Genomic DNA, 55882 nt, shown 5'->3' on the forward strand with positions numbered 1-55882 from the left:
TACGGGTCGTGGAGTCGTAGCTGCGCGTGCCGGTGAAAGTCATCTCCCGGGGCTCGCGCAGCGCGCTGGGCAGGAGGTGGTCGGGCCACCGCGCCGTGGTGCGGCGCGACCGGGCCGGCGTCATGTGCGGGATCCAACGTCCCGGAGCGTGCAGCGGGTTGAGGTGACCAGCGGTGGGGCGAGTACCTCCCGCACCCGCCGGTGCAGTTCGAGGACCGCCGCGCCGGCGGCGACGCGCCGGGCGAGCACGTGGGTACGTCCGTCGAAGCGCGGCAGCCCGTCCAGCCGGAACGGCACGGGCAGCCCGTCGTCGAGGAGCGTGGCGAGTTCCGCCCTGGCCGAGGGACGGAGGTCCTCGCACGTCGCGAGGGTCACGTGGGGCCGACTGGTCGGGTGCCGGTGTGCCGCGGGGCTGGACAGTCCCGCGGCGGCCGTCATGCGCCACATCTCCCGGACGTGCGTCTCGGTGGCGGTGTCGGGCGCAGTTCCACGGTGCGCACGGCGTCAGCCTACGCGGCGGTCCGTCGGCCGTTGCGGCTCACCGTGTTCGTCGTACGGGCTCGGAGCGGACGCCCGACCGGCGGCGGCAGTACCTCCGCCGCGTCCGGGCGCGGTCGTTCCGTGCCGGTGCCCGGGAGCGTGCCGTCGCCCTTCGTGAGGTGGTGGGAGAAGCCGTCCTGCGGCTCCTACTCGCCGTCGTCCGCCGACCCCGTGAAGGACGTGCCTTGCCCGCCGAGGGCCGCGTCGGCGGCCCGCAGATGGCGAGCTACCGGGCCGAAGGAGACCAGGCCGCTGCCGCCGCCGGCCGACTCGCCGTCGGCGGCGGCGAGTTCGTCACGGGCGCGGCGCAGGACCCCCTGGTGTCCCACGGCCGCGGCGGTGCGGGCCAGTACGCACCAGAGCGCCTCCTGGAGGAGGTCGTGGGGCGGCCGGGGAACCGTCGCGAGTGCCTGCCGGGCTCGCTCGGTGGCGCCGGAGGCGGCCTGCAGCAGGGGGACGAGCCACGGCCGGTAGGGGCCGGCGTCGAGGTCGGCGAAGTCGTCGGGGTCGGGCAGGGTGCCGTCCCGCATCGACGGGACGAGCGCGACGAGGACGGCCGCTCCCCGGGTGAGTCCGGGCATGCCGTAGCCCGCGGTCTCCGCGAGGAGCTTCGCGTACTGGGTGCGGGCCGCCGGCCATCCGTCGGTCTCGCAGGTGCGCAGGGCCCGGTACCAGGAGGTGAACACCGCGGCGAGCGGCCGTTCGTTGCGGTGCGCCAGCCGGTCGATCTCCTCGGCCTCCGCGTCCGCCGCCGCGAGGTCACCGAGACCGGCGAGGGCCTGGACGCGGACGAGGCGGCCCAGAACCTCGTGGCCGGGCAGTTGGTGGTCGACGGCCAGCCGGGTCAGTTCGGCGCCGAGGGCGTCCCGGCGGGCGGCCGATCCGCAGGTGGTGAAGGACTGCATGAAGGCACCGTTGAGGGCGAACGCGAGCACCGCGGGGTCACCGAGGCGGCGGGCGAGGCGGACGGCCTCCTCGGCGGCGTGTTCGGCGCGCAGCCGCCACGGTTCGGCGGCGGACGTGGCGGCCGCCCGGGGAAGCGGTGCGTCCGCGGCGGCGTCGCCGCGTGACTCGACGGCGACGACCGACAGCAGCCGGGCCCGCAGCGCGGGCGGTCCGTCGGGGCCGAGCCGGGCGGCGGCGCGGGCGGCGGTCCGGACGAGTCCGCCGGCGTCGGCGGGGTCGTCGGCCCGGGTCCAGACCGCCGGGACGTCGTAGGAACCGATGATCCTCGCGGCCAGCTCCGTGTCCCCGGTCGTCTCGGCCGCGGCGACCAGCTCGCGCCGGTGCTCGCGCGCCTCCTGCAGGCCGTCGGCGCCGGTCACCGCGAGGTCTCGCAGCAGGCCGGCGGTGGCGTGCAGCCGGGCCCTGGACCGGGCGGGCACCGAGCGGTCCCACGCGGCGGCCGTGCGGTCCCAGACGCCGTCCGCCGCCCCGGCCGGCTCGGTGGCGGAGCCGGTGGTGCCGCTGAGTATGCGGGCTTCGGCGCGTGCCAGAGCGGCTCCGGTGTCCGGTCCGTACGCGTTGATGAGGGCCTGACGGGCGTGCCGCAGGGTCTCCAGGGCCTCGCCGCGGCGGCCGGACCGGTCCAGAGCGGTCGCCAGCAGTACCCACCCGTCCTCCCGACCCGGGTGCGCGGTGACGTGGGCCCGCAGATCGACGACGGCGTTCCGGGCGGCGCCGGTGGCCAGGAGGGCGTCGGCGCGACGTTCGACCGCGTCGAGGCGGAGCGCCTCCAGCCGGGCCTGTTCGGCTGCGGCCCACGCGGCGGCGGGGAAGTCGGCCAGGACCGGCCCGCGCCACTGGGCGAGCGCCTGGTCCCACAGGGCGACCGCCGCGTGCGGCGGCGCCTCGGCGGCCCGTGCGGCCGTGTCCTCGAACCTCCAGGCGTCCACCGCCTCGCGTCCGGCGCGCAGGACGTATCCGGGGCCGTCGGTGACCAGCAGCCGCGACGGCTGCCGGGGAGGGCGCCCGGGTTCCAGGGCACGGCGCAGCGCCGCGACGAAGGTGCGGAGTGCGCCGATCGCGCCGGCCGGGGGTTCGTCCTCCCACAGGTCGGCCACGAGCCGGCCGACCGGGACCACCCGGTTGCGGGCGATCAGCAACCGTCCGAGCACCTCCCGGTGGCGGGGCGCGCCGAGCGGCAGGGACGCGCCGTCGGGGTCCCAGGCGGCGACCGGTCCCAGCAGTCCGAACTCCACACCCACGGCACGGTCCCTTCGAGGGCGGCGGCGTCCCCGGGGGTGCCGCGTGTCCACTCATCGATCGCTGATCCGGGGCCCGCAGCCTGGGTGACGTCCCCGGACGACCCGGGCCGCCGGGCCCGGAACGTCCACTCTGCCACGAGCCCCAGGAGTCGCTGTGACACACCCGAGCATCCCCGGATTCACCGAGCACCGCGTACCGGTCGGCGACGGCCTCGCGCTGAACGCCGCCGTCGGCGGCAGCGGTGCCCCGGTCGTGCTGCTGCACGGTTTTCCGCAGACCCACCTGATGTGGCGGCATGTCGCCGCCGGTCTCGCCGCCGACCACACCGTCATCTGCCCGGATCTGCGCGGGTACGGCGCCAGCGACAAGCCCGCGGAAAGCGGCCCGGACGTCTACTCCAAGCGCACCATGGCCCGGGACGTGGTCCGCCTCGCCGCCGAGCTGGGACACGACCGCTTCGCTCTGGCCGGCCACGACCGCGGCGCCCTCGTCGCCTTCCGCGCCGCGATGGACCATCCGGGCACCGTGTCCCGGGCGCTCTTCCTCGACGTCCTGCCGACCCTCGACATGTGGGACGCCCTGCGCGGCGTGTCCGGCGCGGTCGGCTTCCACCTGTACCTGATGGCCCAGGCCCCGGGCCTGCCGGAACAGATGATCGAGGCGTCCGCCGACACCTTCTTCGGCCACTTCCTCGACGCCTGGACCGAGGCCCCGGACGCGATTCCCGCCGATGTCCGCGCCCACTACCTCGCGGCGTCCGCGGCGGCCGTGCCCTCCATCGTCGCCGACTACCGCGCCTCGGCCGGCGTGGACGTGGACCACGACACCGCCGACCGTGAGGCGGCCAACCGGCTGGCCATGCCGGTCACCGTCCTCCAGCAGGACTGGGGCGCGGCACTCGGCTACCACGCCCAGGGGCTGTGGAGCGCCTGGGCCGGGGACCTGCGGCACCGCACGGTCTCCTGCGGCCACTTCATGGCCGAGGAGGACCCCGCGTTGGTCGCCGACGAGATCCGGGCCCTCCACGACCGCTGACGGTCACCGCCCCGTTCTCTTCCCCGGGCGGCGTACCCGGCTCACGTCTTCGCGCCACGGCCCGGCCGACAACGTGCCCGACGGCAGCGCGCACAGCTGGAGATCATGCCGAGGAACCGGGTGGCGGCCGGTTCGGGATCGCCCGGCACGACCGCGCCGGCTTCACGCTCGGCCCGATGCCGGCAAGCACTTGGACTTCGGTGCAGGCCCCAGGCACCTGGTGCCGGGGCCTGGCCGATGAGCGTCAGAGCGGGTTGAGGCGAGCCTTGAGCAGGCAGGACTCATTGCCTTCGAGGTCGGCCAGGACATGCCGCTGTTCCTCCCCCGTCTGGCCGATGTCGGCCGGGCGCGCACCGAGCTTCGGAAGGCGTTCGAGCTCGGCTTCCTGATCGCGGTCGGTGGCGTTGACGTCGATGTGCAGCCGGGATTTCCCCTTCTCCGGCTCGTCCCTGCGACTGAGGAAGATCGTCGGCTGTGGACCGCCGGACCCTTCGCGCGGCCCGATCTCCACCGAGCCGTCGTCCCCGCGATCGAGCACGACGAAGTCCAGGACATCGCACCAGAACCGTGCCGGCGCCTCAGGGCCGCGACAACCGAGCACGAGCTCACCGATACGACACGCTATGACGAAACCTGCTCTCAGCCTGGGAACCGCCGGGAAGGCCACACGCGAACCTCATGGGATCCCGGCGGTGAAAACAATCACGCGACCGTACCGGACGAGACCAGCGCGGGCGAAGTGTTTTCAGGGGCGCCCTGTCCGGGCAGCTGGGCGGAGCCGTCGGCCATGCGGCAGGGAAGCCGAGCTTGAGACACGACAACGCCCTGCCGGTGGCCTTCAGATATGCAGCTCGGGGGGAAAGCCCGTCCAGCGCAGCTCGGTGGGCAGATGCCGCATGTCGTTGGAGAGGAGGACGGAGGCGGGCCGGCCGGGCGCGTAGCGGATGACCGTGAGTGCCGCGTTGCAGTGGTTGAGGCCGAGCCACCGCCACTTCGGCGCGTGCATGGCGTCCCGGACGAGCCAGGCGACCAGGAAGTTGTGGGTGACGACCAGTTCGTGCCGGTCCTCTTCACCGTCCGCCGCCCCGGTGAACAGGTCCAGCGCCCGGCGGGCCAGCTCGGGTCCGTGCTTCCGCTCCTCCTCGCCGGCACCGGCGAGGAAGCGGAGATGGAAGTCCGCTGACTCAGCCGGGAGTTCGGCCCTTTCCGGTAGGTAGGGCACGTAGTCACCGGCGGCTTCCGAGACGTGCAGAGGGACGCTCCTCAGTTGGTCGCCGATCAGGCGTGCGGTCTGCTCCGCCCGCGGCAGAGGGCCGTGGTGGACAGCGGTGAAGGGGATGTCCCGGAGGCGCCGGCCGAGCAGGGTGGCTTGCCGTCGGCCGGCCTCCGTCAGGCCGCTCTCGTCCGGTGATGCCTCGCCGTGCCGGACAAGATAGAGGTAACGGGTGGCGGTGCCGGTCATCTCAAGCTCCTCCGAACCTGCTGGTGATCTTGTGCGGCAACGGACGCTGTCCCTCCGGGCACCGGCTCACCCGAGTTCGGCGACCAGGTCGCCGGCCGTCACGCGGACCAAGGTCTCCGAGGCGTCTCCGGGGCCGGGGAACAGCCGGTAGAGGGTACCCGATGCCCGCGCCGGCCCGACGCTGCCGTGGACCGTGGCCACGAACACCCGCTTGCCGGAGGCGAGTTCGGCCGCCGCCGTGTCGGGGTCGGGGTGCCGGCGATGTTCCTCGCTGTCCTCCGTCGAAGACACCCTGGTGGCGAACGCGGCCGCGTCCTCGTCCGGACGCCGCCGGTACCGCAGCAGTGCGGGCTCCGGTTCCCGGGTCATCACGGCCACCTCGACGGAGCGCGCCGCCGCTCGCCAGACCGCGAGGTCCCACAGGGTGGTCCGGCTGCCGGAGCCGAACTGCTCCCACAGGTCCCGGGCCACCGTGGCCAGCGCGCCACCGCCGTGCGAGCCGATGCTCTGGAAGCCGCCCGTCGACGGCAGATGGGTGTCCGTCCACAGCGCCCGGCGACGGCCCAGGTCCACGATCATCGGCAGGCACACCTGCGAGTCGCCCGTCAGGTCGAAGCGCTGACGGACCGTGCGCGGATCGTAGGACGCGTCCCGCGGGCCGTGTGCGGGCAGCGCCATGAAGCCCGCGAAGGCGTCCGGCAACTCCTCGAACGGCACGTTGTTGTAGCTGAAGACCAGCGGGACGGCGTAGACGTCCCCCCGCTCCGCCAGCCGCTCCAGGTGCAGGTCGACGTACTCGGTGGCGCCCCGCGGCGCGGGGGCGGACGTGAGGTCGCCGGAGTGGACCGCGGCGTCCGCGCCGTACACCAGGTCGGTGTAGTCGCACAGTCCGGTGAACCGCCACTCGGCGTCGAAGAACGCGACGGAGAGATCCAGGTCCGTGCGGTTGCCCTGGGGTTCGGTCCAGTGCAGGAACAGCCGCAGCACCGCGCCCTCGGGCAGGGTCTGCGTGCTGCCCCGGGGCACCGCCACCAGGGCCTTCGCGGTGGACCGCTCGGTGAACGGCACGGTGAGGTCGGCCAGGCCGGCATCCAGTACCGACAGCTCGTACGGCTCTCCGGCGGCGAACCGGCGCAGCACCTCCGCCCGCAGCAGCGTGATCGCCTCCGTCACCAGCCCGGAGGGCAGTGGAGTCCGCCGCTCCGGAACGGTCAGGGCCCGGGTGACCTCCCCGCGCGGGAAGAACACGCGGCGGCGGCCGGCGCGGTCCTCGGTACGCGTCCGCAGCGCTCCGAGCGCCGACAGCAACGGACCCGGGCCCACCTTCGGCAGCCCGCGCAGGAGGGCTTTCTCGAGTTCGGGTTCGAGGGTGTCGGCGGTGTGCAGGCGGAGCAGCAGGTCCAGACGGCGGACCAGTTCGCCGGGGCGCTCCCCGGCGAGGGCCGCGGCCCTGCCCGCGTCGCCCTCGGCCACCGCCTGTTCCAGGCGCCCGGCCCAGGTGGCCGGGCGGATCCGGGTGCCGTCCACGCGGACGGCGTCCGGGTGCGCGGCGGCCGTCTCCAGCAGGGCGGCACCGAACGTGGTACCGGGATCCACCGGGGTGCCGCGCAGGACCGCGAAGGCGAGGGCGGCGCGCGGATGCCGGGCGTGCCGCTCGAAGGGGTGCAGGACCTCCGCGGCCCGCTTCCACTCCGTGGGGTGCCGCAGCACGTCCTCCACGAGGTAAGACGTCGGCAAGTCGTCGAGGACCGAGAGCAGTTCGCGGCGCAGCGGGCGCGTCGGACTCGTGAACCGCGACGGCGTCACCAGTCCCGCGTCACCGCCGGAGAGCACGGCGAGCAGCCGCAGCACGTCGGTGGCGGTGGTGAGCTGCCCGGACAGCAGCTTTCGCGGTGGCAGGCCGTCCGGTGCCTCGCGCACCAGCGCGCCCAGCACCATCGCCTTGGTCTCCCGGACCGGGATGTCCTGGGGCAGCAGGCCCTGGCCGGCCGGGGTGAGGGGCAGCAGTGTCAGCAGGTCGTCGCGGTCCTGCGGGGAGAGCGGGGTCCGGCGGGCCAGCAGGGCGTCGACCACGGCGGTGGCGTCGGCGGCCCGGTCCGTGCCCAGGCGCAGCAGCCGCAGCGGGCCGGGCACTGGTGCCTTGGCGGCGCCGACGGCGCGGACCGGCCGCAGGAAGGGGTCGTCGGCGTCGATACGGCGGTGACACACCGGGCAGCCCGCGTAGTCGGACCCGTCCCAGCACAGCCGGCACACCAGGTGCGCGCAGGGCGAGACGGGGAACACCGTGCGTGCCTCGCCGCACAGCACGCAAGGCTGTTCCGGCTGTTGCAGCAGGTAGGCGAAGACCCGGTCCACGTACAGCGCCTCGGTGTCCCGCGGCACGGTGCGCGGGAACCGGCGGAAGAGCGGGACGTGGGTGCGGTCGGAGCCGAGCAGGTCGTCGGTCAGCCCGACCAGGCGGGTGTGCGCGACCGCCAGTTCCTCGGAGGGCAGCGAGTCGAGCGCCGCGTGCAGCCGGGGAGAGAGGAGGTGGCCGCGGCCGAGCAGTTCGGCCTCGAGCCGGCGCAGTGCCGGTCCTGTCCCGCTGCCGGACGCGGACGCCCCGTCCACGTACACGGTCTGGATACGGCGCAGCAGTACGGACTCGGCAGCGAGCAACAGGGGAACCCTCCACGACGGCCGGGACAGGGGAACAGGGAACGGGGAACGGGGGCGGAGAGTGGGCGCGCTGGGTCTTTTTGCAGAAGGTGAGAAGGATGCGCGTCAGGGAGCCGCCCCCGTCGCTCCTGATCCCATCACACGCGTGCGCGGTCGCCAAACGAATAAACGGTCTTCCTCGGGGTGAGCGTCCGGCGACCGTGCGCCGCTTTCCGTACCGGCCCTTCGGCGGTGTCAGTGGGAGCGCCGGCGTCGCAGGCCGACAAGGGCTACGGTGCCCAGCAGCAGGGCTCCGGCGCCTGCCGTGACGACGAGCGCCGTGTGGGTCGTGCCCGTGGCGGGGAGCGTGCCGTCGGACGGTGCCGTCGCGGTCGGGGTGGTCTGCGCGTCGAAGGAGAAGGTGACGCTGTCGTTGGAGGCGTCCGGGTCATGCAGGGAGACGCCGGCCGGGCCGGGGCGCACGGTCGCCGTGCCCTTGGCGCCGTCGTAGTCCTCGGTCAGCTTCACCCGCAGGACGAACAGCTGGCTCTTTCCGGGAGTGAGGGCGAACGGCACGGGGCACACGTAACGCCGGTGACCGGCCTCGAACGGTGCCGTCTCGGTACTGCTGACCCGGACCAGGCATTCGCCGTAAGGCCTGTCCTCCCCCTCCTCGTAGATGTTGCGGGACCCGACCATGCCCTTGGGCAGGACGATGTCGACCACGACGACGGGCTTCTTGTCGACCACGTACACGGAGGCCGGTCCGTGGTTCACGGCCCTGATGTCCAGGGCCCACCGGTCCTGAGCGACCTCGACGGTGGCTCCGAAATCCGCGGAGTTGTCGGCCGCGACGGTGAACCGGCCCTTGGGGCCCTTCTCGAACGCGCCTCCCGCCCCGGACACCGGCACCAGGCGGAGCTCCGGCCCGGTGCCCTGAGGGCTGTCGCCGGCGTGGTGTTCATAACCCGGCTCCAACAGGCTGACCGAGTAGTCGACCACGTCGGTCAGGACCCGCTTGCCGACCTTGGCGGTGAGGGGGCTGCTCAGCTCCACGGTGGCCCCCACGGCCACGGGGGCGGTGACGACGCAGGTGACGGTCGTCCGGCCGGCCGGTTCGGGATCGAAGTCTTCGTCGTAGGTGCAGTTGGAGAACTTGTGGTCGAAGAGCAGACCGCCCTCCGATGCCCAGCGCAGCTGGATGCGCCGGTCCGTGGCCAGATCACCGGTGTTGCGGAGCCGGAGCGGGATGTCGATCCGGGATCCGATGGCGGCGTGCGTCGTGTCCGGCACCTTGCCGACCACCAGGTTCGGGACGCCTACGACCACCTTCGCCGTCGCGGTGGCGCCGGTCCCGTGCTTGGCGGTGACGGTGTACTTGATCGTGCCGGTGTCGCCGAGTGTCGCGCCCGTGACCGCGCGCAGGGTGAAGTCGACCGACCGGCTCTGCGTGGATTCCTTGTTGACGCAGGTGAAGACCCGCCCGTCGGCCTCGCACCTCGGGTCGTCGGCCGAGACGCTCGCGATGCCCGCCAGATCACGCGCGTCGATGACGAGCGTCTCGTCGGTGGGGGTGGGAACCTGCGCCCCGCCGTCCCAGAACCCCCAGCTCACATGGACCGGCTGTGCCGCCGGTCCCACGTTGATCTGCTTGCCGGCCCTGATCTCCGCGTACGCCTGCGTCGGTGAAGGGGACGGGTCGTCGGCCACAGCGGTCGCACCGGGTGCCAGGGCGAGCACCACGGCAGCCGACACTGCCCCGAACATCGTGCGCTTGGACTTCATACGTATTTCGATGCACGGGGTGCCCCGAAGGTTGCCCACAGGCGCGCCTGTCTCCGCGGGCGCGCCTGCGGGGTCCGCGCGTGAGGGGTGCGGGCCCGTGGCGAAGGCGCCGGCGTACGGCCGGTCGGTGCCGTTGTTGTCGAGCCCGGAGGTGTGGTCCAGGCCGAGGACGTGCCCGACCTCGTGACGCATGAAGGTGAGATCGCTCGGCACCGCCTGGGCGGCGCGCCCCGATCGGGTAAGGGTCATGGCGGTCCGTCAGGCTCGGTTCCGTGCCTGCTTCTGCTCGGGGGGCAGGGCTTCCTCGCGGCGGCGGAGCAGCAGCGGGGTCGCCAGCAGGAACACGCCGGCCAGTCCGATGGCCGTGCGCGGACCGAGCAGGCTGCCCAGCACGCCCCACAGGGCCGTCAGGAGTGCGGTCGTGGCCTTGGTCGTCACCGCCCAGGCGGTCAGTGTGCGGGTGACCCGGTCGGTCGCGACGCGCTGGAGGCGGTAGGTGGCGTGGACGGGGTTGAAGACCCCGCAGCAGAGGATGAGCCCGAACTCGACGCCGATCACCAGCAGCAGCCCGCCGGTACCCGGCCCCAGGAAGGCCAGGCCGATGGGCCAGACGGCACGCAGCGACCCGGCCGCGACCAGGACCCGGTGCTGCCCGAACCGGGTGACGAGCGGCCGGGCCAGCCGTGATCCGAGCAGCCCGCCGATCGAGGGCGCGGCGAAGGCGAGGCCGTACTGCCACGGTGCGAACCCCAATGGTCCGAGCATCTGGACGGCCAGCAGCGGTTGGGCGGCCATCACCAGGCCGCTGAACAGGGCGGTGTTGAAGAACAGCGGACGCAGGGCCGTGTCGGAGAGGATGTACCGCCAGCCGTCGAGCAGGTCCCCGGCGCGCATGCGCGCGGCCTTCCGGCGCTCGGGCCGCGGCTCGTGCCCGCCCGTCGCGCGGATGCCCAGAGCCGAGAGCAGGTGGCTGACCGCGTCGGCCACCACCGTCGCCACCGGACCGAGCAGCCCGATCGCCGCGCCGCCCAGCGGCGGTCCGACGATCGTGATAGTCCAGGCCGTGGACTCGAACCGGGTGTTGGCGACGAGCAGGTCCTCGGCCGGCAGCAGGTTCTTCAGGTAGGCGCCGGAGGCGGCGCGGAAGGTGATGTCGGCCGCCGCGACGACAACCGAGACCAGCAGGAGCTGGAGGAAGGTGAGCGCGCCGAGCGCGTACGCGGCGGGGACCGTCAGCAGCGCCGCGAACCGCATCAGGTCCGTCGCGATCAGCACCTGCCGCTTGCGGCGGAACTCCACCCACGGGCCGAGCGGCACAGCCACGGCCGCGCCCACCGCGGCCCCCACGGAGGACAGCGCGGCGACCTCGGCCGGTCCGGCGTGCAGCACCTGGACGGCGATCAGCGGGAACGCGCCGAAGGCGAGCCATGTGCCGAGCGCGCTGGTCCCGTACGCCGCCCAGAACCATCCGAACCGCCGCCCCAGCCGGTGTCGGAGCGGATGTCCCAGCCGGTGTCCGCTCCTCATGCCCGGTCCCCCTCGCTCTTCACCCGCACAACCGATCCGCGATCGGGAGTATCCAAGCGAGGGCCATGGCCGGGGATCAAACAACCGGAGGACCGCGGGCCACAACCACTGGTTGTGGCATTAGGGTGGCGGTGTGGACCTCGACGCCGTACGGACCTTCGTCGCCGCCGCGGACGCGGGGCAGTTCCAGGAGGCTGCCGCCGAGCTGGCGGTCACCCAGCAGGCCGTGTCCAAGCGCATCGCCGCGCTGGAACGCGACCTCGGTGTGCGGCTGTTCACCCGTACCGCCCGCGGCGCCCGGCTCAGCATCGACGGGCAGGCGTTCCTGCCCCACGCACGCGAACTGCTGCGCGTCGCCGAGCGCGCGCAGGCATCCGTGCGCCCCGGCCGCCGTCCGCTGCGCATCGACGTGATCGCCTCGCGCGGCGCGGCGTCGGGCCTGATGCGCGGCTTCCACCGCGCACACCCCGAGATCGATCTCGACGTGGTGTGGCTGTTCGACATCGAGACGGCCGTCGCCGCCATCCGGTCCGGTGAGATCGACGCGTCCTTCCGTGCCGTCGCCATGCCCGGCCGGCCCCTTCCCGAGGACGTCGAGTCGGTCCGGGTGCTGGACGAGCCGCTCCAGCTCCTCACCGGCCCCGCCCACGCGCTGGCGGGCGCCCGGTCGGTGACCGTCGCACAGCTCGCCGGGCACCGGATCTGGATGCCCGGCATCGTCCCCGGAACCGAGTGGGCCGCCTACTACGACGACCTCGTCGCCGAGTTCGGCCTCACCATCGAAGCCACCGGCCCCAACTTCGGCTCCGACGCGCTCCTCGACACCGTCGCCGACACCCCGGCCCTCGCCACCCTCATGAGCGAGCGGACCCGTCTCGTCTGGCCGGCCGGCCACGACCTGCGCCGCATCCCGGTCACCGACCCGACCCCCGTCTACCCGCACTCGCTCCTGTGGCACCGCGACAACCCCCACCCTGCACTGGCCGTGCTCCGTGCCCACCTCGCCGCCACATCGGCGGGCCGCGACACCGCCGGGACCTGGACACCCGGCTGGGTGACACCGCGCTGAACGGCGTCGCGTCCACGATCGTGCGAGCCGTCGTCCCGCCCCGTTCATCGGTCGGCTGAGGCAGTCCGTACGCCCTCGCCATCGAGTTCGGACGGGCCCTCCGGAATGACGCGGAACTCGTTGCCCTCGGAGTCGGGCGAGGTGACCTCGAAGTGCGTGCGGTTCTCACCCGGCTCGGCTTTCGCGGTCTGCTGTCCGGACCCTGGGCCCGGCCGGCCGCGACATCCGGTTCATCGAAGCGGCATCGGCCCCCGTCCGAGGCGCGCAACGTGCTCTGCCGCTACGGGCCGGAGAAGCTGACCATCGGCAAGTTCTGCGCGCCGGGGACGGGCGTGCGGTTCATCATGAACGGCGCCGACCACCGCATGGACGGCCCCTCGGCCTTTCCCTTCCCCGCCATGGGCGGCTCGTGGTCCGAGCACTTCGACCTCCTCACCGGCCTGCCCGGCCGGGGGGCCACCGTCGTCGGGAACGAGGTCCGGTTCGGTCACGGCACGACGGTGATGCCCGGCGTGCGGATCGGACACGGCGTGGTCATCGTCACCGGCGCCGTGGTCACCGGCGACGTGCCCGACTACGGCATCGGCACCCAGCACGTACGGACGATCATGTCGGGCAGCATCGGCGACCTGGAAGCCGCCGCCCCGAAGGCCCCGCACACGTGAACCCGCGCCGGGTGCGAAAAGGACGCGCCGTGTGAAGCGGACGCGGTCGCGGCCTGTGGGGTGAGCGGCTGTTTCGGCACTTCACTCAGGGCTGGGAGGTGGCGACCTTGACCCCGAACCCGATCAGGACGACACCTGTGACGCGGTCCATGGCGCGTCGTACGGCAGGCTTCTCGAAGAAGGCACGGGCCTTGGCCAGTACCAGCACGTAGCTGCCGAGCCAGACGAGCGTCAGGGCCGTGTGGATGAGGACCAGCAGGGTCATCCCAAGATGCGGTGAGAGGCCGGACGGCGCGAGCGTGGGCAGGAGGCCGGTGTAGAAGATCGCGATCTTCGGGTTGAGGACGTTGCTGACCAGTCCCGTGCGCCACGGGTTGCCGGACGGGGCCGCGTGACCGGCCGCCGGCGTCACCGAACGACCGCTCCGGCTCTGCAGCAGGGCCTGGACGCCCAGGAAGCCGAGGTAGAGGGCCCCGGCGAGCTTGACGACCGTGTAGGCCGTGGCGGACGCCGCCAGGACGGCCGCCAGACCGACCACCGTGAGCGCACCCCAGATGAGCAGTCCCGCCGTGATGCCGCCGACGGTGCGCAGGCCGTCCTGCCGGCCGGACGAGACGGCTCGCTTCGTCACCACCGCCATGTCCGGGCCGGGAACCACGGTCAGGACAGCGAGCACACCCATGGCCGCGAGGAGCTGAACGAACATGAGTTCAGTTTCGCACCCGGGATCGCCCGCGGTTCCCGAGGGGCGGCCTCGCGGAACGATCAAGCCGCGTCCCGTGCCCCCGGCGAAGGCGGTGGCGATGCGTCACCGCACCCACCGCTTCCGCCGGTCGGGCACCCCGCGACGGGCGACATCTCCACGGCCGCCGGAGACGGGCGGAGGTTGCGTGCGGATGCGGTCTCCTGCTCAAGAGGTGTGCGATGCGTGTGTTCATCACCGGTGCGACCGGTCACATCGGCGGTTCGCTCGCCACACGTCTGGTCCACCGTCCACATCGACGACGTCGCCGACTTCTGCCTCCTCGCCCTGCCGGCCCCGTCCGGGGGATCCCGGCGCCCCGGCACCGATCGGTCGTGGATCGGCTCACCGCTGTGACCGTCGTTCGCTGAGCCGCGCGTGACGCCGGGTCGCATCCGGGTGTTGTGGGCTCATGGGGTTTCGGCGTGCCCTGCCAGTGCGGCGGGGTCTGTCCGGGCGGCGGCGTTCGCTCCCGTGGTGGTCGCCCGGGGCCTCGCCGTGGTGCGGGTCGGCAGGGTGAGCACGGCAAGGCATCCGACGACCAGGGCGATGCCGGCCCATCCCGGCAGGGGCAGGCGTTCACCGACGACGAGCACGGCCAGGACGGCGGCGACGGCGGGTTCCAGCAGCGAGAGGGTGGTCGCGGTGCTCGCCGGGACGTGCGCGAGGCCCCAGCCGAACAGGACGTAGCCGGCGAACATCGGCACCAGGGCCATGTAGACGCCGACGGCCGCGTTGGACCAGGAGTCGAGGAGCGGGCCCCCGGTGGCCAGCAGCACCGGCATCAGCAGCAGCCCGCCGAGGCCGAAGACCGTGCCCATGGCCGCGCCGGAGGTGACACCGCGGCTGATCAGACGGTGGGCCGCCCAGGAGTACAGGGCGTAGGTGAGCCCGGCCACCAGGCCGAGCCCCACGCCGAGCACGGTCTCCCCCGCGGACCGGGCCCCGGAGCCGGAGTGGGCGCCGGCGGCTTCGGCCGCGCACAGCAGCACCGTCCCGGACAGGCCCAGCGCCGCGCCGGTCATCCAGCGGCGCGTGAGGCGGCGCCCGTCGACGACGCGCTCGATCAGGGCCGAGGCGAGCGGGGCCGAGCCGATCGACACCACGGTGCCGGCGGCGACCCCGGCCAGACGCATCGAGGAGTAGAAGGCCAGAGGATAGGCCCCGACCGACAGCAGGCCGATCAGCACCACCCCCTTGTGCACCCGCAGCCGAGGGGCTTCCCGGCGGATACGCGGGGCGGCGACGAGGGCCTGGAGCAGTCCGCCCAGGCCCATGGCGACGGCCCCGATCGCGAGCGGTCCCACGGCGGGGGCGAAGGTCGCGGCGGTGCCCGTGGTGCCCCACAGCACCGACGCCACCAGTACGCACACCACTCCCGCACCCGTCGTGCCGCCGCGGGTCCGGCGCCGGGTCACAACCGGTCCAGCAGGTCGGCCGCCATCGCCCGGGCGTGCTCCAGGCGCGTGCCCGCGCCCTCCAGGCCGGCACGGGCCATCGCGCCCTCCAGCAGGAACGCCAGGTGCTCCGCCACCGCGCGCGCTTGCGCGGGCCGTTCGGGAAGCAGCTCCTCGAGGTGGCCGGCGAGCAGGGACTCGACCTCCTCCTTGTGCCGGCGCACCACGGCCCGGCCCTCGTCCCCGGCGGGCAGCTCGGCGGCCGCGTTCAGCAGACCGCAACCCCGGAAACCGTGCTCGTAGGCGTGGGCGGCGTGATCGGCGTACGCGTCGAAGACGGCCAGCACTCCCCCGCGGCCGTCCCGGGCCTGCTCCAGCCGGCGCCGGTACAGGCCCAGCCACTCCTCATGCCGTGCGTCGAGGTAGGCCCTCACCAGATCGGCCTTGGAGGAGAAGTTGTTGTACAGGCTCATCTTCGCCACGCCCGCCTCGGCGGTGATCGTGTCGATGCCCGTCGCCGTCACACCGTCCGCGTAGAAACGGCGCGCCGCGGCGGCGAGCAGCTTCTCCCGCGCGGCCCCCCGTCGCGTTCCGGTCTCGCTCATCACAGCCTCTCCCCTTCACTAGGTAGGTCAGTCTACCTAGTGAAGGGGAGAGCTTTTCGGTGAGGCGCCCGGCACGAGCCCGTCCTCACCGAGGCCAAGGGCAGCGAGGACAGCCGCCGCCCGGCCGACGGACCGGAGAGCACCGCCTGCCTGGACCGTCGGTCCATCGCCTCCCTGGCCGCGTGCAGGCTTCCTCAGTGTCTGCCGGCCGGCGGTTCTCCCGTTCAGGACTGCGGTCGCTTCCCGTGGTTCGCCGCGTGGTTGCGGCGCGACTTCTTCTTGCGGCGCCTCTTCGAGGACATGCGCGTCTCCCTGGTGACATACAGCCGTGAGACCACGTCTCACCCGGCACTTCCTGGACCGACGAACGGCGATGGCCCGTTCAGCCAGTGTTCCTCGCGGTGCGGGGCGCCGCCACTCGCACGCCGGCCGGCCAGGTCGCCGGGGCCAAAGGCGGCCATGCCGGCGGCGACGGCGGGGACCGCCCTCGTCGACATGGTTGTCGCCCCGCGCGCGCCGGGCGACGATGTCCCCCAGCGCATCGCCCCGCGGGAGGCCATGGTGACCGATCCCTGGGTGGCCCTGGAGCCAGGAGCCGACCCTGCCGAGCGCGTACGCGTGCTGCACCGGGCGCACGATGCCTTCACCGAGGCCGGTACGGTGCCGCGCCCGGTGCGCGGCGTGGTCGCCGAGTCGTGGCGGCGCTCGGCACGCGCCGGGGTGCACCCGGACGGCACCGCCGACATCGAACTGACAGACAGTGATCTCGGGGCCTGCCGGGCCGAGCACCCGCTGGCGCATGTGATGCCGCTGTTCCGGGAGTTGCTGGGCACGTTCGCCTCCGACGGCCGGCACCTGCTGGCGGTGTGCGACGCGCGCGGCAGGCTGCTGTGGGTCGAGGGGCACACGTCGACGCTGCGGCAGGCACGGCGGATGAACTTCGTGCCGGGCGCGCGATGGTCGGAGAGCGCGGTCGGGACGAACGCGCCGGGCACGGCGGTCGCCGTGGGCCGTCCGGTCCAGGTGTTCGCGGCCGAGCACTTCGTGCGGCGCGTACAGCCGTGGACGTGCGCGGCGGCCCCGGTCCACGACCCCCGCACGGGGCGGCTGCTCGGTGCCGTGGACATCACCGGCGGGGACGGCCTCGCGCATCCGCACAGCCTGGGGTTCGTGCAGGCCGTGGCACGCGCGGCGGAGTACCGGCTGGCACTGCTCACCCCCGGACGCCAGACTGCCGACGGGCCCGAACTGGCGGCACTGGGCCGCGACCGGGCGGTGCTGACGACGGAGGGCCGCAGGATCCGGCTCAGCCGCCGGCACAGCGAGATCCTCGTCCTCCTGGCCGGGCGGCCCGACGGCCTGACCGGTGACGAACTGCTGTGCGCCCTGTACGAGGACGAGTCGGTGACACCGGTGACACTGCGCGCGGAGCTCGCCCGGCTGCGCCAGGTCCTCGGGCCGGGCCTGCTCGCGTCGCGGCCCTACCGGCTCACGGCGTCCCTGGAGTCGGACGTCGCCGTCGTCGAACGCCGGCTGGCGGCCGGCGCGGTCACCACCGCCCTGGCCGCCTATCCGGGCCCGTTGCTGCCCGCCTCGCGGGCCCCTGCGGTCGTACGGCTCAGGCGCCGCCTCGCCGACGGTCTGCGCGCGGCGCTGATCGCCCGCTCGGATCCCGACCTGCTGGCCGACTGGGTGCACGCGCCGTGGGGCGAGGAGGATGTGGAGGCGTGGCGGGCGCTGGCCGCGGCCCGGCCGACGGCCATGAACCGGGTCCGGCTGGCCACGCTCGAATCGGAACTGAGGGCCCCGGACGGCTGAGCCCGCTCCGAGGACCGGTAACACCACCCGTCCGCAACGTGGTTGCAACGTCCGTGTCCTTACGCTCCGGCGCAGAGCTGCCCAACGGCGGGCAGCGCTGCCGAAGGAGGCCAGTTCCGCATGACCCGTTACGCGGCGCCCGGGAGCGAGGGCGCGATCGTCTCCTACCAGTCCCGCTACGACCACTTCATCGGCGGCGAGTACGTGCCTCCGGTCGCGGGGCAGTACTTCGAGAACCCGAGCCCGGTGAACGGCCGGCCGTTCACCGAGGTGGCGCGTGGCACGGCGGAGGACGTCGAGGCGGCACTCGACGCGGCCCACGCGGCCGCGCCCGGCTGGGGGCGCAGGCCGGCGTCCGAGCGGTCCGACATCCTGCTGAAGATCGCCGACCGCATGGAGGCCAACCTGGAAGCACTCGCGGTGGCGGAGAGCTGGGAGAACGGCAAGCCCGTACGGGAGACCCTGGCGGCCGACATCCCGCTGGCCATCGACCACTTCCGCTACTTCGCCGGGGCCGTGCGCGCCCAGGAGGGCTCGCTCAGCGAGGTCGACGACGACACGGTCGCCTACCACTTCCACGAGCCGCTGGGCGTCGTCGCCCAGATCATCCCGTGGAACTTCCCCATTCTGATGGCGACATGGAAGCTCGCGCCCGCCCTCGCCGCGGGCAACGCGGTCGTCCTCAAGCCCGCCGAGCAGACGCCGGTCTCCATCCACTACTGGCTGAGCCTCGTCTCCGACCTGCTGCCGCCGGGCGTGCTGAACATCGTCAACGGCTTCGGCCCGGAGGCCGGAAAGCCGCTCGCGTCGAGTCCGCGGGTGGCGAAGGTGGCCTTCACCGGCGAGACGTCCACGGGACGGCTGATCATGCAGTACGCGGCCGAGAACCTGAAGCCGGTCACGCTGGAGCTGGGCGGCAAGTCGCCGAACATCTTCTTCGACGACGTGTGGGAGAAGGACGACGAGCTGCGCGACAAGGCCCTCGAAGGGTTCACGATGTTCGCGCTGAACCAGGGCGAGGTGTGCACGTGCCCCTCCCGGGGGCTGATCCAGCGCGGCAACTACCCCGACTTCCTGGCCGCGGCCGTCGCCCGCACCGAGCTGATCAGGCCCGGACACCCGCTCGACACCGACACGATGATCGGCGCGCAGGCCTCCAGCGAGCAGCTCACCAAGATCCTGTCCTACATCGACATCGGCCGGCAGGAGGGCGCCAAGGTCCTCACGGGCGGCGAACGCGCCGAGTACGACGGTGACTTGAAGGGCGGCTACTACGTGCAGCCGACCATCTTCGAGGGCGACAACCGGATGCGCGTCTTCCAGGAGGAGATCTTCGGTCCCGTCGTCTCGGTGGCCTCGTTCGACGGCTTCGACGACGCGATCAGGATCGCCAACGACACGTCGTACGGCCTCGGCGCGGGCGTGTGGACCCGCGACATCAACACGGCCTACCGCGCCGGGCGCGCGATCCAGGCGGGCCGCGTCTGGACGAACTGCTACCACGCCTACCCCGCGCACGCGGCGTTCGGCGGCTACAAGCAGTCCGGGATCGGCCGGGAGACGCACAAGATGATGCTGGACCACTACCAGCAGACGAAGAATCTGCTGGTGTCGTACTCACCGAAGAAGCTGGGCTTCTTCTAGACGCATGAGGAAGGCGCCTGACCTGGGCTTTCGCCCGTCAGGCGCCTGTCACCCAGCCCACTCCCGACCGAGCCCGGATTACACGCTAACTCCCAGTTCATCCCACTGCTGCACCCCTCCTGACCAGTACTTCCGGACCAGTCACGGACCAAGGCTTCTTCCAGCGCGGCGCGGACCGTTTCGAGGACCAGTTCCAGGCGGGTGAGTTCCCTGGCAGCGGACAGAACCTGCGTGGAGTCGGTCCGCTGCCTTCCGCGTTCCTTGATCACTCCTGCCTCGCGCTACCGGTGCAGAGCCAGGGACAGGAGATGGTCGGCACGGCCGTCCTGACCGAGGCGGTCACGGAAGTCCGTGAGCACGCTGTGGTGGAAGCCGGGGTCGTCCAGGTTCATCGCGAGGGCGTACTTGGAGTCGATCCGGCACCGCACCGCCTCGGCCGCCTGTCGGTCGGAGAGATTGAGCAGGAACTGCAGCACGCAGACCGTGGCCAGTTGGGCCGGCGACAGCCCGGGGCGTCCGTCATGTGGATACCAGGACAGGAAGTCCTCGTCGCTCCACAGCCCGTCAAGGTGATCACGTACCCACATGGCGGTGGTCCCACGAGGATTGCTCGCACGAGCCGTCCGAGCCGTCCGAGCGGTGAGCTCTGGCACTACCGCACCGGACCGAGGACGAACGGACACTGGTCACCTCATGAGGACAGGACTGCACCGCACCAGCCGAAGCATCCCGAACCATCAGCATCCCTGTCCGCGGGACCTCAAGATCCCCGACAGAGTCGCTCACTGCCTCAACACGCTGTCGAACCGCCAGAGCGCGAAGGGAGACGACCGGGCGGCGCGCCGCCGACTGCCGTTGACGGTGCTCCCTTTCCCGCATGCCGGAGTGGACGCCCCGAATGTACGACCGTGAGACGAAGAACGTTCCTCGTTCGTACAGCCCGAAGAAGCCCGGGTCCTTCCGACCCGACTCCTTGCGCCACTTCATGGATTCGAAGTGGGGACCGTGCTCGGCGAGGTCCTGAGACGGGAGAGGGGCGGGGCGGGAGGACGCCGGACAGCTCGGCATGCCCGGTATGGCAGTTGACAGCTCGAATGCGGCACGTCAAAGTCCCGGCGTGAGCGAGACCAACGATCTGACGCCGACCGAGATGCGTGTATGGCGCGCCTTTCCGCGAGGCGAGTCCGTGGACCTCCGCGCCGCCGAGAACGAGGATCCGGCACTCGGCAACACCTGGGGCACCGAGCGGACCGTACGGGCGAGTGTGCTTCGGACGCTGTTGCTCAAGGTTCCGCAGGAGGAAGGGGAGATCGCCGCGCTCAGGATCACGGGGGCGCGGATCACCGGCGTACTGGACCTGAAGTACGCCACGATCGACGCCGCCATCCGGTTGAACCACTGTCACTTCGACGGCGTTCCCGACCTGTACGGTGCCCGGCTGCGCCAACTCAATCTGAGCAAGTCCGTTCTGCCGGGCCTGACCTCGGCGGCCTTGCGGGTCGAGGGGGTGCTGCATATGACGGACTGTCGGATGCAGGGGCCGGTGCGGCTCGGCGGAGCGCAGATCTCCGGGGCACTGTTCATGGAACGGGCGCAGTTCACGGCACCGGACGACTCCGAGCCGGTGCTGCAGCTCAACCAGGCCGCGATCGGGGGCGACTTGTGGGCGCCGGAGATGCGCGCGCACGGACAGGTACGGCTTACGGGCGCCTCCGTCGCCGGACGGATCAACGTTCAGGACGCCGAGTTCGACAGGCCCGACGGCATCGCGCTGGACGCGCAGAACCTCAACGTGGGAGCCCATGTACGGGCGCGGTGCGTACGCGCGCAGGGCCGGATCGAGCTCCGGGGCTCGCGTATATCGGGCCGTCTCGACCTGCTCCACGCCCGCCTGTCGCACCCGAGAGACACCGCCCTGCGGGCGAGCAGTTGTGTCATCGGTGAGCTCTGGCTGCGCGGTGGCGATCGCATCGAGGGAGCCCTGAATCTGCGGCGTTCTCAAATAGAGATCCTGACCCTCGAACCGGAGATGCTGCCGGACCAGGTGCATCTCAGCAACCTCACGTACACCGTACTCACCCCGCACGAGCCCGCCGAGCGCCGCCTTCCGATGCTGGAGCGGGACGAAGAGCGGTATGAGCCGTACGGCTACGAGCAGTTGACGGCGGCCTACCGCCACGTCGGTGACGACGACGCGGCTCGGCTCGTCCAACTCGCCAAGCAACGCCGTCGACGCACCACGCTCACCTGGTACGGACGGCTGTGGGGGTACGTTCAGGACGTCACCGTCGGCTACGGCTTCCGCCCATTGCGCGCGGCCGTCTGGCTGCTGTCCCTCATGACCATCGGATCGATCGCGTACGGCCTGGACCACCCACGCCCCGTCAAGGCGGACGAGGCTCCCGACTTCAACCCTGTCTTCTACACCCTCGACCTGCTCCTGCCGGTCATCAACTTCGGCCAGGAACCGGCGTTCGCCCCTGACGGCTGGTATCAGTGGCTGTCGTACACCCTGATCATCACCGGCTGGATCCTGGCGACGACGATCGTCGCGGGCGTGTCCCGTACGGTCAGCCGCCAATGACCCCCTTTTGAAACCCACGAGAACCTCGCGGAACGCCCTCTCGCGCGCCGCCCTGCGCGACGCACTGAGCGGACTGGAGGGCGAACGGAGGGTGTGACTGCAACACCCCGGTTCCCTACCCGGGGTGAGCACGAAAGCCGCGTTCGTCCAACCGGTCGAGCACATAGTCGGCAACGAATCTCCATCCGTTGTCGAGGCATGTGCTTCGAGTTCCGAGTGCGTACGAACTCCTCGGACCGCCAGGAGCACGATCCACACCGGCTCGTGCTTCTCGACGCCGACCACAGCCAGGCGCAGCGCGTCCACGTGCGGGGCCTGACGGGCCTTCTCGCTCAGGAAGACGACAGCCGCGGAACAAGCGCTCCGTGCCGGAGGGCTTGCCGCGGAGAGCGTGTGTTGGCAGACTCCGGGGCGTGATCAAGAGAATCGAGTCCTCCCTCCACCGGTGAGCGAAACGCCCGGGAGCGAGCTTCCCGGCTCCAGGACGACACTGTTCCAGCACGCCCTCCGGCTGCACGAGCCGGCCCCTGATGCTCCACTGCCGCGTGACGGCGAGCCATACCCGGGCCAGGAGTATCGCTGTCGCAGCCGCGACCGGACCATCCACGTGATCGTGAGCAAATCAAGGCCGAGGTCGCGGCCGTCCTTGACGGGCACTTCACCGACCCCCGGTCCGTACCCGGTCATCTGGTCGGCCGGTTCGACGGCATCCACGTGCCCATCCATCCCAACGCTCGCATCACCGAGGCCGCCTTGCGAGCAGGAGCACGGGCCAGGGAGGCCGGGCGCCGGCTCGTCAGACACGGCACCGACACCGACGACGTCGTCGTAGGTCTGGCTTTGCTCGCCGCGGTGGGCACCGTCGACGATGTTCCGTACATCCAGACCATCGGCCTCCTCTCCTGCACTTTCGGTCCGCTCGCGGCGGATGCGCCGGAGCGGCTGCCGGATGGTGCGGAGTCACTCCTCTGGCTGGCGGACCGAGTGGCCGGCTGGGGGCGTGCCCACGTGGTTGAGGCGCTCTGTCGCCTGGCCCACGGTCACTCGGACGTCCGACACTGGTTGTTGCGGAGAGCCGCTGACGGGGACTTCCTCAACGGATACTTCGCCGGCGAGGTCGCCCGGGCCTCGGCCCTCGATCAGGCCCTCACGGGTTGTCCACACGCCGAGGAAGCACTGGCTGCGCACCTGCGTCACCTCGACCGGTTGGGGCCCTCCCCCAGCCGGTACTGCATCGCTGCCATGCTTGCGAGAAACCTCGGCGAGCACGGGGACGAGGGCTCGGTCGCACCCGTCCGTCGATGGCGAACCCACCGGGACGGCTACCTGGCACTTCCTGACCGTGACGACTGGTTCGAGACGGCAAGGAACGCCCCGGCCGCTGATGACCCTGAGATCGTCCGGCTTGTCGAGACGGTGGCATCCGACTTGGGGCTGCGAACGCTCGATGACCCCGCGCCGTCCAGCGAGGGGTGACGCACTTCAGGAACAGTCGCCGTGCGTCAGGAACCTGGGCGACTTCGCGCACCGGGAGGTATGTGAGGAGGCGACGAGAGCAGGATTCGAACCTGCGTCCACCCGGGATCAGAGCCGGGCGCTCCTCCGCAGAGCTTCCTCGTCGCCGCCATGATCATTGCTTGATCCGCTGTGTGGGTCAACTGATTTGCGTGGGCGGACGCGCGCGGGGACTGCTGCCGGTCACGTCCACTCTTGAGCGGTAGCACGCTTGTCCTTGCCGGAGAAGACTCCTGCCGACCGGAGAGCGCTGGCCATGAGCGGGTCGGCGACGGCCACTCCGTGTACCAGCTCGGGCGTCCGCAGGAAGGCGACGGCCTCGGTTGCCGGCCTGGGAGCGGTCCAGGCTCCCGCTACCGGGTCCACCCGATGCCGGCACGACCGCCCGTGACCGGACGGGGTGGACCGTCCCCGTGCCGCCCACGCCCAGCTCTCGCTCGACGGTGAGGACACCGGTCCGCCGCGGCAGGCCCGCGCCGTTCTCCATCGCCCGCACGCCTCCCCCACGCACGATCACCCGTACGTGACGCCGTCCGGTGCACCCCGGCGGATCCCCGGTCCTGCGTGTCCGTCCAGCAGCGCGGACGAGGACACCGCCCGGCAGTCCGCAGTCCGGGAAGCCGGGTTCAGCCGCCGCGCCGTACCCGGGCCGCCTTGCGGGCCTCCGCGAGCTTGCGGGCCTCGCTGCTCTTGCGGGATGACCTGCCACCGGAGCCGCTCTTCGCGTCCTTGGCGCCACCCAGGCCGCGGAACGGGACGTTGTGGTTCTTGGGGCGCGCTACGGCCGACCCGCCGTCGAGAGACTCCCCGGAGGGGGCCCTGGCGCCGGTGATCCGACTCAGCTCCGCCTCGCCGGACCGCACTCCGGCGACCTTGGGAGCGACGCCGGCGTCCGCCATGACCTGGCTCGTCTCGCGGCGCTGTCCCGACAGGACGAGCGTCACGACGGTGCCGGAGCGGCCGGCCCGCGCCGTGCGGCCCGCGCGGTGCAGATAGTCCTTCGGGTCGGTGGCCGGATCGACGTTGACCACGAGGTCGAGGTCGTCGACGTGCAGGCCCCGTGCGGCGACGTTCGTCGCCACCAGCGCGGTGACCTGCCCGTTCCTGAACCGGTCCAGGGTACGGGTGCGCTGCGGCTGGGACTTCCCGCTGTGCAGGGCGGCGGCGGCCACGCCACTGGCCCGCAGATGCCGCGTGAGCTGGTCGACGCCGTGCTTGGTGTCCAGGAACAGCAGGACGCGGCCGTCCCGGGCGGCGATCTCCGTGGTCACGGCGTACCGGTCCGGGCCGTGCACGACGAAGACGTGGTGCTCGATCGCGGAGACCACGCCGGACGAGGGGTCCACGGAGTGGACGGCGGGGTCGCGCAGGTAGCGCCGCACCAGCTGGTCGACGTCACGGTCGAGGGTGGCGGAGAACAGCATCCGCTGCCCGTCGGGACGCACCTGGTCCAGGATCTCGGTGACCTGCGGCAGGAACCCCATGTCACACATCTGGTCGGCCTCGTCCAGGACCACGATGCGCACACGCCCCAGCCGGCAGCTCCTGCGCTCGACGAGGTCGTGCAGCCGGCCGGGCGTGGCGACGACGATCTCGGCGCCGTCCCGCAGCGCGGCGGTCTGCCGTCCGACGGACACTCCACCCACCACGGTCGCGAGCCGCAGTCGCAGCGCCTCGGCGTACGGAGTGAGCGCCTCACCGACCTGCTGCGCCAGCTCCCTGGTGGGCACCAGAACGAGCGCCAGCGGCTCTTTCGGCTGCGCGCGCCGCCCGGCCGTCCGGGCGAGCATCCCCAGGCCGAAGGCGAGCGTCTTGCCGGATCCTGTACGGCCCCGGCCCAGGACGTCCCGTCCCGCGAGCGCGTTCGGCAGCGCAGCGGCCTGGATGGGAAAGGGCACGGTCACACCGTGCTCGTCGAGCACCCGCAGAACCTCGGCCGGCAGCCCCAGCCGCGCGAAGGACGCCACCGTGGGCAGCGCCGGAGCGGCCCCTGACGCCTCGGACACACAGTCCTGCCGCCGGGCATCGGTACGTGCTGATTCGCTCACGGAAAGCCTTCCTCCGAGGGACCGTACCGAGGAAGGCCCGGCAGGGACGCGGTCACCGGCCAGGGACACCGACACAGCGACACCGCAAACAACCAACGCTAGCACGCCGCGGGCCTCCCGCGGCCGCGCCGCTCAGCCGGGGAACAGCAACGTCGAGCGGGCTTGACCCAGCCGCGGCTGACAGGCACTTCGTCAGCGCCGGCGGTCGGCTGCCGAGGTGGCCAGTTCGGCGAGCCGGGTGGAGTTCGGCAGGCCGGTGAGTTCGGCGCGTGCCTGTTCGGCGTGGGAGGACGCCATCCGGGCCGCCTTGGTGAGTGCGCCGGTGCGTGTCAGCACGGCGAGGATGTCCCGGTGTGCGGCGGCGGGGTCGGTGCCGCCACGGAACACGGTGGCCAGGCGGTCGCGGTCGGCCTCGTCGGCGACTTCGTAGGCGAGCAGGACGGGCAGGGTGGGTTGGAGGTTGGCGACGTCGCTGGTGGCTGTCTTGCCGGTGACCTGGTCCTCGGCGGTGTAGGGGAGCAGGTCGTCACGGATCTGGAAGGCCATGCCGAGCTGTTCTCCGTACTGGCGCAGGGCCTGGTGCTGCCGCGGGGTCGCCCCGGCCAGGATCGCCCCGGCCTGGCAGGCGGCGCCGGTCAGCGCGGCGGTCTTGGCCCGCATGACGTCCAGGACGGTCGGCACTCCGCAGGTCAGGTCGCCGCGGATCTCGATTTCGCGCATGATGCCCTGGCACATGTGCCGCAGGGCCTCGACGGCGACCCGTGCCGCGTGCAGCACACGTTCGGCGGGGCCTCCGCTGAGCAGGGCCGCGATACCGGCCATCGACAGTCCGTCGCCTGCGGCCAGGGCTTCGGCGAGGCCGTACTGCTCGGCGGTGGAGGCCCGCCCGCGGCGTACCGGGTCCTGGTCGATGATGTCGTCGTGGACGAGGCTGGCGACGTGCAGGCACTCGATGCCGGCCGCGAAAGCCAGCACCTGGTCGGTGGTGCCGCCGACGGCCTTGGCCGACTCCACGCACAGCACGGGGCGCAGGAGCTTGCCCGGAGGGAACAGCGCGTCCAGGCAGGCCAGCTCCAACAGGCTGTCACCACTGCCCACCCAGCGAAGCAGCTCGGCCTCCAGGAGCGGGACGTACGTGTCGCCGGCGGGGGTCACAGCAAGAGACATGGCCCGTTTCCTTCCACAGGTCAGCAGGGGATCACAGCCCGCATGAGGGGCCGCCACACGTTGAGCAGCGTGCCCAGGGGCGGCTGTACCGGTCGGTGGAGGACGTCCTGGCCTGCTGCCAGCACTGCGGCGACGATCAGGGTCATGTGCTCACGGTGGGCGTGCCAGAGGGCGCTCACAGGGCCGTGGTCCACTTCCCCGGCCTTGCGCAGTTGCCCGGTGACCCGCTCGGCCTCGAACGCGATGAGGTCGGCCGTGGCCGGTGTCCAACGTTTCGCCTTGATGTCCTCGGCGCGCACCTGGAACCGGTCGAGATCCTCCAACGGCAGGTAGAGGCGCCCGTCGTCGAGGTCTTCCGACAGGTCGCGCAGCACATCCGTCAACTGCGCGAAGACGGAGAACTCACGCACCAGCAGCTCATCCGCGGGTCCGGTCACGGCACCCGTCACCCGGTAGAACATGGCCGTCGAGCCACCGGTCATCCGCATACACCACCGGCGCAGTTCCTCGAAGGTGACGAAGTCACGGAAGTCCAGGTCCCGCCGCATCGCACCGAACATGTCCTCGACCACCGACAGCGGCATGCCGAAAGTCCGGTAGGTGTGGACCGTGGCGTGCAGTACGGGGTCGTGGGAGCCGTCGGCGTCGAAGGCCGTCCAGGTGGCCTCGACAAAGTCGGTGAAGCGGCGTCGACGGTCTTCGACCGGGCCGCTGTCCACGCAGAGATCGGCACGGTACCCGTGTGCCAGCAGTGCCGCCGTATGAGGCCGAACCGCCGCGGGAGCGCTGCGCAGGCCGTGCCAGCGGGCGGTCCCTCCGTCGGCGCCGGCCAGCTCTCGTACGCACACCGTGTAGCAGTGCCGGAGGACGGGATCGGTGATACCCGCGGCATCCAGCCATCGCCTTACCAGCATCTGTGAGCCCTTTCTGCTCGACCGGTTCCCGTCGGCGCCAGGACCTCGCTCTGCGACGAGGGCGCGGTGCGTCCCTCGTAGGGCGCCTTGTGAGCCGTCGTCCCACCGGGGCGTCGCTCAGCGAGGTGTCGACGTGGCTCTGGCCGGGCGCGCGGGTCGTCGGTGCCTGGGCGGCCAGGGCAGACGGAGGGGCGGCCGTGTGGTCAGGGCGTCTTTGGTGCGGCGGTGGAAGGCGAGCAGGCCCAGGAGTGCGGCGCCGGTGAACCACAGGATCTGGACGGCCAGGTCGCCGGGGAGCGGTCTGTGGGTGAAGCCCGCGGCGGTGGCGGCCTGCATGGTGCCGTAGGTGGGCAGGAGTTGCACGGCCACGCTTTTGGTACCGCCGCTGGCCAGGGGGCTTTGCAGGCCGACATCGACGAGGCTGGTCATGACCAGGGCGAACATGCCCTCCACCTCCCGGCGCAGCAGGGAGCCGAAGACGACGCCGAGCGCCCCGTAGGTCATCGCTCCGCAGAACAGGCCCGCGGCGAGCTGCACGGGCTGGTGCGGGCTCCAGGTGGTGCGGATCACCGCGGTGGCATAGGCGGCGATGGTGACGGAGGCCAGGGTGAGGGAGGTGGTCTTGGCCAGGACGAGATGGACACGGGGGTAGCCGGCCATGGCCAGGCGGCGGTCGAAGCGTCCGCCGTTGAACGTGACGGCGAACATCATGAACCCGGTGATCAGGGTGACGGCGTTGATGGCACCGGTGATCTGCGTGATCTGGTTGCCTGCCGGTGCCAGGAGCCGGCCGGTCGCCCGCAGTCTGAAGGTCACGGGCCTGTCGGGGATGACGGCGTGGGCCAGGCTGATCCAGGAGGGGATGAACAGGGCGACCAGGACCATGGCGAGCCTGTTGCGGGTGTGCTCGACCAGGTCGAAGCGGGCCGCGGTGACGAACAGACGCAGGTGCCGCCTCACGCCGGCACCGCCGTCACGGGGTGCAGGACTCCGCCCTGAAGCCGCCACAACTCGTCCAGGCGTTCGGCGTCGTAGGCCAGGTGCGAGACGACGAGGACGGAGCGGCCCGCATCACGCAGCCGTGCCGCCAGGTCCCAGAAGCGCTGGTAGGTGTCCCAGTCGAAACCCTGGTAGGGCTCGTCCAGCAGCAGCACCTGCGGGTCATGCATCAGCGCCAGGGTCAGGTTCAGCTTCTGACGGGTTCCGCCACTGAGCAGGCCGGCACGCTCATCGGCGTACTCCGACAAGGACAGCACCTCCATGACCTCTCCGGCGTGCCGCAGATCCGGCAGCCTCCGCGCGACGCGGAAGAACTCCAGATGCTGCCGCACGGTCAGGGCGTCGTTGACGACCACGTCCTGCGGGCAGTAGCCGAAACGGCCTCCATGGCGGACCGTGCCACGCTGCGGGCGCAGATCACCGGCAAGAATTTTCAGCAGCGTGGACTTGCCCGCACCGTTCTCCCCGACGATGCCGGCCAGCACACCAGGCCGCAGGACAAGGTCCAAGCCTCGCAGTACCTCACGCCGACCGTACGCGTGACGCACGTTCCTGACCTCCACCGCACCCCCAGGCTCGTAGACCGTGCCGCACGCTCTCTGCTGACCACTCGCCGTCACGGCAAGGCTAGGCATCGCATGGGGTCAAAGACGCAGCTGAAGCCGCTGATTAGCCCGCATGAGTGAAGGCGGCGTCGTAAACACGGCCGAGAGCTGAGCCGGGGTGTGACGGGAACGTCGTCGGCGAGGGTCAGGCCGGGTCAGTCGCCGTCGGCGGGGCGCCAGGGCGGGCCCGTGAGATCCTGTCCACCATGTTCGAGAGCGAGCGCGGCCGGCAGGCGGCAGCAGGCGTCGAAACCCATGTTCGCGGCTTCTTCGCCGGCCATGCGATCGCGGTCGACGATGACAACCTCGGACCTGAACGGCGCCAAGCAGTCCCAGGCCTGAGGATCCTCACCGTCGGTCCAGGGCCGCGCGCCGACAGCTGGGCCTACATCACCGCCGGCTGCTGGTCCGCCGCCGGGAGAAGCGGCCACGGTCTCGAGTTCGTCCTCACCGCGCCCGTCCGCGACGAACGTTTCGCCGATCTCCTGGCCATGACCGCCTCCTACCACACCCGTCACCGCCTCGATCTCGGGCACAGCCTGCCCATCGGGGAACCATGGCTGCCCGGGTCCCGCTGTGACCACCTGCTGATCAGCCTCCCCTACCTCCACGGCCCCGACCTGGAGCACTGCCCGCTGCCGAACGGTCATGCCCGCATCCTCTGGGCCCTCCCGATCACCGCGGCCGAGACGGCGCACCGCCGACAGCACGGCCACGAATCCCTGGAACGGCTCTTCGACGAGCACGCGATCGTCCCGACCGATCCCGGACGGCCATCGGTCGTCTGAACGGTGAGTGAACTGCCGCCGGGACCGAACGGGCCGGGTTCAGCCGCCCGGCAGGCGAGTGCCGACGATCACGCTGAGGTCCGCCGCGAGACGGAGCTCAGCGGCTCGGAGTTCGGGGTGTTCGAGCCAGTGCAGTCGGGGTTCGTCGGGTTCGCCATTGAAGTGGGGTGGCCACGTCGTGGCCGGGGTGAAGTCGTCGATCACGACCAGGCCGCCGGCGGTGAGCAGGCGAGCGGGGTCTGCGGTTCCGTCGCCCTTGGCCTGGCCTCCGCCGTCGAGTACCAGCAGGTCGTACGGACCGTACTGTTCGATCTGCCGCCAGTCGCCGTGGACGACCTCGACATGGTCGTGGTCCCGGAAGACCTCCGCAGCGATGCGGGCGCGTTCCGCGTCCCGCTCGATGCTGATCAGCCGGGTGCCCGGAGCCGCGCCGGAGGCCAGCCAGGCCAGGCCGACGCCGCAGCCCGTCCCGGTCTCGGCGATGCTGTGGGGCGCTCCCGCCGCCAGCAACTGGAGCAGACGCCCCTGTTCGGGTCTGCAGGAGAACGCGAAGCCGTGTGTACGCGCCGCCTCGACGGCCTGCTGGACCAGCGCAGGCAGTGTGTCGTTGTCCCGGTGGGCGTCGGTTCCCTGAAGCGACATGCCGTGCATTGTGGCTGCGGCACCCTCCCGTCGGCAGCCTCTCGCAGCCGCACCTCCGTGCCGGACTTCTCCGCGCCCTCGGCGGCTGCCCGCGGCCGGTCCGGTCCCTAGTGGGGGAAGGTGCGGGGCGGGCGGGTCACCGTGGATTCGCGGAACTCTGCGATCCGGGAGTGGACTTGACGCATCAGGTAGGTGTCCTCGATGCGGTCCAGGTAGAGGCACCGGGCAGCCAGGCCCGGCAGGTCGAAGGCGAAGTACAGGGACATCAGCGGGTTCACGAACAACTCGCTGCCCCGCGTGCGGTCGGTGAACCGGACGTCGCCGAACGAGCCGCGCACGGCTGCCGCGATCGAGCCGTTCACGATGCTGGGGTGCTCGGGGGTGTGGTCCTGGGCGTGCGCCACCGCGTCCAGGTACAGGGCGCCTTCACGGGTGGCGCGTGGTATCGAGAACGCGCCGAGGTACGCGCCGTCGCGCTCCAGGGCGGCGATGTTCTCCAGGACCTGTACGTGGTTCACGCCGTGGTAGGCGTCCACGCCGAACCCGACGGACACCACGACCCGGTTCGGTATGCCGTCCAGCGCGGCGAGCGCCGCCACGCCGGCCAGGTCCTCCTCCGGTGTGCCGAGACCGGCCTCGTCACCGCGCAACAGGATGTCGGTGCCGCCGTCGACCAGTACCACGGCGTCGATGTCGTGCAGCTCGATCAGTGCCCGGTAAGCGGCGCGCAACGGGCGTACGCCGGTTTGCGGGAAGGCGTACACGGTGGGCGGGTAGCCATGCAGGCGCAGCCACTGGGCGAGGGTCCGCTCCGGGAAGTAGCTCTGGTGCGGGGCGGAGTCAGGAGTGATGACGGCGAGGTCGTCAGCAGCCCAGTTGTCGGGGGGCAGACCGGCGAGTGCGCTGAAGGAGAGGTTCGCGAGGTACACCTCCTTGCCTTGGTGCAGGAGGGAGAGGGCCACCGGCAGGCCGGAGTAGATGTCGAAACCACCGCCCGCGCCCGCGACGAGGATCCGTTCGGAATCGGCGAGCCGGGCGAAGAGCGGGTTGGTGTGGAGGGATGTCACGACGATCATTGTCACTCGACGCCCCGTGGGACATGGGGCGTCGCCTCGAATTCCGTGCTGCACGCGGACCGGGCGTGCCACCATGCCGTTCCATGACGCCACGCGACCCGAAGGCCGAGATACGGGAACTCCTCTACGAACTCTGTGTCGACCTCGGCTTCTGCCTTCCGCCCCACGAGCAGCAGCGTCTGCAGGAGGCACCGCCCGCCGACGCGGACAGCTTCGCCGACGCCGTGTTCGCCGCCGAGGGAATGGACCCCGGCCGTCACACGCAACTGTGGCACCAGGTACGGGAACGGATCGACCGGCGCATGCACGGATGAGGAAACCCTGGGCGGGCGGGCCGAGCCGACGAGGCCGCCTGCCTGGCCGGACAGCTCTCCGGCCAGGCAGGTGGCGGACACTCGAAGGGACTCCGTACGCCCTGCGCGGCCACGGATGCCGCGCGGGGAACGTCCTGTCAGTGCGAGGTCATGGCGGAGTCCTCGGAGTCGAGCCGGAGTTCGGGTGCGGGGCGGCGGAAGCCCTTGGTGATGACGGCGAGGTGGACGACGCCGATGGCGAGCCAGAGAAGTCCCAGTTCGGTCGCGGTGGAGCCGAGTTGGGTGATCAGGTAGACGTCGACGGCCGCGCCGGCCAGGGGGAGGATCAGGAAGCCGAGCGGTGAGGGACGTTTTCCGGAGCGCCATTGCCGTACGGCGTGGGCGATGACGCAGATGTTGACCAGGGTGAAACCGAGGAACGCGCCGAAGTTGATGAACGAGGTGGCGTCGGCCAGGGACAGGTTCATCGCCAACAGCGCGACCGCGGCCACGATGAGGATGTTCGGCACCGGGGTGAGCAGTTTGGCGTGCAGGCGTCCGAAGACGGGACGGGGAAGGACGTTGTCCCGGCCCATGACGAACATCAGGCGGCTGGTACTGGCCTGGATGGCCACGCAGGAGGCGAAGCCGCCGAGCATGGTGACGGTGTTCGCGACGTCGGCGAAGCCCTGGCCGCCGACGAGGGTGGAGACGGCGTAGCCGGCCGAGGACTCGTCGGCGAAGGCGCCGCCGGGGTGGGCCCACTGCATCACGAAGGAGAGCGCCACGAAGATCACGCCTCCTGCCAGTACGGTGAGGACGATGCCGCGCGGGATGGTCCGCCGGGGATCGTGGGCTTCCTCGCTGAGGGTGCTGACGGCGTCGAAGCCGAGGAAGGCGTAGGCGGCGACGGCCGCGGCCGCGGTGATCGCGGAGATGCTGGTGGAGCTGTTCCAGAGCGCGTGTCCGGCCGCCGCGGTCCCACCGTGGCCGAGGCCGTGGCGGACGCAGAGCACGGCCAGGACCAGCAGGCAGCCGGTGACGGCGATCAGCAGCGTCTTGTTGACCTTGTCGGCGACCTTGAGGCCGATGACGTTGACGGCGGTGGCCAGAACGATGTTGATCACCAGCCAGAGCCACTGCGGTACCGACGGGTACTGCGCGTGCAGGTAGATCGACTGCACCAGGAAGGCCACCATGGGCAGGAACAGGTAGTCCAGGAGCATGGCCCAGCCGGCCAGGAAGCCGAACCGCGAGTCGAGCATGCGCCGCGCGTAGGTGTAGACGGACCCCGAGGACGGGATGATCCGGGCCATCTTGGCGTAGCTGAGGCCGGTCAGCAGCATCGCACCGGTCGCGACGAGGTACGCGGTGGGGGCGGCACCGCCGCTGGTCGCGGCGATGACGCCGAAGGTGGAGGTGACGACGGCCGGGGCCATGTAGGCGAGGCCGAACAGGACGATGGACAGGAGACCGAGGTTGCCTCTCATCCGGGTGGGCTGACCGGTCATGGTGTGCTCTCTGCGGGGACGGGGACGGAGCCTGGGCGGGTACGGCCGCTCCAGGTGGCGGGGTCGATACGGCCCTGGTAGAGGGGCAGGGCGAGCGGCCTGTCGTCGGGCCGGAACTGCTGCCAGGGGCGGTTCAGGGCCGCGGTGCCGAACTGCCGGATGTTACTCACCTCGTCGAGGTCGACGACATCGGTGAGGGACGTGTCGCCGTCGCCCGGAGCCTGGGTGCGGACGGTGCCGGAGGGGTCGACCAGCAGGCTGCGCCCGGTGCCCACGGGGGCGGCGCAGTTCACACTGGCGGTGAAGACCTGGTTGACGATGGAGTTGGCCCGGGCGAGGACGATTTCCTGGGCCCGGTCGCTGGTGCCGGTCTCGACGAAGTTGAGCACCAGTTCCGCCCCCATCCACGCGAGGTGGCGGGTCGTCTCGGGAAACCACGCGTCGTAGCAGATCGACAGGCCGATACGGCCGACGCCGGGCATGTCGAAGACGGTGAACCCGTCGCCGGGGACCGTGGTCTCGTAGGGCCGCCAGGGGAAGATCTTGCGGTAGGTGGCGACGCGCTCGCCGCGCGGGGAGTACACCACGGCGGTGTTGTGGACACGGCCGTCGTCACCGCGTTCGTAGACGCTGCCCGGGGCCAGCCACACCCCGAGATCGGCGGCGATCCGCGCGAGCGCGGTGTCACGAGGGCCGTCCAGCGGTTCGGCGGTGGCCTCCGGCAGGTCCGCGGGATCCAGCGGGGAGCCGCTCGGGGCGCCGCACAGGTGCAGCTCGGGATAGACGACCAGCGGCTGCGCGGGCAGGCCCCGCGTGCGTCGGGCGACATCGGCGGCGAAGCCGTCCAGGTCGTCGGCGGGACGCCGGGCGGCCTGGGCCATAACAAGGGGAAGGGGACGCGACATGGAGCACCAGGTGTGTGAGCGGATTAGTTAAACGAAATTTAGTTAACGAATCCACCGAGGGTCAATGGGCCTGCTCCGGAAAAGGGGACCGTGTGTGCGAGCATGTGGACCATGCCCCGACCGAGGAACCAGGCGGAACGGCGTGCCCAGCTGATCGACGCGGCCGCACGGGCCGTCATCAGCACAGGGGCGACCGCCCTCAAGCTGCGGGACGTGGCCGCGGAAGCGCAAGTCACTCCGGCCTCCGTGCTCTATTACTACTCCGACCTGCAGGAACTCTTCTCAGCGGTCTTCGAGCACGCTGCCGCGACCTACTTCGACACCCGCAAAGAGGCGATCACGGCGGCCGAGGGGCCGGTGGAACAGCTGCGGGCGTGCATCCGCAGCGGAGTGCCGTGGCCGGGGGCGGGCGAGCAGAGCACCCGGCTGCTGTTCGAACTCTTCCCCGTCGCCCTGCGCAACGAGGCGGTCGGCCGGGCACACCAGGTCTTCGTCGACCAGCAGACCGACCTGTACCGCCAGGTCCTCGCGCACGGCGAGGACGACGGGCACTTCACGCTCACCGCCGCCCCCCGCGCGCTGGGCAGGTCCTTCGTCGCCCTGGAGGACGGCTACGCCATGGATCTGCTGATCGGCACCGCGACGGCAGCCGAGATCGAAACACGGCTCCTGGCCCACGCCCGCACGGTGACCGGCAACCCCGCCTTCGCCTGACCCCCGGCCGCCCGCCACACCCGCTGACGGCGTGCCTCTTCCCGCACCCACACGGCGGTGACGCTCCCGCAGGCGTACGCGGCGGCACACACCTGCCGAGGTGCGGGGACCCGGGGCGGCATGATGAGGAAAGCGCTGCGGCAAGGGCCGGCCGCCGGTACGGCCGGGGTGCCGGTGATGACTCCGGGCGAGAAGGCAGAGCAACGGCTCACCGGTCACCCCGGCTTCCGTGTGCCCGCACGAGGACATCGGCGGGCCAGGAGGTGAGACCCGCCTGACCGTCCCGGTCGACCGGGCTTCCTCAACTCAGCCCTGCTGCCGGCTCTGCTGGAGCGCCTTGTCCGTCATGTCGGCCACCTGTCCGGCTGGCGGGGCCTCGGCATCGACCTCGGTGCCGAAGTCCGAGAACTCCATCACGGTGCTCATCTTGAGCTGTTGCGGCGCCGCGCCGCTGTCCGGCTTCGCGGAGGCGGAAGCCGGGGCCTTGACGGTCATGTCCATCTGCTGGCGACGCAGCCGCCCCTCGTCGTCGAGCCAGACCTGCATCGGCAGCGTCGGGCCGATCTGCTCGCGCATCCGATCACCGCCCGGCAGCTCGGTCACGTCCACCGAGACCCGGTAGTGGGTGGTGTTGACGCCGCCGACCTTCTCGGTGCCGACCTCCGTGACGTCCTTGTCGGTGATCGCCTTGGCATAGGCCGCGGTCTGGGCCGGGTCACCGATCCGCTGGTTGTTCACGCCCTGCCGGGCGGCGGCCTTCTGCAGGTCGATCTTGATCCAGGGCTTGCCGCCCGAAGCGTTCCGGCCCTGGGCCTTCTGGTACAGGACCTCGTCGACCACGCGTTGCTCGATGCTCTCGCCCTGCGCGGTGATGGTCATGACGCTGTCGCCCTCGGCCAGATCGATGACGCCTTTACCGTCCGACGTGATCGTCCTGCCCTCCGCGGTGAGCTTCATCCCGATCGTCATCCGAGCCGACTCGGCTTCGGCCGTCTTCTCGTAGGCCGTTCGCACCGCTGTCGTGCCCTGGTCCTGGCCCCCGTCGCTCCTGCCGGCGCTCGACGACGCGCCGTCCTTCGCACCCGTCGATCCACTGTCGTCCCCGCACCCCGTCAGAACACTCCCCATGACCGCGGCGACCGTGATCGCGGCGACCTTCGTCCCCCTGCGACTCATGTGAATCCCCATCTCCTCGACGACTACCGCCCGTTCACCGAACGACGGCGAACCGGCGACCCGTGTGCCCCTCAGAGAAGCGTGAAAACGCCCTTTTCCGGCGGGGGTCGGAGACGCGGGGCTTGATGCGAACGAGTCACGCCAACCGCACACGAGTCAGTTAGGAGAAGCGATCCGGGGACACACGTACGGCGAACCGACTGCAAGGAGAGTCTGTGATGGGCATCATCGCGTGGATAGTCATCGGCCTGCTCGCCGGAGCCATCGCCAAGGCGCTCATGCCGGGCAAGGACCCGGGCGGAATCATCGTCACCATGCTCATCGGTATCGCCGGAGGGCTCCTCGGAGGGTTCCTCGGCAAGGTGATCTTCGGGGTCGACTCGATCGACGGTTTCTTCGAGCTGTCCACCTGGATCGCGGCCATCGTCGGATCCGTCATTCTGCTGGCGCTGTACCGGCTGTTCACCGGCCGCGGGCACGGGCGCGGCCATCGCCGCGGGCACGCCCACGCATAACGGCCCGACGGCCGACGCGGCCCGCGCAGGGCGAACCGATACGGCGTATGTGGGTGGCCCCCGTCCGAAGACGGGGGCCACCCACATACGTCATGGCACGTTCCGGCGGGCTCAGGCGCGCTGAACCCAATCCTTGTCCAGGCGGTCGGCCAGGCCGGCGGCGGTGAAGGCGGCCTCCAGTGCGTCGCGGCCCTCGGTGAAGTGGGCCCAGCCGTCGTGGTGGACGGGCACGACGCGGCGGGCGCCGAGGATCCGGGCGGCTTCGGCTGCCTGGGCGCTGTCGAGGACGATCAGTCCGCCGTCGAAAAGCATGGGGAAGCGGGGAGCTCCGGCGAAGAGGACGGCGATGTCCAACGGGGCGAAACGCTCGGCGATTTCCTCGACCGCGTCGAGCGATGCGTTGTCGCCGCTGACGTAGACCGTGGGCAGGCCGTCCCCGGTGAGCACGAAGCCGACGACCTGGCCGGTGATCGGCTCGATCTCTTCGCGGGGGCCCGGACCGTGGATGGCGGGGACGCCGGTGACGGTGACCGTGCCTCCGTCGGGCCGGTTCAGGTCGACCGACTCCCAGTCGGCCAATCCTCTGGCCGTGTCTCCCAGCCGCTGTCCACCGCCGGGGGTGGTGAGGGTGAGCGGGACGTCGGCGAGCATGGCGCGTCCGGAGGTGTCGAGGTTGTCGGCGTGCTCGTCGTGCGAGAGCAGGACCACGTCGACGGGGCCGAGTTCGGCGGGGGTCGCGCCGGAGGCGGTGGTCTTGGTCAGGGTCGGGCCCGGTGAGGGGTAGTCACCGGGGCCGTCGAAGGTCGGGTCGGTCAGAAAACGCAGCCCCCCGTACTCGAAGAGGGCGGTGGGACCGCCCAAGGTGCGGACCTGGATCTGCTCGGCGTCGTACTGGGGCATGCGGATCGCTCCTGGAGGGTCACGGATACAAGGCCATTTTTCCGTGACTCACGATAGGGAGACATCACGGAAAAACGCAAGCGTTACCATGAGTGCGTGGAAGAGAACGTGGTCGCCGACATCGCACCCACCGCGCTGCCCCCGGCTCCGGGCGCCGACCGGTACCGGTCGCTCGACTTCGCCGACACCACCGCGGCCCTCCCCGCCGACCAGCGTTACGACCTGCTCGCCGCCCCCGAATCCGCCATGCGCTGGCTCGCCGCCCACGACCTGACCGCCCCGGACGTCAAGCTGTACGAGGTGTGCGCACAGCGGATGCGTACGCTGCGCGGTCATGTGCGGGCCCTGTTCGCCGCCCGCGTCGACGGCACCGTCCCGCCCGAGCAGTCCCTGCGGGCCGTCAACGAGGCACTCACCGCTGTGCCCACCGCTCCCCTGCTCGCCTGGGACGGAGCACAGGGACCGCGCCGCGTCCAGGCGCACCCCACCGACCAGGCCGTCGGCCACGCGCTGGCGACCCTCGCCGCCGACGCCGCCGACCTGCTCACCGGCCGGGACGCCGACCTGCTCGCGGCCTGCGGTTCCACACCCTGCGACCGCTTCCTCGTCCGCACTCACGGGCGGCGCCACTGGTGCTCCACCCGCTGCGGCGACCGCGCCCGCGCCGCCCGCGCCCGGCGAACCTCGGAGTGACCGGCGACGCCCCCACCCGCCGTCACCGCGAACGCGAGGCCGAGCGCTTCCCGGCCTGCGCCTCCTATTCGGTTGCCGCAGGCCGACCCGGTCGGATAGGAAGCCTGCATGCTGAAGGGTGACAAGGTCGGGCTCAGGGCCCGGCACGAGGACGACATCCCGGTCCTGCGGGCCGAGCTCTACGACGACGTGGTCAACGCCTCGCGGGCCGAGGGCGGGCCGTGGCGGCCGATCACACCCGGCTCCAAGGATCCGCGGCTCGTGGTGGACGACACGAAGGAGGGGTCCGTCCCGTTCTCCGTGGTGGAACTGGCCGGCGGCACGCTGGTCGGCACCGCGACGCTGTGGGGCATCGACAACCACAACCGGTCCGCGCACATCGGGCTGGGGCTGCTGCCGTCCTCCCGCGGCAAGGGCTACGGCACCGACGTGGTCGCGGTGCTGTGCCACTACGGTTTCGTCGTCCGCGGCCTGCAACGGCTGCAGATCGAGACGCTGTCGGACAACACCGCGATGCTGCGCTCCGCCGAGCGCAACGGCTTCGTCCGCGAGGGCGTGCTGCGCTCCTCGGCCTGGGTGATGGGCGAGTTCCTGGACGAGGTGCTGCTCGGACTCCTCGCCCAGGACTGGAGGCGGGGCTCGAAGGGTTAGGCTGCCGCCCGACGGTCAAGGGCCCGGGCCGGGCCGGCGACGGCCTGGGCCGGAGGCAGGAGGAGTGCGACCGCGTGGTGGGGATGATCCTGCCTGCGAGCTCCCCGGAGACCGGGCCGGCAACCGGTACCGCGGCGCGGGTGTACTGCCGCAGGCTCGTGCGGTGGTGCTCGTCGGCGCGCACCGGTGAGCACCACGCGCCGATCCGTGACCAGGCTGCTGTCGCTCAAGGGCAGCGGGCCCAGAAGTCCGGTGACGACGTCCACCGCGAGCAGAGCCTCTTCAGCTACAACGGCCTGCGCGAGGTGATAGTGCTCGCCGCCCGGGGGAAGGTACGACTGCGCACCAGCACGTATTCCCTCGACCGATCCCAGGACGTCCTGAACGACCTGGCCGCCGGACGGGCGATCCTCGTCCCCCGACCGGTCACCACGACATCCCCCAGGAGAGTCATGATCTTCATCACCGCCAGGTTCCGCGTCCTGCCCGAGCACGCCGACGCGTGGCCCGAGATCACCCGTGAGTTCACCGAGGCGACCCGCGACGAGCCGGGATGTCTGTGGTTCGACTGGTCCCGCAGCGTCGACGACCCGACCGAGTACGTACTGATCGAGGCATTCCGGGACGACGAGGCCGGAGCCGCGCACGTGCAGTCCGAGCACTTCACCACCGCACGCACGACGCTGCCGCCCCACCTCGTGGAGACGCCGCGCATCGTCAACGTGACGATTCCGCAGGACGACTGGTCCCTCCTCGGGGAGATGGCCGTCCCGGACGAGAGCTGATCGCCCTCTCGAACCGGCGGGGCGTCGCCCGCGGCACCGCGTGCGCGCCTGCCAGGTACGGTTCGGTACCAAACGCTTGACCGCTCCGACCGAGGGGGCCGCACATGGCCGGTGCCCCGGGCACGGCTGTCGGCCGGCTGTGGTGTCTCAGGACGTTGGTTTCACGGCGTCCTCGAAGGTGAGCTGCTGCGGGATCGTGTCGAGCGGCTTCGGTGGCTGGTCGAGCACGATGCGGTGGTCGCTGCCGGAGGTCCGGCTGATGGATGGCCGGCCTCCGAGCGCGGAGTGCGGGCGCTCGCGGTTGCAGTAGTTGAGGAAGTCCGCGAGCGCGGCCCTGCGTTCCTGCTCGGAGGTGTAGTCGCGCACGTAGGCCCACTCGCGGGCCAGCGTCCCGTTGAACCCCTCCGCCTTCCCGTTCGTCCGCGGCGTCTACGGCCTGGTGCGCTTGTGCTTCGTTCCCGTCACGACCAGGGTGGCGGCCCAGGCGCGGGAGCGGGAGCGGGAGCCGTTGTCGGTGAGGACGCGGCGGATCGGCGTGTTGTCGCGGCCGGCGAAGAACGCGACGGAACGATGCCAGAACGCGGCTGCGGCCACGGCCTTCTCGTCGTCCAGAGCCTCGGTGCGGGCGAGCCGGGAGTGGTCGTCGATCGCCGTGTGCAGGTACGTGCAGCCGGCCTTCCCGATGCCGGGACCGGCGCGCTTGGAGGCCCGTGCGGCTTCGGTGCCGCGGTCGTGCATCCGCCAGCCACCACCGGCGGGGATGCGACCGAGCTTCCTGACGTCGACGTGGACCAGGTCGCCGACGCGGTCGTGCTCGTAGCGGACGACTTCGCGCGGTTGCTCGCCGGTGGGCGGATCGAGGTCGCGCAGGCGGCTGAGCCGTCGCCGGACGAGGACTCGGTGCACGGTGGCCGGTGCCACGGTGACGCCGTGCGGCCTCTCCAGTTCGGAGGCGAGCCGGGCGGGCCCGTACTCGGTCCGGCGCCGTAGCGCCTCTACCAGATCTGCGATGTCCTCGCTCGTGCGGTTGGGGCTGGCGATGGGCCGGGAGGAACGATCCGTCAGGCCGCCCTCGCCGTAGGCGAGCCAGCGGGCGTACCACTCGGCCAGGCAGCGGCGGGAGATTCCTGCTTCCGCAGCGACGTGTGCGATCGGAGGTCCGGCATCGACCCGCAGGCACAAGCGCAGACGTCCTTCGGGGGTCAGCGGTGCGTTCCGATGTCCCCTGCTGATGGCGCTCCTGGACTCGGCGGCCGCGTTCACCGGGAGCCCTGGGACCTCGGGGCTCCCGCGCGAGCGGCTGTGCGTGGCGTCAGCGTGCGAACTTTTCGATGGCCGCCGGGGTGACGGGGGTGAAGAAGTTGACGAGGTTGCCGTCGGGGTCGCGGAACAGCAACGACCGGTTGCCCCAGGGCATCGTGGTGGGCTCGTTGACGAAGTCGGTGACGAAGCCGGTCAGGTTCTGGTGAACGCGGTCCACGTCGTCGACGAGGAACTCGGTGATCACGCTGTGGTTGTCCGCCGGGCGGGCAGAGCCCGGGGCGAACAGCGGGACGGTGCGGGTGCCGGCGATCGCGAGGGTTGCGCCCGCGGTCCTGAGTTCGGCGAAGTCCTCGGTGGCCCACGTCGCCCGCGCCCCTGTGGCTCGCTCGTAGAAGTCGACGAGGCGCGCTACGTCGCTGGTGATGATGCGGGTCGAGACGAAGTCCATGGGAATCTCCTTGGCTGCGCTGGAGGCGTGCACGCCGCAGGCTAGGAGAAATAGTGGACAGAATCGGTCCTGTATTCGCGTTAGGCTGCGGACATGCCTCGACCCACCGGCCGCGTGCTGACACTCCTGGAGCTGCTGCAGTCGGGCGGCACCCGGACGGTGGCCGAACTCGCCGACCGGCTCGGCGTCGAAGGGCGCACCGTGCGCCGGTACGTGGACCAGCTGATCGACCTCGACGTGCCCGTGGAATCGGTGCGCGGCCGCTACGGCGGGTACCGGCTCGCCCCCGGGTACCGCCTGCCTCCGCTCATGCTCAGCGACGACGAGGCGCTGGCCGTGCTGCTCGGCCTGGTCGCCGGCCGCCGAGCAGGGCTGACGACGACGCAGCACACGGCGAACGAGACGGCATCGGCGAAGATCCGGCGGGTCCTGCCCAAGCACCTCGCCCGCCGGCTCGACACACTCCTGGAAGCTCTCGCCTTCACGGACCGGCCCGGCGAGTTGGACACCCCGGACGCCGGGCTCCTGCTCACGATCGCCGATGCGGTGCGCCACCGCCGGCCGGTCTCGATCCGCTACACCGACCGTGACGGACGGCGCAGCGAACGCACGCTGCACGCGTACGGGATCGTCGCCCATGCGGGCCGGTGGTACGTCACGGGCAAGGACGCCCGGATCGGCGAGGACCGAACCTTCCGGCTCGATCGCATCGCAGACGCGCGGACCCTGCCCGGCTCATTCGAAGCGCCCGTGGGTCCCGGTCCGGCACAGCGCGTGTTGTCAGGGTTCGCCACGGCCGAGTACCAGCATGAGGTGACCTTGCGGATCCACGGGACAGTTGAGCAGATCCGCGCCCACCTCCCCGCCAGCGTCGCGGGCGTGGAAGAGCACGAGCCCGCGGCCGGCCAGGACCCGGCAGCCGAGCACTGGCTGCGCGTCGAGCTACGGGCGCAGCGGCTCGACTGGCTGCCTCCCGTACTCGCCTCACTCGACCGGCCGTTCGTCATCGAGCGCCCCGATGAACTACGCGACCTCGTCACCGCGCTCGCCGATCGCCTCACGTCCTACGCCCGCCGAGCCTGACAGCGAGGAACCGATGTGATGAGACGGCACGGCTAACGTGGGCGCGTGATCAGCATGGAGTGGGACGGCCTCACCGACCGCGAGCACTTCGGTGACTGGTACCGGCAGGAGCGGGACCGGTTCGCGGACAGGGCCCGTGACGCCGACTGGGGCGGGTTGTTCGAGGAGCTGGGGAGGCATCCGGGGTGGGTCAACCTCCCCCGGCCGGGGAACCGCAGCGGTTTCGCCCCGCTGCACCAGGCGGCGTGGCACGGCGCGGATTTCACCGTCGTCTCCCGGCTGATCGCGCACGGCGCCTGGCGCACACAGCACACCCGGGACGGACGGCGTGCCGTGGACATCGCGCGCGAGCGCGGACACACGCACCTGCTTCAACTCCTTGAGCCGGTCGTGGTGCTGCCCCTCCCCTCCCCCACCGATGCGCTGGAGCACCACTTCCACTCGCTGCTGCGGGAGAGCACCGGCCGCTGCTTCGAGGAGATCGAGCACCTGCTGCCGCCGCTGTCCCCGCTGACGGAAGGACCGGCAGTGGAGATCGTCTTCCGGGTGGTCGGCATGATGGGCGGCTTCACCTACCGCCTCGAGGAGGACGTGCTGCGTGTGCACGGCCACTCACGGATGGACTCCGACGCCGGGCAGTACTACCGGGTGACCCCCGACGGCTGGTCCAGAACCTGACACATCCGCGCGCCGTGCCTCTGACAACGTGCTCTGTTGCCGTTTTTCGACGTGGTGTTCCACAGCCGCCGGACGCGCAGCACTCCGGTCTGTTCGCGAGGAAGGCGCGGAACCGGCCCAGCGTGGCCTCTCGTTCATGTTCCGGCATGACCAGCACCCCCGCACGCGTCGCGAGGATCGCGACGGAAGAGCCGGCGGTACGGCGCTGCCCGTGCGGGAACCCGGCCTGCTCCGGCGAGCCGAACCGGGCGGCGACGCCATTCCTCGGAAGGTGTGCGTCGGCCGGCTCGGCACGCCGGCTGGTGGGTGTGTCACGCGGGCCGACGGCCGCGCCGCTGACCCGTGCGAGTCCGGCGGCCCACTCGGTCCGGTCGTCCATGACGTTCCACAGGCCGGCCAGGACGCCGCCGGGTACGAGGACCCTGGCGATCCCGGGTCCCGCGACGACCATGTCGAACCAGTGCATGGCGTTGCCGGCCGCCACGGCATCGACGGACGCGTCCGGAAACGGTATCGCCTCGGCACTGCCCCGCAGAGCATGGACAGCCGGCAGTGAGCGGCGCAGTTCGGTGAGCATCGCCGGGTCGGGCTCGACCACGGTGGCTCGGGCACCCGGTGCGACCAGCTTGCCGGTTCCGGCGCCGAGGTCGAGCACGCGCGGGCCGGGCGCGGGTTGAACGCCCAGCGCACCGCGGCCTGCGTGTAATCCGGACGGTGCTCGGCGTACTCGACCGCCGCCGGCCCGGACGACGAAGCGTGCGACAGCCGTCGTGCCGGCGAAGTGACGTGACGAAGGGAAGGTGGCGGGAACGTACTAGGTCGCGTCCACGTCGGTGTGCAGCATGTGGTGGTCCGAGTGCGGGGTGGGTTCCACGCGGTGTTCGAGCGGCGTGACGCCTCGCAGGAAGACGTAGTCGAACTTGCTGTGCCAGTCGGTGGTCGTCTCGCAGGTGCCGGCCCGCGAGGGGAGACACTGGGGATCCGTGTCCTCGGCCAGTGCCCAGATCCGGGAGAGTTCGGGAGCGCCCGGCACTGCGTTGAAGTCTCCGAGAACGATCGCGCGGTCGTGCCGGGCGACGACCCCGGCGAGTACGCCGGCCTGGTCCGCCCTCACCTCTTCCTGACGTCGTTCGGCGAGGTGCGTGTTGAAGACCCGTACGGACCGGCCGCCCACCGTGGTGGTGACCGCCATGTACCCGCGGTCCTCGGATCCTCCGTCGGGGTATTCCACATTGACGCGGTCCGTCATCGGCGCCGCCGAGAGGATCGCTTGGCCGAAGGCTCCCGGACTCCACGGCGCTCCCCCGCAGCGGCCCCAGTTCCGTAGGACCGTCCCGTACTCGACGTGGTACACCAGCCCGTAAAGACGCCTCAGATAGTCCCGGATCCTCTCGACGTCACGCACGCACGCTTCTTGCAGGCCGATGACCTGGGGCGCATATGTGGCGATCTCCGCCGCCCGGTCGACGTTGTTCGTCTCGCAGGGGTTGCAGATGTTCCACGTCATGACCCGGTTCGGCACGACGTCGCCGGCGGCACCGTCGGGCAGTGGCCTGGCGAAGGGGGTTCCGCTCGGTGCACTGGGCCCGAGGAGCACCATGCAGGCCACGATCACGGCGCCCGCGAGCAACCGCGCGCTCCTTCCGAGCACTATCGCCTCCTCAAGGCGCACACACCTGGCATCCGACGCTTCCCCGCACGAGCTTATGGGACCGCCTCGCCCGCTGGACTCTCAGCCGGTGTGAAGGATCCGAAGGCGATCGGGTTCCGCCGGGTCCCGGTCGACGACCTGGACGGGCGGCCAGACCCATTGCCACACGCTGATGCCCGGCGGGCGGGAGAACCGGATGTGCCCGCGGGTGCCTTCGACCGCGACGTGCGACCAGGGCTCGGCCGTGCGCGCCCGGTTCCCGCCGTGGGGACGCAGCACATCGGTGAGGGCGACGACCGTGTCGTAGCCCTCGAAGGCGACGAAGGAGGGTGCTTCGCCCAGCCGCTCACGGAGGGCCGTATCGACTCGTGCGCCGAGTGGGCCGAGACGCCGGGGCAGGTAGCGCAGGAACGGGATGGCGGCGCCGTCGCCACCCGGCATGGCCGCCCATGGGGCGAACTCCGGCTGCCCGGCCGGAGCACCGATCATGATCCCGGCGAGGCGCTGGTCGCGGCGGACGGACTTGACGATCGACACCGCCGGTTCGGGGTGTCCGACCAGGAGGAGGAGTGCTGTCGCGCGTTGGTCGGCGAGTGCGTCGCACACGGCCGTGGGGGTGAGTGTGCTCATGTCGAGTTCGGCGAGGGTCCCGCCGCGTGGCGCGAGGTGGTCCCGCAGGATGCGGGCCCCGGATGCCCAGTAGACGCTCGGCTCGGCCGCTACGGCGATGCGGCTGTGCCCCGCGCCGAGGAGGAAGTCCGCGTAGATCCGCCAGCCGTGGGACTGCGCCGGGGCGAGGCGCGCGACCCATCGCGTCGGCTGTTCGGTGAGCGCGTCGAGAACCGCCGACGAGCACAGGAACGGCAGTCCGAGGGCGTCGGCCCGGGCGGCGGCGGCGCGGGCGACGACGCTGTGGTACTCCCCCGCCAAGGCGGCCACGCCCAGGCGAGCCAACTCGTCCACGGCCGCCGCGGCTCTCCGTGGATCGGCCGCGGTGTCCCGGACCACCAGCTCGAGTGGTCTTCCGGCGATCCCGCCGGCGTCGTTGACCTCGCGCACGGCCAGTTCGAGTCCGGCGAGCAAGTGCCGGCCCGCCTCGACCCAGCCGGGCCGGGTCAGTGGAACGAGAGCGCCGATCCGGACGGACGGTCCGTCGGTCCGTCCGGCTTCGGACGGCGGCGCTGAGGGCGCACTCATGCGTCGGCGTCTCCCGTGTGACGATGCGGACCGCACAGTGGCAAGGTCCGGTGGTACGCGTTCGTCTCTTCCCGCCGTGGCGGGCGCGCCTGGGTCGTCATGCCGGACATTGCATCCACCGCCACCGCCGGCGGGCAACCGATTATGCGTGAGCTGCCCCCGCGTCCAGGAATAGCCGCGGGTCCGCGTCGCGTTGCCGCGAGCATGACGACGAATGCGCCGCGGCCCGAGGTACTGCGATACACCGCCTTCTCCAGCAGTCCCGACGGCGGAAACCCCGCCGGTGTCGTTCTGGACGCCACCGCTCTGGACGACGGGGACATGCTGGCCATCGCCGCCGGCCTCGGATACTCGGAGTCCGCGTTCCTCACCGCGCCCCCGAAGGACCTCGACGGTCCCGAGGGACGGACGTACGGCATCCGTTACTTCAGCCCCAAGGCCGAGGTGCCGTTCTGCGGGCACGCCACCGTCGCGACCGCCGTCGCGCTCGCCGAGCGGACGGGCCCCGGAAAGCTGGTGTTCGCGACGCGGGCCGGCACCGTGCCGGTCGAGGTGACCGAGGAGGACGGGACGGTCAGGGCCACGCTCACCAGCGTGGAGCCGCACGTCGAGGAGATCGCCGACATCGACCTCGCGGAGGCGCTCGCCGCGCTGGACTGGCCGGCCGCCGATCTCGATCCGGCCTTCCCGCCCCGTATCGCGTTCGCCGGCGCCCGTCATCTCGTTCTCGCGGCGGCCACGCGCGCCCGCCTCGCGGATCTCTCGTACGACTTCGCTCGCCTCGAAGCCCTCATGCACCGCTTGGACCTGACCACCGTCCAGTTGGTGTGGCGGGAGTCGGCCACCGTCTTCCACGCCCGTGACCCGTTCCCCGTCGGCGGCGTCGTCGAGGATCCGGCGACCGGTGCCGCGGCCGCCGCGTTCGGGGCGTACGCCCGTGAGCTCGGCCTTGTCCCCGAGGACACCGTTCTCACCCTGCACCAGGGCGAGGACCTGGGCCGCCCGGGCCGGCTCACGGTGACGCTGCGCGCGGGTGACCCGCGCGTCCGGGTCGGCGGCGCGGGGGCTCGCATCGGCTGAGAGGCCGTTCTCCCGCGGCGTTGTCGTTCGCGATGGGGCGGCAGTCGTCGGAAGCGGGTGAGACGTCCGCTTCCGCCTGTCCTGTGCGCGAGGTGGCCGGTCTGTGGCGGAACACTTCCGCCACCGCCGTTCCCATGCCACGGCGGGGAGGGAAGGACCGTCGGTGTCGGCGTCGGTGAGGCAGGGGAGGGTGATGACGACCCGCAGAGGCTTGGGAGCCGGCCGCACGGCGCCCCGGTCCTGCTGTATCTGCACGGCGGGGGTTCGTGACGGGCAGCAAGCTCCTCGGTGCGCGGCCGCTGCTCTACCGCCTGGCCGGTCGCGGCTGGGTCTGCGCGAGCGCCGACCACCGGCTGCGGGCCCCGTACACCGACTCGCTCGGGAACGCGAAGCAGGCGATCGCCTGGCTGCGCGACCACGCCGACGAGCTCGGCGCCGATCCGTCGCGTCTGGTCGTGGCCGGAGGATCGGCCGCGCCCATCCGGCCGCGACCATCGCGCTGACCGACGACTCGGTCTCGGGTGCGATCGGACCGTACGGCTACCACGGGCCGGCCGACGGAGGCGTGCCGGGCCCCCGGCCTCCCCGCACGCGCGTCTCCATGCCGAAGCGCCGCCGTTCCTGATCGTGCGCGGCGCTCTGGACACCCTGGTGCCGGCCGGGGACGCCCGCCGCTTCGCGGACGAACCCGCCCGTGTCTCCAGCACACCGGTCGCCTTCGCCGAGCTGCCCGGCACTCAGCACGACTTCGACTTCTTCCACTCGCTCCGGTTCCATGCCGTGGCCGACGCCGTTGAGGGTTTCGCGGTCTGGGCCACTCGTCGGTGACCCGGTCGCCGGTTCCGTACAAACGTGTCGAGCCGGCACCCGAAGCCGGTCACCGTCGTGCCGCAGGCTGACACCGACCTCGCGGAGACTCTTCCGACCGGGGCCGCGTTCCTGCGGGCAGCGGCCTCTCCGCCCCGGGACTGCTTCGTCCAGGACGTCTCGACCCACTGCACCGTGATCCCCACTGCATCTGCCCCTTGCCGGGACACTGCTGAGTGGCTGTCCGACATCACTGGCATCCTCGCGGATGGTGAAGTGGCCCGGTTCATGGGCTGGGAAGCCGGGTCGGGGTTCGGGTCCTCGCCCGCCCGGTGGGCAAGCGGGCACGGCCCATGGCCGCCGTCCAGCCGTACGGCCGCTCAGGCCTCGCCCATGACCAGGCCCTCGATGGTGTGCTTCTGTGTCACCGGCTCCAGGATGTCGACGACCGGGCAGTCCAGGTGGCGTCGGACCCGGTCGGGCAGGGTCTCCCAGTAGGCCCGGGTCACGGCGGTGTCGTGCCGGTCGCCGTTCGTGGCCTCGGGCCCGTCCACGCCCAGCACCAGTACGGGACGGGACTTGGACGAGTGGTTGCGGGTGCCGCGGTGAATGGTCAGTGCGGTGCGCGCGGAGATGTCGCCGCGCTGCGGGTACTTGCGCACGGCCCGCTCCTCGTAGCGCGGATGGCGGGACCGGGGCGGAAACATCCCGTGCCCGAACTCCGGGCCGTCGTCCCACTGGGTGCCCGGCGCGATCTCGAAGGGGCCCATGTCCTCCTCCGTGTCGACGGCGGTCACGTTGAACGCCAGCGAGGTCAGCCGCCGCTCGGCGCGGGTCTCCTCCGGCATGGGGAAGTCCCGGTGCCAGGGCTGGTCGACCGCGCCTTCCAGCGGCACGTCGAAGCCGAGCTCGACGATGCGGTAGTCGGGCCCGAGGACCGCCGTGCAGACGGAGCGGACCCAGGGGTGGTCGACGAGATCGACGAAGCCTCGCAGTTGTTCGGGGTGGATCTCCACGTAGTAGCGGTGCGGTCCACGGCCGACCGCGCCGCCCGGCCGCTTCCGCGCGTCCTGGAAGGCCGCCTCGATGTCCTCGCGCATCCGGTCGGCCCACTCGGGGGTGAACGCACCCTTGCGCGCGGTGATGCCGTCCGAGTAGAGGGCCTCCACGTCGGCCGTCACATCGACGTCGAGACCGGCCGGTGCGATGCCGGGGTAGGCGTGCGGGCTCATGCGTGCCTCCTTGCAGCAGAACTGTTCCCGGTCATGTTGCATCGTTGATTTCAACGTGGCAATACCTTCCTGGGCGGCTCTTGAACGGCGTGGGGCACCACATGCCACGATGTGCGGGTGAGCAGCAGCCTGAAAGACGTGGCCGCCCGTGCGGGAGTCTCCGCGCGCACGGTGTCGAACGTGGTCAACGGTTCCGCCCGGGTGTCGGCGCAGACCCGCCTGCGGGTGCAGGAGGCGATCGACGAGCTGGGGTACCGCCCCAACCTCGCCGCCCGGAGCCTGCGGGCCGGCCGCACCGGCATCATCGGCCTCGCGATCCCGGAGCTGCACTCCCCCTACTTCGCCGAGCTCGCGGGCCTGCTCGTGGACGAGGCGCGCCGCCGGTCGTGGACGGTGATCATCGATCAGACGGGGGGCGACGCGGAGGCGGAACGACGTCTGCTGACCGGCGACGGGGGCAGGGTGATGGACGGACTCATCATCAGCCCCTGGGCCCTGACCGCACGGGATCTGACCGCGACCGCCCGTCCGCTGCCCGTCGTACTGCTCGGCGAGCGCAGCCCCCAGGGCATGGCCGACCGGGTCGCCGTGGACAATGTGGCCGCCGCGGACGAGGCCACCGGTCACCTGCTGTCATTGGGGCGCCGTCGCATCGCCGCGATCGGCCTTCAGCCGCATCTGGAGAACGGCACGGCGGAACAACGCGCCGAGGGCTACCGCAGGGCGCTCCGCCGCGCCGGAGTCGCGCCCCGAACCGGCTGGGAGCGCTCCGTGACCGCGCTGCACCGAAGCGACGGCGCCCGGGCCATGGCGGAACTGCTGGACGGCGGTGCCGCCCCCGACGCGGTGTTCGCGTTCAGTGACGAACTGGCCCTGGGAGCCCTCCACATGGCGCATGTCCGGGGGCTCCGGGTGCCGGAGGACATGGCGATCGTCGGGTTCGACGACATCGAGGACGGCCGGTTCAGCCATCCCGCCCTCACCACCGTCTCCCCCGACAAGCGCCAGATCGCCGCCCGCGCCCTGCAGTGCCTCGCCGACCGCATCTACAGCCCCCGCAACGAGGTGCCCGCCTCCGATCTGACGATCCCGCACCGGCTGGTCGTCCGCGGGAGCACCGTCCCGGCGGCGGAGACACCGGTCGCCAGGTGACCCGCCGGAAGGCGTCGCTCAGTCCGTCCGGACGTCGATCGCCATCGTCTCGTCGCCCGGATTCCCCTCGACCTCGACGGTGCCCCCGGACCACCGTCCGTCCGGCAGGTCGAGCGGCGGGTCCGTCGTTTCGCCGAGGGCCCTGTTCCCTGGAGGCGGACACAGGTCGTCGGAGTCGGGCAGGAACGCGTCCTGTCCACGGCGGCGCCGGTACTCGACGAGGGTGTACTGCCTCTCCGTCATCGTGTCCGCGTTCTGGATGAACACGAGGTCACCGCTTTCCGCGGAGGGCCGCAGCACCAGCTCCTCGGTACTCTCTGTGACGCGCTGCGGGGCCGCCCGGCCGTGGAGCATACGCGGCACGCCGTTGGGGAACGTCGGTGTGAGCCCGGTGCCGCCCCAGGAACCCGAGGCCATCAGGCGGTAGTTGCCGAGCCCGTTGGACGTGGTCGCCTCCAGCCGACCGGTGTCGTAGTGGAGTGCGGGAGTTTCCCATCGTGCCCGCTCCCTGGGCCAGGACGATCGCGAAGGTCATCGCAAGGCCGTGCGGGACGCAGGGCTTCCTTGCGCGGGCGTGTCCGAGCGCCCTTCTTCGTACCACACGCATCCGGCGTCCCTCCGACTCCGTACCCCGTCACATGCGGGCCGGGCGCCCGGACTTGGCTGTTGATGCTTCAGCCCGTGCGCGACGGGGGCGCCTCCGCTCCCCGCCCACGCCGTCAAGGCGCCGGCCGGTGCGACCGAGGATTGCGGCGGACAGGACAGCGCGGGCCCGGTGACACCTGTGCCGGACCCGCGCGGGGCCGGGTCAGCGTCGGCGGGACCAGCCGGTCCCGATTCCCGCCACGTGCAGGGCCAGGGCGGTCAGCCCCAGCAGCATGACGTTCACCGAAGAGAACACGTCGTTGGTGCCGATCTCTGCCGCGTTGATCAGAAACGCGATGAAGAAAAGCACCGCCGCGACCATACCGAGCATGAACGAACTCCTCTCATAGGGATGAAGCCCGTATGCCCGGCCGTCGCGCTCACAGACGCGCCAGGAGGCCCGGACTCGGTGGCCGGCGGGCAGCCTCACACGAGAACCCGGCCGGCCGGCCCCGAGATGCCACCCGTGCTGTCACCGGCCGGACCAGGGATGAGCCGGTCGGTGGGGTGCGCGGCCCGACCGCGTCCCTGCCACCGTCCCCTCACCTGCACCGGCGCGGGCCGTCCCCCGCCCGTGCCGCTCGACCGGGCCACGGTGTCCTACGGGCCGGGCGACACCCTCACCCGCCTAGATGTGGCCGACGGCGGACGCGACGACATCGCCTTGGTCATCGTTCGTCCGTGAGTCCGCCCGCACCGGGCCTGCCGTTGATCCCGTCAGGACTGCTCGAGCCGCGTGTTCGCCGTGTCTCCTGGCCGGTCCGGTGAACGGCGCGTCCCGGCTTCCCAGAGGCACCAGGTCGACCACAGCAGCAGGACGAGGAAGACGGCGAGCAGGCCCAGCAGCACCACGACCTGCCGTGCCGACCCGTGTTCCTGAACCAGGGTCAGCAGCAGGCAGAGAGTCCAGGCGACCACACCGCCCGCGTACACGGCTCTGAGCTGTCGCAACTGACCCATCGCTTCCATCGTCGCCCTCCCGAGCCACACCGTCACGCGTCACCCAGCCGGTACCCCCGTCACGCGGCTTCACCGCACGCGATCGTGGCCGGTCTCGCGATCGGCTGTCGACGCGACCCGTCGTCGCCGGAGGGCGGACGGCGCGCCGTCGTACCGGTGCCAGAATGAGGCCATGGGCTTGAACATGGTCGTCGGTGTGCTCGTCGACGCCGAGGACGACTACACGGAAATGGTCCGCGCCGACTTCGCCGCGATCGGCGGACTGCTGGAGCGTGCGGGACTGCGGCGATGGGCCGAGCCCGATCCGGCCGGGGCGGAGAGCGCGGAGTTCGAGATGTGGGGCTACTCGGGCCTGCACACCGTTCGTCGTCTCGCCGTCCACCTCGCGGCGGGCGGGCGCCTGCCCGAGCCGTTGGGCGAGGGCTCGCGTGCGGTTGACGACCCGCTCCTGAGCGAGGTCTACGAGACTCTTCCCGGTGATCCTCCCGGACCGTTCGACCATCTCGTCCATCATTCGGACTGCGAGGGCTACTACGTCCCCGTCGACTTCGCCCACGTCATCGTCGACGACAAGGCGCCGGGCGGCCACCTCGGCTCGTCGGTGCGGCTGCTCGCGGAGACCCAGCGGCTCGCCGAAGCCCTCGGCCTTCCCGAGGACCTGGATCCGCACTCCGCAGAGGTCTTCGAAGCCGCCGACGCCGAGGAGCCCGCCACGGAAGGATGGCGGCGTTACGGTGTCGAATCGTACGTCTGCCTGCAGCTCCTGCAAGCCGCGAAGGTCTCGGTCGCGACCGGAGCGGCCATCGCCTTCGCGTGAACCACGCCGCCGTTGTCCAGGTGTGTACGGCCCGTCGGTCGTGTGCGGTCAGTGGTTGGCGGCCAGTTCACCGCTGAGCTTGCCGTGGAGCCGGGCGCTCGGGTCGTTGAGGCCGGTGATCTCGACGGTCTTGCCGCGCTGGGCGTACTTGGTCTCGATCGCGTCCAGGGCCGCGACGGAGGAGGCGTCCCAGATGTGCGCCGAGCTCAGGTCGACGACGACCTTCGCCGGGTCGCCCGCGTAGTCGAACCGGCCGACCAGGTCGCCTACGGAGGCGAAGAACAGCTCGCCGGTGACCCGGTAGACCACGGTGGTGCCGTCGGGGTCGGTGACGGCGGTGACCTCGGCGAGGTGGGCGACGCGCTTGGCGAAGACGACCATGGCGGTGACCGAGCCGGCGACGACACCGACGGCGAGGTTGTGGGTGGCCACGACGCAGGCCACGGTGACCACCATGACGGTGATCTCCCCCGCGGGCATCCGCCGGAGTGTCTTCGGGGCGATGGAGTGCCAGTCGAACGTCGCGAACGACACCATGACCATGACGGCGACCAGGGCGGCCATGGGGATGTCGGAGACGACGGGGCCGAAGACGATGCACAGCACCATCAGGAAGGACCCCGCCAGGAACGTCGACAGGCGGGTGCGGGCTCCGGAGACCTTCACGTTGATCATGGTCTGGCCGATCATGGCGCATCCGCCCATGCCGCCGAAGAAGCCGGTGACGATGTTGGCGACGCCCTGGCCGATGGACTCCCGGGTCTTGTTGGAGTGGGTGTCGGTGATGTCGTCGACCAGCTTCGCGGTCATCAGCGACTCCATCAGACCGACCAGCGCCATCGCGAACGCGTACGGGGCGATCGTCGTCAGGGTGTCCAGGGTGAACGGCACGTCCGGCAGGCCGGGAACGGGCAGCGAGGACGGCAGGGTTCCCTTGTCACCGACGGTCGGCACGGCGATCCCGGCCGCGACCGTGATGACGGTCAGGATGACGATGGAGACCAACGGCGCCGGGATCACGGTGGTGACCTTGGGGAAGAACACCATCAGCGCCAGGCCGGCGACGATCAGCGGATAGACCGCCCATGGCACGTTCCGCATCTCGGGGACCTGGGCCATGAAGATGAGGATGGCGAGCGCGTTGACGAAACCGACCATCACCGACCGGGGGACGAACCGCATCAGCCTCGCCACCCCCAGCGCACCCAGGACGACCTGGAAGACACCGGCGAGGATCACCGCGGCGACCAGGTGACCGAAGCCGTGCTCGCGGTTCAGGGGCGCGATGACAAGGGCGACGGCGCCGGTGGCAGCGGAGATCATGGCCCGTCGGCCGCCGACGACCGCGATCGTCACGGCCATCGTGAAGGAGGCGAACAGGCCGACCGCGGGATCGACACCGGCGATGATCGAGAACGAGATCGCCTCGGGGATCAACGCGAGCGCGACCACCAGGCCGGCCAGCACCTCGGTGCGCCAGACCTTCGGATCGCGTAGCCAGTCGGGCTTCAGGCCGCGCAGACGCGCGGCCGGGGACAGGGCGGAAGCAGAAGCAGAAAAGGACAAGGGAACAGGCACCTGTAACATCGCGTCTTCGCCGGAGGCGCCATCGCCCCGACACGGCAATGGCGAGGCAGCGACACGGCCGCCCTCGCCGACAGCAACTCTACCCTAACGTTAGAGTAGAGATCGGTGGACGAAGACGTGGCTCGCCACGACGGAGGGAGGACCGGCATGTCCGGCGCGGACGGCAAGCACATGCAGATCGGCGAGGTCGCCGCGCGTACGGAGCTGTCCCTGCGCACGATCCGGCACTACGAGGAGGCCGGGCTGGTCATCCCCTCCGCCCGCTCCCAGGGCGGCTTCCGCCTCTACACCGACAACGACGTGCAGCGGCTCATGGTGATCCGCCGTATGAAGCCGCTCGGTTTCTCCCTCGATCAGATGCGCGACCTGCTGGACGCCACCGACCGCCTCGACGCCGGTACGGAACTCGGCGCCGAGGAACGGGAGAACCTCCTGGAGCGCATCCGCGGTTACGAACAGGCCGCCGGCGAGCAGGTCGCCAAGCTCCGCGTCCAGCTCGCCCGCGCCGAGGACTTCGCCACCACACTGCGCACCCGCCTGGAGCAGAGCTCTCCCGCGGCCCGCGCCTGAGCCGGGCGGTCCCACGAGGGGCTTCAGCGGTCGTTCGGCCCCTGGGCCGGGCGCAGGGCGTCGACCAGCAGGTCGAGGAGCGGGCCGACCCTCTCCGGTGAGTCGATCGCCGTGGTCGAGAGGAAGACGCCCAGGAGCATCATCGTGACGTCGTCGGGATCGACGTCCGAGCGCAGCGAACCGGCCTCCGCGCCACTGCGCAGCATCTCGGCGATGGCGGCCGTGATGCGTTCACGCGTCGCGGGCGTGGCGATGCTGCCCGAGGCCCAGCCCGCGCGCAGCGTGTCGGACATGCCGCGCTTGATTTTGAAGAACTCCGCGTACCTGGTCATCCATGCGCGCAGGGCGGCCGAGGGCTCGAGTTCGGCGAGGAGCGCCGGAGCGCCGGAGACGACCTCGTCGAGTTCGGCGGCGTAGAGGGCCTCCACCAGCGCCTCGCGGGTCGGGAAGTGCCGGTACAGCGTGCCGATGCCGACGCCGGCCGCACGGGCGATCGCGTCCAGCGGAACGGTGTCCGGCGTGGCGGCGAAGGCCTCCCGAGCGGCGGCGAGCAGCCTGTCACGGTTCCGCCGCGCGTCGGCGCGCGCCGGCCGGTCCGGGGCCGCCGCGTTGCGGCCGGTGGCGGGGGAATCGGACCCAGACAAAGCGGAGGACCTCCGGTTAGTGCTACGGTGACACGAGAAACGGAGTCACTCCGTTTTCTGCCTCCATGGTCCCACACGAAGGGCGACACCCATGGTTTCCCCTGCCCGTTCTTCTCAGGTCACCGCGTCCGGCGCCCGGCACGCCGGTGGTGCCGGGCGGCTCGCGGGCCGTACCGTCTCCCGGATCGGCTTCGGCGCGATGCAGCTGGAACGTCTCCACGGCGACCGCGCGGCGGCGGTCGCGTTGCTGCGCCGCTGCGTCGAGCTGGGAATCGACCACATCGACACCGCCCAGTTCTACGGCCATGGCTTCGTCAACGAGGTGATCCGCGAGGCCGTTCGCCCCGAGGACGGCGTCATGGTGGTCAGCAAGGTCGGCGCCGAGTCCGCACCCGACGGCCCGTTCCCCCTCCGCCTGGCGCAGCGCCCCGAACAGTTGCGGGCAGGCGTGGA

55 protein-coding genes, 1 tRNA gene and 3 pseudogenes (2 of these 59 only partly in view) are annotated in these 55882 nt (G+C 71.4%); 23 read left to right on the forward strand and 36 right to left on the reverse strand.

What is annotated here, in order from left to right; translation table 11 throughout:
• From AMK33_RS43835 to AMK33_RS18415, 3 genes are all read right to left on the reverse strand, one after another.
• Positions 1–124, reverse strand: partial view of a hypothetical protein gene (locus AMK33_RS43835; RefSeq protein ID WP_235618126.1) — the 5' portion only. It extends 47 nt beyond the left edge of the window; 124 of the gene's 171 nt are visible here — the first part of the coding sequence; its start codon is at positions 122–124; its stop codon lies off the left edge, out of view.
• On the reverse strand, positions 121–438 hold the full coding sequence (locus AMK33_RS43840; RefSeq protein WP_235618127.1) for a 2'-5' RNA ligase family protein: 318 nt from the start codon (positions 436–438) through the stop codon (positions 121–123). Before AMK33_RS43840 ends, AMK33_RS43835 begins: the two co-directional genes overlap by 4 nt.
• Before the next feature lie 248 nt (positions 439–686).
• A complete protein-coding gene (locus tag AMK33_RS18415) occupies positions 687–2747 on the reverse strand; it encodes an AfsR/SARP family transcriptional regulator (RefSeq protein ID WP_073933931.1) in 2061 nt (686 codons plus the stop codon).
• A gap of 154 nt (positions 2748–2901) precedes the next feature.
• On the opposite strand from AMK33_RS18415, the gene AMK33_RS18420 reads away from it, so the two are divergent.
• Positions 2902–3783 carry an alpha/beta fold hydrolase gene (locus tag AMK33_RS18420; protein WP_073933932.1) on the forward strand — a complete coding sequence of 294 codons (882 nt, stop codon included), beginning with the start codon at positions 2902–2904 and terminating at the stop codon, positions 3781–3783.
• A 244-nt stretch (positions 3784–4027) separates the two neighbouring features.
• Here the strand turns inward: AMK33_RS18420 and AMK33_RS18425 are convergent, their stop codons facing one another.
• The 5 genes from AMK33_RS18425 to AMK33_RS18445 form a co-directional block, all read right to left on the reverse strand.
• Positions 4028–4408, reverse strand: a complete 381-nt coding sequence (locus tag AMK33_RS18425) for a VOC family protein (RefSeq protein WP_073934181.1) — start codon at positions 4406–4408, stop codon at positions 4028–4030.
• 213 nt (positions 4409–4621) lie between these two features.
• Complete coding sequence (locus tag AMK33_RS18430; RefSeq protein ID WP_073933933.1) at positions 4622–5245, reverse strand: histidine phosphatase family protein; 624 nt, start codon at positions 5243–5245, stop codon at positions 4622–4624.
• 66 nt (positions 5246–5311) lie between these two features.
• Positions 5312–7903 (reverse strand): MXAN_6230/SCO0854 family RING domain-containing protein, encoded by a 2592-nt coding sequence (locus AMK33_RS18435; RefSeq protein ID WP_073933934.1) that lies wholly within the window; start codon positions 7901–7903, stop codon positions 5312–5314.
• A gap of 234 nt (positions 7904–8137) precedes the next feature.
• Positions 8138–9916, reverse strand: a complete 1779-nt coding sequence (locus AMK33_RS18440) for an LPXTG cell wall anchor domain-containing protein (RefSeq protein ID WP_235618128.1) — start codon at positions 9914–9916, stop codon at positions 8138–8140.
• 9 nt (positions 9917–9925) lie between these two features.
• On the reverse strand, positions 9926–11194 hold the full coding sequence (locus AMK33_RS18445) for an MFS transporter (protein WP_073933935.1): 1269 nt from the start codon (positions 11192–11194) through the stop codon (positions 9926–9928).
• Positions 11195–11327: 133 nt separating this feature from the next.
• Between AMK33_RS18445 and AMK33_RS18450 the strand changes: the two genes are divergently transcribed.
• Together AMK33_RS18450 and AMK33_RS18455 are read left to right on the forward strand one after the other, a co-directional pair.
• Positions 11328–12263, forward strand: a complete 936-nt coding sequence (locus AMK33_RS18450; RefSeq protein WP_073933936.1) for a LysR family transcriptional regulator — start codon at positions 11328–11330, stop codon at positions 12261–12263.
• A 257-nt stretch (positions 12264–12520) separates the two neighbouring features.
• Positions 12521–12928: pseudogene (locus AMK33_RS18455) on the forward strand (antibiotic acetyltransferase); the annotation flags it as partial.
• A gap of 85 nt (positions 12929–13013) precedes the next feature.
• On the opposite strand, the gene AMK33_RS18460 reads toward AMK33_RS18455, so the two are convergent.
• The 3 genes from AMK33_RS18460 to AMK33_RS18470 form a co-directional block, all read right to left on the reverse strand.
• A complete protein-coding gene (locus AMK33_RS18460; protein WP_073933938.1) occupies positions 13014–13634 on the reverse strand; it encodes a LysE family translocator in 621 nt (206 codons plus the stop codon).
• A gap of 446 nt (positions 13635–14080) precedes the next feature.
• Complete coding sequence (locus AMK33_RS18465; protein ID WP_201263043.1) at positions 14081–15088, reverse strand: DMT family transporter; 1008 nt, start codon at positions 15086–15088, stop codon at positions 14081–14083.
• The gene (locus AMK33_RS18470) at positions 15085–15672 is read right to left on the reverse strand and encodes a TetR/AcrR family transcriptional regulator (protein ID WP_073933939.1); all 588 of its coding nucleotides are present in this window, start codon (positions 15670–15672) and stop codon (positions 15085–15087) included. The genes AMK33_RS18465 and AMK33_RS18470 overlap by 4 nt, the downstream gene beginning before the upstream one ends.
• Before the next feature lie 561 nt (positions 15673–16233).
• On the opposite strand from AMK33_RS18470, the gene AMK33_RS18475 reads away from it, so the two are divergent.
• Together AMK33_RS18475 and exaC are read left to right on the forward strand one after the other, a co-directional pair.
• On the forward strand, positions 16234–17490 hold the full coding sequence (locus AMK33_RS18475; RefSeq protein ID WP_073934184.1) for a GAF domain-containing protein: 1257 nt from the start codon (positions 16234–16236) through the stop codon (positions 17488–17490).
• Positions 17491–17610: 120 nt separating this feature from the next.
• The gene (exaC, locus tag AMK33_RS18480; RefSeq protein ID WP_073933940.1) at positions 17611–19134 is read left to right on the forward strand and encodes an acetaldehyde dehydrogenase ExaC; all 1524 of its coding nucleotides are present in this window, start codon (positions 17611–17613) and stop codon (positions 19132–19134) included.
• Positions 19135–19415: 281 nt separating this feature from the next.
• Here exaC and AMK33_RS43845 read toward each other — a convergent pair whose 3' ends face one another.
• The gene (locus tag AMK33_RS43845; RefSeq protein ID WP_235618129.1) at positions 19416–19721 is read right to left on the reverse strand and encodes a transposase; all 306 of its coding nucleotides are present in this window, start codon (positions 19719–19721) and stop codon (positions 19416–19418) included.
• A gap of 488 nt (positions 19722–20209) precedes the next feature.
• Between AMK33_RS43845 and AMK33_RS18490 the strand changes: the two genes are divergently transcribed.
• Together AMK33_RS18490 and AMK33_RS18500 are read left to right on the forward strand one after the other, a co-directional pair.
• Positions 20210–21718, forward strand: a complete 1509-nt coding sequence (locus AMK33_RS18490; RefSeq protein ID WP_073933942.1) for a membrane-associated oxidoreductase — start codon at positions 20210–20212, stop codon at positions 21716–21718.
• Positions 21719–22432: 714 nt separating this feature from the next.
• Complete coding sequence (locus AMK33_RS18500; protein ID WP_107425141.1) at positions 22433–23194, forward strand: hypothetical protein; 762 nt, start codon at positions 22433–22435, stop codon at positions 23192–23194.
• A 71-nt stretch (positions 23195–23265) separates the two neighbouring features.
• Here AMK33_RS18500 and AMK33_RS18505 read toward each other — a convergent pair.
• The 6 genes from AMK33_RS18505 to AMK33_RS18535 all read right to left on the reverse strand — a co-directional run bounded on the left by AMK33_RS18505 (position 23266) and on the right by AMK33_RS18535 (position 28924).
• A tRNA-Gln gene (locus AMK33_RS18505) sits at positions 23266–23338 on the reverse strand.
• Between the two features lie 521 nt (positions 23339–23859).
• Positions 23860–25281, reverse strand: coding sequence for a DEAD/DEAH box helicase (locus AMK33_RS18515; RefSeq protein WP_073933945.1), 1422 nt, complete (start codon positions 25279–25281; stop codon positions 23860–23862).
• A 192-nt stretch (positions 25282–25473) separates the two neighbouring features.
• Positions 25474–26448 carry a polyprenyl synthetase family protein gene (locus tag AMK33_RS18520; RefSeq protein WP_073933946.1) on the reverse strand — a complete coding sequence of 325 codons (975 nt, stop codon included), beginning with the start codon at positions 26446–26448 and terminating at the stop codon, positions 25474–25476.
• 20 nt (positions 26449–26468) lie between these two features.
• Positions 26469–27362, reverse strand: coding sequence for a phytoene/squalene synthase family protein (locus tag AMK33_RS18525; RefSeq protein WP_073933947.1), 894 nt, complete (start codon positions 27360–27362; stop codon positions 26469–26471).
• Positions 27363–27479: 117 nt separating this feature from the next.
• Positions 27480–28322 carry a hypothetical protein gene (locus AMK33_RS18530; RefSeq protein WP_073933948.1) on the reverse strand — a complete coding sequence of 281 codons (843 nt, stop codon included), beginning with the start codon at positions 28320–28322 and terminating at the stop codon, positions 27480–27482.
• Positions 28319–28924, reverse strand: coding sequence for an ABC transporter ATP-binding protein (locus AMK33_RS18535; RefSeq protein ID WP_201263044.1), 606 nt, complete (start codon positions 28922–28924; stop codon positions 28319–28321). The genes AMK33_RS18530 and AMK33_RS18535 overlap by 4 nt, the downstream gene beginning before the upstream one ends.
• Before the next feature lie 248 nt (positions 28925–29172).
• Between AMK33_RS18535 and AMK33_RS18540 the strand changes: the two genes are divergently transcribed.
• Complete coding sequence (locus tag AMK33_RS18540; protein ID WP_073933949.1) at positions 29173–29754, forward strand: suppressor of fused domain protein; 582 nt, start codon at positions 29173–29175, stop codon at positions 29752–29754.
• A gap of 39 nt (positions 29755–29793) precedes the next feature.
• Here the strand turns inward: AMK33_RS18540 and AMK33_RS18545 are convergent, their stop codons facing one another.
• Together AMK33_RS18545 and AMK33_RS18550 are read right to left on the reverse strand one after the other, a co-directional pair.
• A complete protein-coding gene (locus AMK33_RS18545; protein ID WP_073934186.1) occupies positions 29794–30396 on the reverse strand; it encodes an O-methyltransferase in 603 nt (200 codons plus the stop codon).
• 107 nt (positions 30397–30503) lie between these two features.
• Positions 30504–31463 (reverse strand): DUF1152 domain-containing protein, encoded by a 960-nt coding sequence (locus AMK33_RS18550; protein WP_073934187.1) that lies wholly within the window; start codon positions 31461–31463, stop codon positions 30504–30506.
• Positions 31464–31555: 92 nt separating this feature from the next.
• On the opposite strand from AMK33_RS18550, the gene AMK33_RS18555 reads away from it, so the two are divergent.
• Entirely contained in the window at positions 31556–31786 is a 231-nt protein-coding gene (locus tag AMK33_RS18555; protein ID WP_073933950.1) for a hypothetical protein, read from the forward strand.
• Positions 31787–31923: 137 nt separating this feature from the next.
• On the opposite strand, the gene AMK33_RS18560 is transcribed toward AMK33_RS18555, so the two are convergent.
• Together AMK33_RS18560 and AMK33_RS18565 are read right to left on the reverse strand one after the other, a co-directional pair.
• Entirely contained in the window at positions 31924–33276 is a 1353-nt protein-coding gene (locus AMK33_RS18560; RefSeq protein WP_073933951.1) for an APC family permease, read from the reverse strand.
• Entirely contained in the window at positions 33273–34181 is a 909-nt protein-coding gene (locus AMK33_RS18565; RefSeq protein ID WP_073933952.1) for a carbon-nitrogen hydrolase family protein, read from the reverse strand. The genes AMK33_RS18560 and AMK33_RS18565 overlap by 4 nt, the downstream gene beginning before the upstream one ends.
• A 111-nt stretch (positions 34182–34292) precedes the next feature.
• Between AMK33_RS18565 and AMK33_RS18570 the strand changes: the two genes are divergently transcribed.
• Positions 34293–34895 (forward strand): TetR/AcrR family transcriptional regulator, encoded by a 603-nt coding sequence (locus tag AMK33_RS18570; RefSeq protein ID WP_073934188.1) that lies wholly within the window; start codon positions 34293–34295, stop codon positions 34893–34895.
• Positions 34896–35201: 306 nt separating this feature from the next.
• Here AMK33_RS18570 and AMK33_RS18575 read toward each other — a convergent pair whose 3' ends face one another.
• A complete protein-coding gene (locus AMK33_RS18575) occupies positions 35202–35852 on the reverse strand; it encodes a hypothetical protein (RefSeq protein ID WP_235618131.1) in 651 nt (216 codons plus the stop codon).
• A gap of 437 nt (positions 35853–36289) precedes the next feature.
• Between AMK33_RS18575 and AMK33_RS18580 the strand changes: the two genes are divergently transcribed.
• Positions 36290–36586, forward strand: coding sequence for a GlsB/YeaQ/YmgE family stress response membrane protein (locus tag AMK33_RS18580; RefSeq protein WP_073933954.1), 297 nt, complete (start codon positions 36290–36292; stop codon positions 36584–36586).
• 111 nt (positions 36587–36697) lie between these two features.
• On the opposite strand, the gene AMK33_RS18585 is transcribed toward AMK33_RS18580, so the two are convergent.
• Entirely contained in the window at positions 36698–37486 is a 789-nt protein-coding gene (locus AMK33_RS18585) for an MBL fold metallo-hydrolase (protein WP_073933955.1), read from the reverse strand.
• 96 nt (positions 37487–37582) lie between these two features.
• Between AMK33_RS18585 and AMK33_RS18590 the strand changes: the two genes are divergently transcribed.
• The 3 genes from AMK33_RS18590 to AMK33_RS18600 all read left to right on the forward strand — a co-directional run bounded on the left by AMK33_RS18590 (position 37583) and on the right by AMK33_RS18600 (position 39615).
• On the forward strand, positions 37583–38179 hold the full coding sequence (locus tag AMK33_RS18590) for an ABATE domain-containing protein (protein ID WP_073933956.1): 597 nt from the start codon (positions 37583–37585) through the stop codon (positions 38177–38179).
• A 108-nt stretch (positions 38180–38287) separates the two neighbouring features.
• Positions 38288–38830: a GNAT family N-acetyltransferase gene (locus tag AMK33_RS18595; protein WP_073933957.1), complete on the forward strand. Its 543-nt coding sequence runs from the start codon at positions 38288–38290 to the stop codon at positions 38828–38830.
• A gap of 452 nt (positions 38831–39282) precedes the next feature.
• On the forward strand, positions 39283–39615 hold the full coding sequence (locus AMK33_RS18600) for a putative quinol monooxygenase (protein WP_073934189.1): 333 nt from the start codon (positions 39283–39285) through the stop codon (positions 39613–39615).
• A 246-nt stretch (positions 39616–39861) separates the two neighbouring features.
• Here the strand turns inward: AMK33_RS18600 and AMK33_RS18610 are convergent.
• Both AMK33_RS18610 and AMK33_RS18615 read right to left on the reverse strand, forming a co-directional pair.
• Positions 39862–40848: pseudogene (locus AMK33_RS18610) on the reverse strand (IS481 family transposase); the annotation flags it as partial.
• 79 nt (positions 40849–40927) lie between these two features.
• Complete coding sequence (locus AMK33_RS18615; RefSeq protein WP_073933960.1) at positions 40928–41326, reverse strand: VOC family protein; 399 nt, start codon at positions 41324–41326, stop codon at positions 40928–40930.
• A 93-nt stretch (positions 41327–41419) separates the two neighbouring features.
• Here AMK33_RS18615 and AMK33_RS18620 point away from each other — a divergent pair, with 93 nt between their 5' ends.
• Positions 41420–42409, forward strand: a complete 990-nt coding sequence (locus tag AMK33_RS18620) for a helix-turn-helix transcriptional regulator (protein ID WP_073933961.1) — start codon at positions 41420–41422, stop codon at positions 42407–42409.
• A gap of 54 nt (positions 42410–42463) precedes the next feature.
• The gene (locus AMK33_RS18625; protein ID WP_073934190.1) at positions 42464–43087 is read left to right on the forward strand and encodes an ankyrin repeat domain-containing protein; all 624 of its coding nucleotides are present in this window, start codon (positions 42464–42466) and stop codon (positions 43085–43087) included.
• Here the strand turns inward: AMK33_RS18625 and AMK33_RS18630 are convergent.
• The 3 genes from AMK33_RS18630 to AMK33_RS18640 form a co-directional block, all read right to left on the reverse strand.
• Positions 42978–43742, reverse strand: a complete 765-nt coding sequence (locus tag AMK33_RS18630; RefSeq protein WP_327379290.1) for a class I SAM-dependent methyltransferase — start codon at positions 43740–43742, stop codon at positions 42978–42980. The genes AMK33_RS18625 and AMK33_RS18630 overlap by 110 nt on opposite strands.
• A 159-nt stretch (positions 43743–43901) precedes the next feature.
• Positions 43902–44741 carry an endonuclease/exonuclease/phosphatase family protein gene (locus AMK33_RS18635; protein ID WP_073934191.1) on the reverse strand — a complete coding sequence of 280 codons (840 nt, stop codon included), beginning with the start codon at positions 44739–44741 and terminating at the stop codon, positions 43902–43904.
• Between the two features lie 78 nt (positions 44742–44819).
• The gene (locus tag AMK33_RS18640) at positions 44820–45935 is read right to left on the reverse strand and encodes an ABC transporter substrate-binding protein (RefSeq protein ID WP_073933962.1); all 1116 of its coding nucleotides are present in this window, start codon (positions 45933–45935) and stop codon (positions 44820–44822) included.
• Between the two features lie 204 nt (positions 45936–46139).
• Here AMK33_RS18640 and AMK33_RS18645 point away from each other — a divergent pair, with 204 nt between their 5' ends.
• The 3 genes from AMK33_RS18645 (at position 46140) to AMK33_RS42875 (ending at position 47843) form a co-directional block, all read left to right on the forward strand.
• A complete protein-coding gene (locus tag AMK33_RS18645) occupies positions 46140–47015 on the forward strand; it encodes a PhzF family phenazine biosynthesis isomerase (RefSeq protein ID WP_073933963.1) in 876 nt (291 codons plus the stop codon).
• A 266-nt stretch (positions 47016–47281) separates the two neighbouring features.
• A complete protein-coding gene (locus AMK33_RS18650) occupies positions 47282–47518 on the forward strand; it encodes an alpha/beta hydrolase (RefSeq protein WP_073933964.1) in 237 nt (78 codons plus the stop codon).
• Between the two features lie 124 nt (positions 47519–47642).
• Entirely contained in the window at positions 47643–47843 is a 201-nt protein-coding gene (locus tag AMK33_RS42875; RefSeq protein ID WP_167748576.1) for a hypothetical protein, read from the forward strand.
• On the opposite strand, the pseudogene AMK33_RS45185 reads toward AMK33_RS42875, so the two are convergent.
• Together AMK33_RS45185 and AMK33_RS18660 are read right to left on the reverse strand one after the other, a co-directional pair.
• Positions 47838–48028, reverse strand: a pseudogene (locus AMK33_RS45185) (hypothetical protein); the annotation flags it as partial. The gene AMK33_RS42875 and the pseudogene AMK33_RS45185 overlap by 6 nt on opposite strands.
• 174 nt (positions 48029–48202) lie before the next feature.
• On the reverse strand, positions 48203–49054 hold the full coding sequence (locus AMK33_RS18660) for a phytanoyl-CoA dioxygenase family protein (protein WP_073933966.1): 852 nt from the start codon (positions 49052–49054) through the stop codon (positions 48203–48205).
• A gap of 117 nt (positions 49055–49171) precedes the next feature.
• Here AMK33_RS18660 and AMK33_RS18665 point away from each other — a divergent pair, with 117 nt between their 5' ends.
• Complete coding sequence (locus AMK33_RS18665; protein ID WP_073933967.1) at positions 49172–50206, forward strand: LacI family DNA-binding transcriptional regulator; 1035 nt, start codon at positions 49172–49174, stop codon at positions 50204–50206.
• An 18-nt stretch (positions 50207–50224) separates the two neighbouring features.
• Here the strand turns inward: AMK33_RS18665 and AMK33_RS18670 are convergent, their stop codons facing one another.
• From AMK33_RS18670 to AMK33_RS18675, 3 genes are all read right to left on the reverse strand, one after another.
• Complete coding sequence (locus AMK33_RS18670; RefSeq protein WP_073933968.1) at positions 50225–50623, reverse strand: hypothetical protein; 399 nt, start codon at positions 50621–50623, stop codon at positions 50225–50227.
• Positions 50624–51014: 391 nt separating this feature from the next.
• Positions 51015–51182: a hypothetical protein gene (locus AMK33_RS42880; RefSeq protein WP_167353471.1), complete on the reverse strand. Its 168-nt coding sequence runs from the start codon at positions 51180–51182 to the stop codon at positions 51015–51017.
• A gap of 386 nt (positions 51183–51568) precedes the next feature.
• A complete protein-coding gene (locus AMK33_RS18675) occupies positions 51569–51811 on the reverse strand; it encodes a hypothetical protein (RefSeq protein ID WP_143203838.1) in 243 nt (80 codons plus the stop codon).
• 172 nt (positions 51812–51983) lie between these two features.
• Here AMK33_RS18675 and AMK33_RS18680 point away from each other — a divergent pair, with 172 nt between their 5' ends.
• The gene (locus tag AMK33_RS18680) at positions 51984–52628 is read left to right on the forward strand and encodes a hypothetical protein (RefSeq protein ID WP_073933970.1); all 645 of its coding nucleotides are present in this window, start codon (positions 51984–51986) and stop codon (positions 52626–52628) included.
• Between the two features lie 48 nt (positions 52629–52676).
• Here AMK33_RS18680 and AMK33_RS18685 read toward each other — a convergent pair whose 3' ends face one another.
• A complete protein-coding gene (locus AMK33_RS18685) occupies positions 52677–54167 on the reverse strand; it encodes a SulP family inorganic anion transporter (RefSeq protein ID WP_073934193.1) in 1491 nt (496 codons plus the stop codon).
• A 195-nt stretch (positions 54168–54362) separates the two neighbouring features.
• On the opposite strand from AMK33_RS18685, the gene AMK33_RS18690 reads away from it, so the two are divergent.
• Positions 54363–54785 (forward strand): MerR family transcriptional regulator, encoded by a 423-nt coding sequence (locus AMK33_RS18690; protein WP_073933971.1) that lies wholly within the window; start codon positions 54363–54365, stop codon positions 54783–54785.
• 23 nt (positions 54786–54808) lie between these two features.
• Here AMK33_RS18690 and AMK33_RS18695 read toward each other — a convergent pair whose 3' ends face one another.
• On the reverse strand, positions 54809–55429 hold the full coding sequence (locus AMK33_RS18695; protein WP_073933972.1) for a TetR/AcrR family transcriptional regulator: 621 nt from the start codon (positions 55427–55429) through the stop codon (positions 54809–54811).
• A 91-nt stretch (positions 55430–55520) separates the two neighbouring features.
• Between AMK33_RS18695 and AMK33_RS18700 the strand changes: the two genes are divergently transcribed.
• Positions 55521–55882, forward strand: partial view of an aldo/keto reductase gene (locus AMK33_RS18700; protein ID WP_073933973.1) — the beginning only. 580 nt of this gene lie beyond the right edge of the window; only the first 362 of its 942 coding nucleotides appear in the window; its start codon is at positions 55521–55523; the stop codon falls past the right edge of the window.

This window comes from Streptomyces sp. CB02400, assembly GCF_001905725.1.
Lineage (GTDB): Bacteria > Actinomycetota > Actinomycetes > Streptomycetales > Streptomycetaceae > Streptomyces > Streptomyces atrovirens.

Excerpts from the sequence above, each read along its gene's own strand:
- AMK33_RS18615 (WP_073933960.1), bottom strand. The coding sequence starts at position 41,326 with ATGGACTTCGTCTCGACCCGCATCATCACCAGCGACGTAGCGCGCCTC.
- AMK33_RS18445 (WP_073933935.1), bottom strand. The coding sequence starts at position 11,194 with ATGAGGAGCGGACACCGGCTGGGACATCCGCTCCGACACCGGCTGGGG.
- AMK33_RS18560 (WP_073933951.1), bottom strand. The coding sequence starts at position 33,276 with ATGACCGGTCAGCCCACCCGGATGAGAGGCAACCTCGGTCTCCTGTCC.
- AMK33_RS18575 (WP_235618131.1), bottom strand. The coding sequence starts at position 35,852 with ATGAAGCTCACCGCGGAGGGCAGGACGATCACGTCGGACGGTAAAGGC.
- AMK33_RS18675 (WP_143203838.1), bottom strand. The coding sequence starts at position 51,811 with ATGGGTCAGTTGCGACAGCTCAGAGCCGTGTACGCGGGCGGTGTGGTC.
- AMK33_RS18440 (WP_235618128.1), bottom strand. The coding sequence starts at position 9,916 with ATGACCCTTACCCGATCGGGGCGCGCCGCCCAGGCGGTGCCGAGCGAT.
- AMK33_RS18595 (WP_073933957.1), top strand. The coding sequence starts at position 38,288 with ATGCTGAAGGGTGACAAGGTCGGGCTCAGGGCCCGGCACGAGGACGAC.
- AMK33_RS42880 (WP_167353471.1), bottom strand. The coding sequence starts at position 51,182 with ATGCTCGGTATGGTCGCGGCGGTGCTTTTCTTCATCGCGTTTCTGATC.
- AMK33_RS18470 (WP_073933939.1), bottom strand. The coding sequence starts at position 15,672 with ATGAGCGAGACCGGAACGCGACGGGGGGCCGCGCGGGAGAAGCTGCTC.
- AMK33_RS18640 (WP_073933962.1), bottom strand. The coding sequence starts at position 45,935 with ATGAGTGCGCCCTCAGCGCCGCCGTCCGAAGCCGGACGGACCGACGGA.
- AMK33_RS43845 (WP_235618129.1), bottom strand. The coding sequence starts at position 19,721 with ATGTGGGTACGTGATCACCTTGACGGGCTGTGGAGCGACGAGGACTTC.
- AMK33_RS18565 (WP_073933952.1), bottom strand. The coding sequence starts at position 34,181 with ATGTCGCGTCCCCTTCCCCTTGTTATGGCCCAGGCCGCCCGGCGTCCC.
- AMK33_RS18585 (WP_073933955.1), bottom strand. The coding sequence starts at position 37,486 with ATGCCCCAGTACGACGCCGAGCAGATCCAGGTCCGCACCTTGGGCGGT.
- AMK33_RS18430 (WP_073933933.1), bottom strand. The coding sequence starts at position 5,245 with ATGACCGGCACCGCCACCCGTTACCTCTATCTTGTCCGGCACGGCGAG.
- AMK33_RS18570 (WP_073934188.1), top strand. The coding sequence starts at position 34,293 with ATGCCCCGACCGAGGAACCAGGCGGAACGGCGTGCCCAGCTGATCGAC.
- AMK33_RS18670 (WP_073933968.1), bottom strand. The coding sequence starts at position 50,623 with ATGGCCTCGGGTTCCTGGGGCGGCACCGGGCTCACACCGACGTTCCCC.
- AMK33_RS18690 (WP_073933971.1), top strand. The coding sequence starts at position 54,363 with ATGTCCGGCGCGGACGGCAAGCACATGCAGATCGGCGAGGTCGCCGCG.
- AMK33_RS18540 (WP_073933949.1), top strand. The coding sequence starts at position 29,173 with ATGTTCGAGAGCGAGCGCGGCCGGCAGGCGGCAGCAGGCGTCGAAACC.
- AMK33_RS18600 (WP_073934189.1), top strand. The coding sequence starts at position 39,283 with ATGATCTTCATCACCGCCAGGTTCCGCGTCCTGCCCGAGCACGCCGAC.
- AMK33_RS18625 (WP_073934190.1), top strand. The coding sequence starts at position 42,464 with ATGGAGTGGGACGGCCTCACCGACCGCGAGCACTTCGGTGACTGGTAC.
- AMK33_RS18580 (WP_073933954.1), top strand. The coding sequence starts at position 36,290 with ATGGGCATCATCGCGTGGATAGTCATCGGCCTGCTCGCCGGAGCCATC.
- AMK33_RS18620 (WP_073933961.1), top strand. The coding sequence starts at position 41,420 with ATGCCTCGACCCACCGGCCGCGTGCTGACACTCCTGGAGCTGCTGCAG.
- AMK33_RS18645 (WP_073933963.1), top strand. The coding sequence starts at position 46,140 with ATGACGACGAATGCGCCGCGGCCCGAGGTACTGCGATACACCGCCTTC.
- AMK33_RS18680 (WP_073933970.1), top strand. The coding sequence starts at position 51,984 with ATGGGCTTGAACATGGTCGTCGGTGTGCTCGTCGACGCCGAGGACGAC.
- AMK33_RS18555 (WP_073933950.1), top strand. The coding sequence starts at position 31,556 with ATGACGCCACGCGACCCGAAGGCCGAGATACGGGAACTCCTCTACGAA.
- AMK33_RS18520 (WP_073933946.1), bottom strand. The coding sequence starts at position 26,448 with ATGTCTCTTGCTGTGACCCCCGCCGGCGACACGTACGTCCCGCTCCTG.
- AMK33_RS18525 (WP_073933947.1), bottom strand. The coding sequence starts at position 27,362 with ATGCTGGTAAGGCGATGGCTGGATGCCGCGGGTATCACCGATCCCGTC.
- AMK33_RS18545 (WP_073934186.1), bottom strand. The coding sequence starts at position 30,396 with ATGTCGCTTCAGGGAACCGACGCCCACCGGGACAACGACACACTGCCT.
- AMK33_RS43840 (WP_235618127.1), bottom strand. The coding sequence starts at position 438 with ATGACGGCCGCCGCGGGACTGTCCAGCCCCGCGGCACACCGGCACCCG.
- AMK33_RS18660 (WP_073933966.1), bottom strand. The coding sequence starts at position 49,054 with ATGAGCCCGCACGCCTACCCCGGCATCGCACCGGCCGGTCTCGACGTC.
- AMK33_RS18460 (WP_073933938.1), bottom strand. The coding sequence starts at position 13,634 with ATGTTCGTTCAGCTCCTCGCGGCCATGGGTGTGCTCGCTGTCCTGACC.
- exaC (WP_073933940.1), top strand. The coding sequence starts at position 17,611 with ATGACCCGTTACGCGGCGCCCGGGAGCGAGGGCGCGATCGTCTCCTAC.
- AMK33_RS18490 (WP_073933942.1), top strand. The coding sequence starts at position 20,210 with ATGGCAGTTGACAGCTCGAATGCGGCACGTCAAAGTCCCGGCGTGAGC.